Annotated in this window: 50 protein-coding genes (1 of these 50 only partly in view); 19 read left to right on the forward strand and 31 right to left on the reverse strand. The window is 67.4% G+C overall.

Annotated elements, in window-relative coordinates:
* Positions 1-903, reverse strand: the 5' portion of a protein-coding gene (locus tag AC3A6P_RS24590; protein ID WP_487694518.1) for a substrate-binding domain-containing protein. Its footprint begins 156 nt before the window's first position; the window shows 903 of its 1,059 coding nt (coding positions 1-903); the start codon lies at positions 901-903; its stop codon lies beyond the left edge, outside the window.
* Positions 904-1,180: 277 nt separating this feature from the next.
* Between AC3A6P_RS24590 and AC3A6P_RS24595 the strand changes: the two genes are divergently transcribed.
* Genes AC3A6P_RS24595 through AC3A6P_RS24605 form a run of 3 tightly spaced genes read left to right on the forward strand, consistent with a single transcriptional unit; the run spans position 1,181 to position 3,547 of the window.
* Positions 1,181-2,269 carry an LLM class flavin-dependent oxidoreductase gene (locus AC3A6P_RS24595; protein ID WP_487694519.1) on the forward strand — a complete coding sequence of 363 codons (1,089 nt, stop codon included), beginning with the start codon at positions 1,181-1,183 and terminating at the stop codon, positions 2,267-2,269.
* The gene (locus AC3A6P_RS24600; RefSeq protein ID WP_487694520.1) at positions 2,259-2,819 is read left to right on the forward strand and encodes a carboxymuconolactone decarboxylase family protein; all 561 of its coding nucleotides are present in this window, start codon (positions 2,259-2,261) and stop codon (positions 2,817-2,819) included. The genes AC3A6P_RS24595 and AC3A6P_RS24600 overlap by 11 nt, the downstream gene beginning before the upstream one ends.
* Positions 2,816-3,547, forward strand: coding sequence for an alpha/beta fold hydrolase (locus tag AC3A6P_RS24605; protein ID WP_487694521.1), 732 nt, complete (start codon positions 2,816-2,818; stop codon positions 3,545-3,547). The genes AC3A6P_RS24600 and AC3A6P_RS24605 overlap by 4 nt, the downstream gene beginning before the upstream one ends.
* On the opposite strand, the gene AC3A6P_RS24610 is transcribed toward AC3A6P_RS24605, so the two are convergent.
* Positions 3,544-4,848, reverse strand: a complete 1,305-nt coding sequence (locus tag AC3A6P_RS24610) for a PucR family transcriptional regulator (RefSeq protein ID WP_487694522.1) — start codon at positions 4,846-4,848, stop codon at positions 3,544-3,546. The two genes, AC3A6P_RS24605 and AC3A6P_RS24610, sit on opposite strands and share 4 nt — an antisense overlap.
* Before the next feature lie 75 nt (positions 4,849-4,923).
* Positions 4,924-5,913: a Gfo/Idh/MocA family protein gene (locus AC3A6P_RS24615; RefSeq protein WP_487694523.1), complete on the reverse strand. Its 990-nt coding sequence runs from the start codon at positions 5,911-5,913 to the stop codon at positions 4,924-4,926.
* Positions 5,914-6,145: 232 nt separating this feature from the next.
* Here AC3A6P_RS24615 and AC3A6P_RS24620 point away from each other — a divergent pair, with 232 nt between their 5' ends.
* A complete protein-coding gene (locus AC3A6P_RS24620) occupies positions 6,146-7,294 on the forward strand; it encodes a flavin reductase (protein WP_487694524.1) in 1,149 nt (382 codons plus the stop codon).
* Positions 7,295-7,342: 48 nt separating this feature from the next.
* On the opposite strand, the gene AC3A6P_RS24625 is transcribed toward AC3A6P_RS24620, so the two are convergent.
* Genes AC3A6P_RS24625 through AC3A6P_RS24635 form a run of 3 tightly spaced genes read right to left on the reverse strand, consistent with a single transcriptional unit; the run spans position 7,343 to position 9,932 of the window.
* The gene (locus tag AC3A6P_RS24625) at positions 7,343-8,515 is read right to left on the reverse strand and encodes an acetyl-CoA C-acetyltransferase (protein ID WP_487694525.1); all 1,173 of its coding nucleotides are present in this window, start codon (positions 8,513-8,515) and stop codon (positions 7,343-7,345) included.
* The gene (locus tag AC3A6P_RS24630) at positions 8,512-9,168 is read right to left on the reverse strand and encodes a 3-oxoacid CoA-transferase subunit B (RefSeq protein ID WP_487694526.1); all 657 of its coding nucleotides are present in this window, start codon (positions 9,166-9,168) and stop codon (positions 8,512-8,514) included. The genes AC3A6P_RS24625 and AC3A6P_RS24630 overlap by 4 nt, the downstream gene beginning before the upstream one ends.
* Positions 9,169-9,170: 2 nt before the next feature.
* Positions 9,171-9,932, reverse strand: a complete 762-nt coding sequence (locus AC3A6P_RS24635; protein WP_487694527.1) for a CoA transferase subunit A — start codon at positions 9,930-9,932, stop codon at positions 9,171-9,173.
* 168 nt (positions 9,933-10,100) lie between these two features.
* On the opposite strand from AC3A6P_RS24635, the gene AC3A6P_RS24640 reads away from it, so the two are divergent.
* Complete coding sequence (locus AC3A6P_RS24640; protein WP_487694529.1) at positions 10,101-10,847, forward strand: IclR family transcriptional regulator; 747 nt, start codon at positions 10,101-10,103, stop codon at positions 10,845-10,847.
* A gap of 173 nt (positions 10,848-11,020) precedes the next feature.
* On the opposite strand, the gene AC3A6P_RS24645 is transcribed toward AC3A6P_RS24640, so the two are convergent.
* Entirely contained in the window at positions 11,021-11,566 is a 546-nt protein-coding gene (locus AC3A6P_RS24645; protein ID WP_487694530.1) for a DUF3558 domain-containing protein, read from the reverse strand.
* Positions 11,563-12,117 (reverse strand): DUF3558 domain-containing protein, encoded by a 555-nt coding sequence (locus tag AC3A6P_RS24650; protein ID WP_487694531.1) that lies wholly within the window; start codon positions 12,115-12,117, stop codon positions 11,563-11,565. The genes AC3A6P_RS24645 and AC3A6P_RS24650 overlap by 4 nt, the downstream gene beginning before the upstream one ends.
* Positions 12,118-12,271: 154 nt before the next feature.
* On the opposite strand from AC3A6P_RS24650, the gene AC3A6P_RS24655 reads away from it, so the two are divergent.
* Both AC3A6P_RS24655 and AC3A6P_RS24660 read left to right on the forward strand, forming a co-directional pair.
* Positions 12,272-14,005 carry an ABC transporter ATP-binding protein gene (locus tag AC3A6P_RS24655; RefSeq protein WP_487694532.1) on the forward strand — a complete coding sequence of 578 codons (1,734 nt, stop codon included), beginning with the start codon at positions 12,272-12,274 and terminating at the stop codon, positions 14,003-14,005.
* 8 nt (positions 14,006-14,013) lie between these two features.
* Positions 14,014-15,897, forward strand: coding sequence for an ABC transporter ATP-binding protein (locus AC3A6P_RS24660; protein ID WP_487694594.1), 1,884 nt, complete (start codon positions 14,014-14,016; stop codon positions 15,895-15,897).
* Between the two features lie 34 nt (positions 15,898-15,931).
* On the opposite strand, the gene AC3A6P_RS24665 is transcribed toward AC3A6P_RS24660, so the two are convergent.
* On the reverse strand, positions 15,932-16,459 hold the full coding sequence (locus tag AC3A6P_RS24665; RefSeq protein ID WP_487694534.1) for a hypothetical protein: 528 nt from the start codon (positions 16,457-16,459) through the stop codon (positions 15,932-15,934).
* Between the two features lie 66 nt (positions 16,460-16,525).
* A complete protein-coding gene (locus AC3A6P_RS24670; protein ID WP_487694535.1) occupies positions 16,526-16,729 on the reverse strand; it encodes a hypothetical protein in 204 nt (67 codons plus the stop codon).
* Between the two features lie 122 nt (positions 16,730-16,851).
* Here AC3A6P_RS24670 and AC3A6P_RS24675 point away from each other — a divergent pair, with 122 nt between their 5' ends.
* Positions 16,852-17,781, forward strand: a complete 930-nt coding sequence (locus tag AC3A6P_RS24675; RefSeq protein ID WP_487694536.1) for an AIM24 family protein — start codon at positions 16,852-16,854, stop codon at positions 17,779-17,781.
* Positions 17,782-17,791: 10 nt separating this feature from the next.
* Here AC3A6P_RS24675 and AC3A6P_RS24680 read toward each other — a convergent pair whose 3' ends face one another.
* The 4 genes from AC3A6P_RS24680 to AC3A6P_RS24695 are packed head-to-tail and all read right to left on the reverse strand — an operon-like array spanning position 17,792 to position 22,055.
* Positions 17,792-18,892, reverse strand: coding sequence for an adenylate cyclase regulatory domain-containing protein (locus AC3A6P_RS24680; RefSeq protein ID WP_487694537.1), 1,101 nt, complete (start codon positions 18,890-18,892; stop codon positions 17,792-17,794).
* A 3-nt stretch (positions 18,893-18,895) separates the two neighbouring features.
* Complete coding sequence (locus AC3A6P_RS24685) at positions 18,896-20,167, reverse strand: helix-turn-helix domain-containing protein (protein WP_487694539.1); 1,272 nt, start codon at positions 20,165-20,167, stop codon at positions 18,896-18,898.
* Positions 20,168-20,220: 53 nt separating this feature from the next.
* Complete coding sequence (locus tag AC3A6P_RS24690; RefSeq protein ID WP_487694540.1) at positions 20,221-21,000, reverse strand: acetoin reductase; 780 nt, start codon at positions 20,998-21,000, stop codon at positions 20,221-20,223.
* Between the two features lie 8 nt (positions 21,001-21,008).
* Positions 21,009-22,055, reverse strand: a complete 1,047-nt coding sequence (locus tag AC3A6P_RS24695) for a 2,3-butanediol dehydrogenase (RefSeq protein ID WP_487694541.1) — start codon at positions 22,053-22,055, stop codon at positions 21,009-21,011.
* Between the two features lie 128 nt (positions 22,056-22,183).
* On the opposite strand from AC3A6P_RS24695, the gene AC3A6P_RS24700 reads away from it, so the two are divergent.
* Both AC3A6P_RS24700 and AC3A6P_RS24705 read left to right on the forward strand, forming a co-directional pair.
* Positions 22,184-24,007: an NAD(P)-binding domain-containing protein gene (locus tag AC3A6P_RS24700; protein WP_487694542.1), complete on the forward strand. Its 1,824-nt coding sequence runs from the start codon at positions 22,184-22,186 to the stop codon at positions 24,005-24,007.
* Positions 24,008-24,039: 32 nt separating this feature from the next.
* Complete coding sequence (locus AC3A6P_RS24705; protein WP_487694544.1) at positions 24,040-24,531, forward strand: DNA-deoxyinosine glycosylase; 492 nt, start codon at positions 24,040-24,042, stop codon at positions 24,529-24,531.
* Here AC3A6P_RS24705 and AC3A6P_RS24710 read toward each other — a convergent pair.
* From AC3A6P_RS24710 to AC3A6P_RS24720, 3 genes are read right to left on the reverse strand one after another with little or no spacing between them, the layout of a single operon-like run.
* Positions 24,528-24,791, reverse strand: coding sequence for a ribosomal protein L7/L12 (locus AC3A6P_RS24710; protein ID WP_487694546.1), 264 nt, complete (start codon positions 24,789-24,791; stop codon positions 24,528-24,530). The two genes, AC3A6P_RS24705 and AC3A6P_RS24710, sit on opposite strands and share 4 nt — an antisense overlap.
* Positions 24,792-24,850: 59 nt before the next feature.
* A complete protein-coding gene (locus tag AC3A6P_RS24715) occupies positions 24,851-26,248 on the reverse strand; it encodes an amidase (RefSeq protein ID WP_487694547.1) in 1,398 nt (465 codons plus the stop codon).
* 14 nt (positions 26,249-26,262) lie between these two features.
* Positions 26,263-27,096 carry an AraC family transcriptional regulator gene (locus tag AC3A6P_RS24720; RefSeq protein ID WP_487694548.1) on the reverse strand — a complete coding sequence of 278 codons (834 nt, stop codon included), beginning with the start codon at positions 27,094-27,096 and terminating at the stop codon, positions 26,263-26,265.
* Between the two features lie 27 nt (positions 27,097-27,123).
* Here AC3A6P_RS24720 and AC3A6P_RS24725 point away from each other — a divergent pair, with 27 nt between their 5' ends.
* On the forward strand, positions 27,124-27,591 hold the full coding sequence (locus AC3A6P_RS24725) for a VOC family protein (RefSeq protein WP_487694549.1): 468 nt from the start codon (positions 27,124-27,126) through the stop codon (positions 27,589-27,591).
* Positions 27,592-27,771: 180 nt separating this feature from the next.
* Positions 27,772-28,191, forward strand: coding sequence for an HIT family protein (locus AC3A6P_RS24730; RefSeq protein WP_487694550.1), 420 nt, complete (start codon positions 27,772-27,774; stop codon positions 28,189-28,191).
* Between the two features lie 96 nt (positions 28,192-28,287).
* Here AC3A6P_RS24730 and AC3A6P_RS24735 read toward each other — a convergent pair whose 3' ends face one another.
* The 7 genes from AC3A6P_RS24735 to AC3A6P_RS24765 all read right to left on the reverse strand — a co-directional run bounded on the left by AC3A6P_RS24735 (position 28,288) and on the right by AC3A6P_RS24765 (position 34,404).
* A complete protein-coding gene (locus tag AC3A6P_RS24735) occupies positions 28,288-28,719 on the reverse strand; it encodes a cupin domain-containing protein (RefSeq protein WP_487694552.1) in 432 nt (143 codons plus the stop codon).
* Between the two features lie 66 nt (positions 28,720-28,785).
* The gene (locus AC3A6P_RS24740; protein WP_487694553.1) at positions 28,786-29,997 is read right to left on the reverse strand and encodes an FAD binding domain-containing protein; all 1,212 of its coding nucleotides are present in this window, start codon (positions 29,995-29,997) and stop codon (positions 28,786-28,788) included.
* On the reverse strand, positions 29,990-30,979 hold the full coding sequence (locus AC3A6P_RS24745) for an amidohydrolase family protein (RefSeq protein WP_487694555.1): 990 nt from the start codon (positions 30,977-30,979) through the stop codon (positions 29,990-29,992). The genes AC3A6P_RS24740 and AC3A6P_RS24745 overlap by 8 nt, the downstream gene beginning before the upstream one ends.
* Positions 30,976-31,725, reverse strand: coding sequence for an ABC transporter ATP-binding protein (locus AC3A6P_RS24750; protein WP_487694556.1), 750 nt, complete (start codon positions 31,723-31,725; stop codon positions 30,976-30,978). Before AC3A6P_RS24750 ends, AC3A6P_RS24745 begins: the two co-directional genes overlap by 4 nt.
* A 14-nt stretch (positions 31,726-31,739) precedes the next feature.
* A complete protein-coding gene (locus AC3A6P_RS24755) occupies positions 31,740-32,528 on the reverse strand; it encodes an ABC transporter permease (RefSeq protein ID WP_487694557.1) in 789 nt (262 codons plus the stop codon).
* Positions 32,525-33,328, reverse strand: a complete 804-nt coding sequence (locus AC3A6P_RS24760) for an ABC transporter permease (protein ID WP_487694558.1) — start codon at positions 33,326-33,328, stop codon at positions 32,525-32,527. Before AC3A6P_RS24760 ends, AC3A6P_RS24755 begins: the two co-directional genes overlap by 4 nt.
* On the reverse strand, positions 33,325-34,404 hold the full coding sequence (locus tag AC3A6P_RS24765) for an ABC transporter substrate-binding protein (RefSeq protein ID WP_487694560.1): 1,080 nt from the start codon (positions 34,402-34,404) through the stop codon (positions 33,325-33,327). Before AC3A6P_RS24765 ends, AC3A6P_RS24760 begins: the two co-directional genes overlap by 4 nt.
* 106 nt (positions 34,405-34,510) lie before the next feature.
* Here AC3A6P_RS24765 and AC3A6P_RS24770 point away from each other — a divergent pair, with 106 nt between their 5' ends.
* Positions 34,511-36,223, forward strand: coding sequence for a helix-turn-helix domain-containing protein (locus AC3A6P_RS24770; protein WP_487694562.1), 1,713 nt, complete (start codon positions 34,511-34,513; stop codon positions 36,221-36,223).
* Positions 36,224-36,235: 12 nt separating this feature from the next.
* Positions 36,236-36,685 (forward strand): nitroreductase family deazaflavin-dependent oxidoreductase, encoded by a 450-nt coding sequence (locus AC3A6P_RS24775; protein ID WP_487694563.1) that lies wholly within the window; start codon positions 36,236-36,238, stop codon positions 36,683-36,685.
* On the opposite strand, the gene AC3A6P_RS24780 is transcribed toward AC3A6P_RS24775, so the two are convergent.
* The gene (locus AC3A6P_RS24780) at positions 36,669-37,718 is read right to left on the reverse strand and encodes an LLM class flavin-dependent oxidoreductase (RefSeq protein WP_487694565.1); all 1,050 of its coding nucleotides are present in this window, start codon (positions 37,716-37,718) and stop codon (positions 36,669-36,671) included. The genes AC3A6P_RS24775 and AC3A6P_RS24780 overlap by 17 nt on opposite strands.
* Before the next feature lie 66 nt (positions 37,719-37,784).
* Positions 37,785-38,609 carry a uracil-DNA glycosylase gene (locus tag AC3A6P_RS24785; RefSeq protein WP_487694567.1) on the reverse strand — a complete coding sequence of 275 codons (825 nt, stop codon included), beginning with the start codon at positions 38,607-38,609 and terminating at the stop codon, positions 37,785-37,787.
* 189 nt (positions 38,610-38,798) lie between these two features.
* Here AC3A6P_RS24785 and tap point away from each other — a divergent pair, with 189 nt between their 5' ends.
* Positions 38,799-40,031 carry a multidrug efflux MFS transporter Tap gene (gene tap, locus AC3A6P_RS24790; RefSeq protein WP_487694569.1) on the forward strand — a complete coding sequence of 411 codons (1,233 nt, stop codon included), beginning with the start codon at positions 38,799-38,801 and terminating at the stop codon, positions 40,029-40,031.
* Between the two features lie 10 nt (positions 40,032-40,041).
* The gene (locus AC3A6P_RS24795; RefSeq protein ID WP_487694571.1) at positions 40,042-41,409 is read left to right on the forward strand and encodes an FAD-binding oxidoreductase; all 1,368 of its coding nucleotides are present in this window, start codon (positions 40,042-40,044) and stop codon (positions 41,407-41,409) included.
* Here AC3A6P_RS24795 and AC3A6P_RS24800 read toward each other — a convergent pair.
* Positions 41,357-42,115, reverse strand: a complete 759-nt coding sequence (locus AC3A6P_RS24800) for a YwaF family protein (RefSeq protein WP_487694573.1) — start codon at positions 42,113-42,115, stop codon at positions 41,357-41,359. The two genes, AC3A6P_RS24795 and AC3A6P_RS24800, sit on opposite strands and share 53 nt — an antisense overlap.
* A 98-nt stretch (positions 42,116-42,213) precedes the next feature.
* On the opposite strand from AC3A6P_RS24800, the gene AC3A6P_RS24805 reads away from it, so the two are divergent.
* A complete protein-coding gene (locus tag AC3A6P_RS24805; protein WP_487694575.1) occupies positions 42,214-43,422 on the forward strand; it encodes a cytochrome P450 in 1,209 nt (402 codons plus the stop codon).
* A complete protein-coding gene (locus AC3A6P_RS24810; RefSeq protein WP_487694577.1) occupies positions 43,422-44,009 on the forward strand; it encodes a TetR/AcrR family transcriptional regulator in 588 nt (195 codons plus the stop codon). Before AC3A6P_RS24805 ends, AC3A6P_RS24810 begins: the two co-directional genes overlap by 1 nt.
* On the opposite strand, the gene AC3A6P_RS24815 is transcribed toward AC3A6P_RS24810, so the two are convergent.
* The 4 genes from AC3A6P_RS24815 to AC3A6P_RS24830 all read right to left on the reverse strand — a co-directional run bounded on the left by AC3A6P_RS24815 (position 43,999) and on the right by AC3A6P_RS24830 (position 48,152).
* Positions 43,999-44,427: a hypothetical protein gene (locus tag AC3A6P_RS24815; protein ID WP_487694579.1), complete on the reverse strand. Its 429-nt coding sequence runs from the start codon at positions 44,425-44,427 to the stop codon at positions 43,999-44,001. The two genes, AC3A6P_RS24810 and AC3A6P_RS24815, sit on opposite strands and share 11 nt — an antisense overlap.
* A gap of 35 nt (positions 44,428-44,462) precedes the next feature.
* Positions 44,463-45,179, reverse strand: coding sequence for a siderophore-interacting protein (locus tag AC3A6P_RS24820; RefSeq protein ID WP_487694580.1), 717 nt, complete (start codon positions 45,177-45,179; stop codon positions 44,463-44,465).
* Positions 45,180-45,291: 112 nt separating this feature from the next.
* The gene (locus tag AC3A6P_RS24825) at positions 45,292-46,431 is read right to left on the reverse strand and encodes an acyltransferase family protein (RefSeq protein ID WP_487694582.1); all 1,140 of its coding nucleotides are present in this window, start codon (positions 46,429-46,431) and stop codon (positions 45,292-45,294) included.
* Positions 46,428-48,152: a DEAD/DEAH box helicase gene (locus AC3A6P_RS24830; RefSeq protein ID WP_487694584.1), complete on the reverse strand. Its 1,725-nt coding sequence runs from the start codon at positions 48,150-48,152 to the stop codon at positions 46,428-46,430. Before AC3A6P_RS24830 ends, AC3A6P_RS24825 begins: the two co-directional genes overlap by 4 nt.
* A 91-nt stretch (positions 48,153-48,243) precedes the next feature.
* Between AC3A6P_RS24830 and AC3A6P_RS24835 the strand changes: the two genes are divergently transcribed.
* Positions 48,244-48,828, forward strand: coding sequence for an LppP/LprE family lipoprotein (locus AC3A6P_RS24835; protein WP_487694585.1), 585 nt, complete (start codon positions 48,244-48,246; stop codon positions 48,826-48,828).
* Positions 48,829-48,973 lie beyond the last annotated feature (145 nt).

Raw genomic sequence — 48,973 nt, forward strand, 5'->3', positions numbered from 1 at the left:
GTCCCCCGACATGAACTCGATCATGTAGTTGATGTCCTCTTCGGACTCGACCGAGAAGTGCTGCGGGTACTTACGGATGACATCGGCCTTCTGCTCCTGGAACATCTCGACACCGTGCTGCCAGAGTTCGAGGAACTTCTCCGCGAGATCGGGATTGGCGTTGTACCACTCCTCGGTGGCGGTGAAGTTGTTGCCGACCACATGAAGCTTGTCGTCGCTGTCGGGAGCGAATTCCTTGTAGAGCTGGAACGGCAGCTGGCCGCCGTACATGATCTCCAGCTCGCCCTTGCGCAGCTGGGGTACGGCCGCCTCGGGAATCACGGCGGCGGCCTCGCAGTCGCCGCGCAGCAGGTTGGTCGGGTTGACGAAGTGGTCGTTGACGATCAGCTGGAAGTCGCCGCCGCCGACGCGGTAGTCGAGGTCGTGCATCTCCTTGGCGAGCACGGTCCAGAACGCAGTGTTCGACGTCGGGCCGGAGACGCAGATCTTGCTGCCCTTGGGGATGTCCTCGAGCGTCTCGTACGGATCGCCCGCGCGCTTGAGCAACGGCACCCGCTGGTAGTTGTACTTGCCGAACGTCACCGTCTTGATGCCCGTCTGCATCTCCAGGACCGGGGTCTCCTGGGTGGACATCGACACGATGTCGCCATGGCCGCCGGCGAAGTAGGTGAATTCGTCCCAGGTGGTGCTGGTCTCGATGGTGATGTCGTTCTCGTCCTGCCACTTGGCCAACTCACCGGAGTCGGAGAGCAGATCCCAGACCGGATCCGGTGCGAACGCGAAACGGATGACCTTTCCGTCACCGCCTGATGCGCTCTCGGAGCCACCGCCACCGCAGCCGACGACAAGCGTCAGTGCCATGGTGGCGGCCGCGGCGACGCGGAGTTTCTTCAAAACGGTCACGGGCGCTCCTCCTTAAGTGCACATCCACCGTCTTTGGCGAATGCAGACTGTGACATGTGCCACTCAGTACAGTGCCAGCCCGCGCCAGGGCATATGTCGTCGCACGTGAATTTCTCGTCAACTCGTTGTCGCGGCCTGTGACGTCCCCCGGGTGGGCGCCGGCGCGTTGACGTTTCGCGTGATCCCGGCAGACGGGATATCGCGTTTCACGCCACTGATCTGGGCCGGGCCCGCGCCGTCTACTGGAACCACCTGTCCGTCGCGATCTGGAGGACCCATGCGACTCGGTTACTTCTCGATGCCACTACATCCCGCCGGCCGCAAGTGGTCTGAGACCCTGCGCGAGGACCGGGAGGCGGTGATCCTGGCCGACCGGCTCGGTTTTCACGACGCCTTCATCGGCGAACACCTGACCGATCGGCACGAGAACATCACCAACAGCCTGGTGTTCCTGGCGACGCTGATCAGTGACACCCAGCAGATCAAGCTGGGTACCGGCACCACCAACCTCTCCCAGCAGCATCCGGTGCTGGTGGCCGCCAACTCGGCCATGTTCGACCATCTGGCCGACGGCCGGTTCATCCTCGGCGTCAGCCCCGGCGCGCTGCCCTCGGACGCCGAGGTGCTGGGCATCCTCGACGAGGACCGCAACGAGATGTTCGCCGAGTCCATCGACATCATCACCGCCATCTGGGAGAGCGAACCCCCGTACAAGCTGGTGAAACCGGGTGGGCGCTGGCCGGTCACCACCGAGAAGACGTTCAACGACCAGATGGGTGTCGGCATACTGCCCAAGCCCCTGCAGCAACCGCGCCCGGAGATCGTCGGTACCGTGGTCGCGCCGTTCTCCAAGGGTGTCATCGCCATGGGTGCCAGGAACTTTCATCCGTTGTCCGCGAACTTCCTTCTGCCGCAATGGGTTGCCACACACTGGCCGAATTACGTGCAAGGCAAGGAGTCGGCGGGCGAGGCGGCCGATGTCGCCGACTGGCGGGTGGCCCGCACCGTGTTCGTCGCCGACGACGCCAAGGTCGCCGAGGACTACGGCCGGCTCGACCCGCGCAGCCCCTACCGGTACTACTACGAGAAGATGCTGTTCAAGATGCGCAAGATCGGCCGACTCGAGCTGTTCAAGTCGCGCCGCGACCAGCCCGACGACGAGATCACCGTCGATCACGTGCTCGACCAGTTGGTGATCACCGGCACTCCCGACTCGGTGGCCGAGCAGTTGCTCGAGTTCCGTTCTCACACCGGCGATTTCGGTGAATTGGTGTACGCGGGGCTGGACTGGGTGGACCCGGGATTGGCGCGGCGGTCGATGGAGCTCATGGCCGAGAAGGTGATGCCGCTTGTCAATGCAGGCTGATCGGTTGCCGCTTCCGGACGCGTTGACGGCCGAGCAGCAGACCGCCGTCGAGGCCATCACCGCCGGGCCGCGCGGTTCACTGTTCGGCCCGTTCCTGCCACTGCTGCGCAGCCCGGAACTGATGACCCGACTGCAACAGGTGGGGGCCTATCTGCGCTTCGACTCCACGGTTCCCCTGCACCTGCGGGAGTTGGTGATCCTGGTGGTGGCCCGCGACTGGAACCAGGATTTCGAATGGGGCTACCACGCGCCGCTCGCGCGCTGCGCCGGCCTCGACGACGCCGTCGTCGAGGCCGTGAGCCGCGGTGCCGCCGTCACCGGACCTCCAGATGTCCACGCGGTGTGGACGCTGGTGCGGGAACTGCTCGACACCCGCCGGGTCTCCGATGCGGTTTTCGACCGGGCCCGCGATCACGTGGGTGAATCCGGTGTCGTCGACCTCATCGCCGTCGCCGGTTACTACACGACGCTGGCGATGACCATGAATGCCGCGCACACACCGGTACCCCCGGAATACGAACGCCTACCGCACACGAGGAGTCACGCATGAGCACCACATCTGTCCCGTTCGTACTCTTACACGCCCTCGGGTCCGACCACCGGTTCTGGGATCCGGTACGCGCCGCGCTGGGACCACACCCCTCGGTGGCACTGGACCTGCCCGGCCACGGCAGCGCACCCGCGCTGCCGCCGGGAACCGGGATCGACGCCTATTCGGAGGTGGTGGCCGACCAGATCGCCCTGTTGAGCACGCCGGTGCACCTGGTCGGGATCTCACTCGGTGGGCTGGTGGCCCAGCAGCTGGCGGCCACCCGCCCCGAGCTCGTCGCCTCGGCGTATCTGGTGGACACCGTCCCCGTCTATCCCGAGGCGATGCAACAGATGTGGCGCGACCGCGCACACACCGCACGCACCGACGGCATGGCGGCGCTGGTGGATCCGATGGTGGCGATGTGGTTCACCCCTGAGCTGGCGGACGCCGGTGACCCGCGAGTATTGCAGGCGTGCAGCACTTTCCGCTCGACTGACCCGGAAGGCTACGCCCGTTCCTGCGATCTGTTGGCAGAGACGGACCTGCGCGACCGGCTGACGGGTGCGCTGCCGCCGACGGTGGTGGTGTGCGGTGAGGACGACACTCCGCCGTTCCGGCAGGCCGCCGCATGGCTGGCCCAGACCACAGGTGCCGGGCCGGTGTACTGGCTGCCGGGCAAGCACGCCTGCGCCGTGGAGTTCCCGGACCGGTTTGCGGCGGTGCTGCGCAGCGCGGTTCCCGCCTAGCTGTCTTCCGATGGCGGGAGCAGGCGCATCAACCGGGCAGCCACCTGCAGCTCGGTGCGCCGCTCCCCCATCGGGTGACCCAGCAGTTCCTCGGCCTTGTGCAGCCGGTTACGCACCGTGTGCTCGTGCAGTTGCAGATGCTCGGCAGCTGCCACGTGGGAGCCGAAACGGAAAGAAGCTTCCAGTGTTTCGCGTAACCGCGCGGCGTCGACCGTGTCCAGGGCCAGCGGGCCCAGCTCACGTTCGACGAACTGGCGGGCCAGCCGCGGGTCGCGCATCAACAGGATCTCCAGGCCGACGTCGTTGTGGTGGACCACCGACGGCGCACCGGGCCGATCCGAGGCGGCGCGGATCCTCTCGGCATCCGTCGCCTCGTCGAGAGTGACCCGGAACCCGTCGATGCCGGCATGTGCACCACTGATGGACGCGGGCACGCCCGCCTCGCTGAGCACCTGGTCCAGCGATTCGAACATCGCGCGCTTCCACTCCCCGATGCGGCCCAGCCAGACCACCGTGGAATTCAGGCTCAGGGGATACACCAGCGACGACTGGCAGCTGACCGCCGTGCGCATGCCGACGGCCAGCTGGGTGGCCGCACCCTCGGCCACGGTGGGCAACAGGACGGCGATGTGCCGGCCGCCGAGCTCGTAGGCCAGGATCGCGGCATCCGATCCCGAGAGCGCCTCCCCCTCGCCACGCAGGATGTCCTTGACCAGGCTGCGTCGCATGTGCGCCCGAGACCGGTTGAGCGCCTCGTAATCCCGGGTGTAGGTCTCGGCGACCTGCGATGCCACGAAGTCCTGGTAGGCGAGAATGGTCTGGGTGAGCAACTGCTGGGCCAGCGTCGCCTCGTCGCGGTCGACATCGCGCGCCACGATGATGTCACGCAGGTGCGAGCTCCACGCTTCCCACATCGTGAAAAAGCTGATGCGGTAGGACCGTTGCATCGATTTCTGCGGAATGCGCAGCTGGGCTTGCACTTTGGCGAAGGACAGCACCTCGGTGAGGTACACATCCTCCAGGGCGATCTCCCCGGCCACCACCGAGCGCAGTGCCCGGGCGTTGGCGCGGGTGCTCGCGGTCAGCGCGGCACGGAAGTCGTCGTCGTGAGCGTGGGTGGGGAACGCGATCGCGACGCAGCGACCGATGATGCCCTCGACCAGACTGTCGGCGTCGAAATCCCGCGCCAGAGACCGCACCCACTCCGGCAGCGGCCGGTTGTCGCGCCACAATTGCAACGGCGTGGGCATGACGGCCTCACCTGCGGGCACATCCTGGGTTCGGTCGACGGTGGTCGTCAAAGGGCACCCCTGTCCAGCTTTGCAATCGATTGTAGAGCGATCCTAGTCACAGATATACCGTGAGGGTGGGCCCCGTCACACACTTTCGGTCGCGCCGCTGAGCGCAGATCGGGTGATGGCCTCGAAGGTGCGCGCATTGACCACCATCTCCTCCATCGGGACCGGGTACTCGACCTCACCGGCGACGGCTCGGGCGAAGGTCTCGATGTTCTCGCGCACCGACGCGTGCGGCGGGAAGAACTCCGACTCCGCCTCCTGGCCGCGGATCTGCCGCGTGACGTCCCAGCCCCGGGGCTCCTCGGGATGGTTACGGTCGCGGATCTCCGCCCAGCCCTGCGAGCCGAGCACCGTCACCCGGCCGACGAACGGCGTCGTCAAGATGGCGGTGATCAGGGCCGTCTGCCCCTTCTCGAAAGCCAGGGTGATGGTCAGGGTGTCGCCGTTGGCGAACGTCGTCGCCTGCGTCGACAGTCGCGCCCACACCTGCGTGGGCCTGCCGAAGATGCTGATCGCCAGGTCCACCAGATGGATACCGGTGGCCGAGAGCGGCCCCACCGGCGCCTCGACGGCGGACAGGCGCCAGTTGTCGGGCGCGAGGTCGAGGAACTTGTCTTGGCTGAAGTTGCCCTCGAACACCAACGGGGTACCCAGCTCGCCGTCGGCGATCGCACGCCGCAGGTTCTGCACCGCCGGCTCGAAGCGGCGTTCGTGACCGATGCCCAATGTGAGGCCCGCGGTGGTCATGGCATCGACGGCGCGCTGCGCCTCGTCGCCGGAGACGCTCAGCGGCTTCTCGCAGAACACATGTTTGCCGTGCGCGGCGGCGTCGACGATCTGCTCGGTGTGGAATTTGTGTGGGGTACACAGGATCACGGCGTCGAGATCGTCGACCTCCAACGCCTCGGTGTACTCGGCGTACACGTCGCGCACCCACGGCCGTACCGCCTCGCGCGCGGCTGGATCGAGGTCGACACCGGCTATCACCTGAACCTGATCGCTGTTGGCGAGGTCGCGCACGATCTTGCCGCCCCACCATCCCAGGCCCACCACAGCTACGTTGATCACGCCCTCAGTCAAGGGCTTCGGCCGCGGCCAGACAGTGTCTGCTCCCGTGAAGTTCCGGGGTGCAACTGCCGCATTGCGTCATTGGCCGAGGGTGCGTGTCTCTAGACGCCAGTGGCGGAGGGGCAGATTCACGAACTCCGTGAGTGATTCCCGGGCGGCGCGGACCTTAGATGAAATCAGCTCGGCATCACCTTCGGGGCTGAGCTCTTCAGGGCTGACGGGAGACATACGCATGACACAGGAGTACGTGACCACGGGGCCGGCGGTGGACGCCGATCTCTTCCGTCATGTCGTCGGTCACCTGGCCAGTGGTGTGACGGTGCTGACCACGCGGGTCGACGGACGCGATCACGGGATGACGGCGAGCTCGGTGACATCCCTGTCGACCGATCCGCCGATGATGCTCGCCTGTGTCAACAACGCAGTGCCCACGTCGGAGGCGATCTCGCGCAGTGGCCGCTACACCGTCAACGTCCTGGGTCAGGCTCACGGGGACATCGCCTACCAGTTCGCCTCGCCGCGGCCGGACAAATTCGCCGGCGTGGCGATCGACCGGGGCGGCGCCGGTGTGCCGATGCTCGCCGAGGCCATCGCCTCACTGGAATGCGAGGTCACCGAACAGGTCATCGGCGGCACACACACCATCTACCTCGGCCATGTGGTTGCCGCGACCGCGCGGGAAGGCTCGCCGCTGACGTATTTCCGTGGTGGCTTCGGCCGATTCGAGTTCGAACGCAATGACGGCGCCTATCAGCAGGCGCGTGACATGGTGCTGTCCCGGGTCTTCGGTCCCGGTGAGGTGATCACCGTCGATCATCTGGCCGAGCGGCTGGACGGCGACCGGGCGCGGGCGTTCTACGCGTTGACCCGCCTGGCTTCCGACGGGTTGGTGTTGCGCGACCCCGAACGCGGTTATGTGATCGCCGCTTTCGACGTGCGCACCTCTGATCAGACCTTCGAGGCACGGCTGGCCATCGAGCTGGGCGTGATCGACTGCGTGATCGGCCGTGTCGACCCGCAACTGCTGGCCACCGCCCGCACGCATCTGGAGACGATGTCGCGGTGCCTGGTCGGCGATCATTTTGTGGATTTCCACGCCTACCTGGACGCCAATTACGCGTTCCACGAGGCGATTGTGGCGTTGTCCGGAAATCAACTGCTGACCGCCGCGTTCTCGTCGCTGAGTATCAAGAATGTGATGACCCGCAGCTTCGGTATCACCGCGCAGTCGTCGGCGGCCTTTCTGACGGTACAGCGGGACCTGCTGGTGGCGCTGGAGAACAACGATGCCACCGCCGCCCGGGCCGCCGCCCGGGGTTACTGCGAGCTGGCCAAAGCCCGGGCCCGCCAACTGCTTTCGCTGACCGGCGGCAAGGTGTGATTTGGGCGCGCTGGTAACCGCTCAGCGGTTACCAGCGCGCCCAAATCGCTAACTGGGGACGTGCAGCAGCAGGGCCGAGCCCTGACCGGTGCCACCGCACAATGCCGCGGCACCCGTACCGCCGCCGCGCCGCTTGAGCTCCAGAGCCACATGCAGCACCACCCGGGCGCCGGACATGCCGAGGGGGTGCCCGATCGAGATGGCGCCACCGTTGACGTTCACCTTCTCCGGATCAACCCCCAGCGCCTTGGTGGACGCGATGCCCACGGCCGCAAAGGCCTCGTTGATCTCGATGAGGTCCAACGCTTTCGGGTCGATCCCCTCCTGCGCGCAGGCGGCGATGATGGCGTTGGCGGGCTGCTGCTGCAAGGTCGAGTCGGGGCCGGCCACCATGCCCTGGGCACCGATCTCGGCGATCCAGTCCAGGCCGAGCTCCTCGGCTTTGCGCTTGCTCATCACCACCACGGCGGCCGCGCCGTCGTTGATGGTCGAGGCGTTGCCCGCGGTGATGGTGCCGTCCTTGCGGAACGCGGGCCGCAGCTTGGACAGTGCCTCCGCGGTGGTGTCGCCGCGGATGCCTTCGTCGGCGGTGAACTGGATCGGCTCACCGCGACGCTGCGGAATCGCCACCGGCACAACCTCGTCGTCGAACAGGCCGTCCTTCCAGGCCGCCGCGGCGCGCTGATGTGACCGCGCGGCGAACTCGTCCTGTTCGGCGCGGGCCAGGTCATTGGCGTCCTCGGTCAACGCACCCATGGCCTCGTCGGTGAACACGTCACGCAGCCCGTCATAGGCGAGGTGGTCGGTGACCGTGACGTCGCCGTACTTGAACCCGCCGCGTGATTTCGGTAGCAGGTGCGGCGCCTGGGTCATCGACTCCTGTCCCCCGGCCACCACCACATCGACCACCCCGGCACGAATCAGCTGATCCGCCAGGGCAATCGAATCCAGCCCGGACAGGCACACCTTGTTGACCGTCAGCGCGGGCACCGACATGGGGATACCGCCGGCCACCGCGGCCTGCCGCGCGGGCAGCTGTCCCGCACCCGCGGTGAGCACCTGGCCCATGATGACGTACTGCACCTGCTCACCGGAGACACCCGCCTTGGCCAGTGCGGCTTCGATTGCGATACCGCCCAATTGGGCCCCGGAGAAGTCGGCCAGTGACCCCATCAGTTTCCCGACCGGCGTGCGCGCGCCGGCGACGATCACCGAGGTCATGACAGCACCCACGTCAGCGGCGCGTCGGTGGCGGCCACGACGTCGGCGTAGGTGACACCCGGGGCGAGTTCGCGCACGGCCAGCGTGCCGTCGCCGGTCACGTCGAGCACGGCGAGGTTGGTGATGATCCGGTTGACCACCCGGGCACCGGTCAACGGCAGCGAGCAGGTGTCGACGATCTTCGGTGCTCCCGAGCGGTCGGTGTGCTCCATCAACACGATCACCCGGTCGGCGCCGTGCACCAGATCCATGGCACCACCCATGCCCTTGACCATCTTGCCGGGGATCATCCAGTTGGCCAGATCGCCGTGACGCGAGACCTGCATGGCGCCGAGCACGGCGGTGTTGATGTGGCCGCCGCGGATCATGCCGAAGGAGCTGGCCGAATCGAAGAACGCCGCACCGGGATTGACGGTGACCGTTTCCTTGCCGGCGTTGATGAGGTCGGGGTCGACCGCGTCCTCGGTGGGATAGGCACCGGTGCCCAGGATGCCGTTCTCGGAGTGCAGCGTGACCCGCACATCGGGGCTGAGGTGATCGGGGATCAGGGTGGGCAGGCCGATGCCGAGGTTGACGTACTCGCCGTCGATCATCTCGGCAGCCGCGCGGGCGGCCATCTGGTTACGCGACCATCCGGTCAATGTTGCAGTCATCGTCAGGCCTCCTGGGTGGCGCGCACGGTGCGCTTCTCGATGCGTTTGTCCTGCGGGCCGGTGTGCACGATGCGCTGGACGAAGACCCCGGGCAGATGGACCGCGCCGGGTTCGATGTCACCGGGCTCCACCAGGGTCTCCACCTGGGCGACGGTGATCTTGCCGGCCATCGCGGCCAGTGGGTTGAAGTTCATGGCCGACTTCTCGAACACGAGGTTGCCCGCGGTGTCCCCGAGCCGGGCGTGGACCAGCGCGAAGTCGGCGTTGATGGCCTCCTCGAGCACGTAGTCGCGGTCCCCGAAGGTGCGCGTCTCCTTCTTGGGGGAGGCAATCGCCACCGAACCGTCCGGCGCGTACTTCCAGGGGATCCCGCCCTCGGCCACCGGTGTGGCCACGCCGGCGGGGGTGTAGAACGCCGGGATGCCGGCGCCGCCGGCCCGCAGCCGCTCGGCGAGCGTGCCCTGCGGCGTCAGCTCGACCTCGAGCTCGCCGGCCAGGTATTGCCGGGCGAACTCCTTGTTCTCCCCGACGTAGGACGCGGTGACCCGACGAATCCGGCCCAGGCCCAGCAGGATTCCGAGCCCGTGGTCGTCGACCCCGCAGTTGTTGGAGAACACCTCGAGGTCACCTGCGCCGGCGTCGGCGACAGCCTGGATGAGTGCGTCGGGAATGCCGCACAAGCCGAATCCGCCGACGGCGACGCGTGCACCGTCACCGATGTCGGCGACAGCTTCCGCCGCCGAGCTGTAGACCTTTGAAGACATGAAGTGTTCCGTTCTGTGTTCATTGATCAGACATCCGTTGATCGCTGACACCGATTGTCAGTGGGGCTGTGCAGTAACGGAACCCATCTCCAGGAATTCGGCGCAAGCTGCTCGCATGGTGAGCAGTGAACGCTATTGCGTTCACTGAGTGGACGCTAGGCTGATCGCGTGGACGGAGTGATCGCACGGGTGGGCGCACTGCTGCGGGCCGTCGGCGCTCGCGAGTCCTCGGGCGGTTCCACCACCGAGGTGGCCACGGCCGCCGGCCTCGCCCGGCCCACGGCGCATCGGCTGCTCATGGCCATGGCCGAAGAAGGCCTGGTGGACCGCGACCTCAAGACCGGCCGCTGGTCGCTGGGTCCGGAGCTCTACCTGCTGGGCGCCAGCGCCGCCAACCGCTACGACATCGTCGAGCAGGCCCGTGACATCGTGGATGTCCTGGCCCGCGAGTCCGGTGAGAGCACATTCCTCTCGGCCCGCCGCGGTGACGAGACGGTGTGCGTGCACTCCCAGGAGGGCAGCTTTCCGCTGCGTTCGCACGTGCTGCACGTCGGCATCCGGTTCCCCCTCGGGGTGGCCTCGGCCGGTCTGGTGATCCTGAGCCACCTGCCCGACCGCGACATCGACGACTACTTCGCCCGCACGAACCCCGAACCCCAGTGGGGAGCGCCGCACTCCGAGACGGCCATCCGCGAGCGGATCGCCGCGACCCGGCGCACCGGATACGCCGTCAACCCGGCGTTGTTGGTGGAGGGCAGCTGGGGAATCGGTGCGGCGGTCTTCGACCGCAACGGCCAACCCGCCTGGGCCCTGAGCCTCACCGGCGTCGAGACCCGGTTCAAACCCGCCCGCCGCCGCGAGCTGGGCGCGCTGCTACTGGAACAGGCGCACCAGCTGTCGCTGCGGCTGCGCTGACCCCCATTCCGCCGAGCGCGCGTGTCTGTACACCTTCTGCGGGCGTGTCGCGTGCAAACGCGCGCGTTCGCGCCATCACCCGGCCGGCGCGAGCGCACGTGTTGGTACGTCCGGGCGCGGCGAGTCGTGTACAGACACGCGCGCTCGCGCTGACGGGGGTCAGCTGAGTGGGGTCAGGAGTTGGTGGCCAGCGTGAGTTCGGCGAGCTTGATCGCCTGACCACACGCGTCGATACCCGGCGCCTGGGGGTTGATCCACCAGCCCACCACGCCCGCGGCGTCGCTGGCCACACCGCACGAACCGGTGGCGTCCCCGGTGCGCATCACGATGGACTGGATTCCGGCGATCCGGCGGTCCTCGATCTGGTAGTTCAGGGCCTCGGCAACCTGACGTTCGTTGTCGAGGCTGCCCTGCTCGAACCAGAACCGGGTGATGTCGATCAGCCCGGCGGGGTTTGCTGCCTGCCACCGGCACACCGCGCCGATGAACGTGCTCTGGATGTCCAGCGGATCCGCCCCGACCGTCTCGGCCAGGATGTCCTGGGTCAGCACGTCACATTCCTTCAGGAGGTTGGGGTACTGCTCCTGGGAATCGTTGTTGCGCGGGGTGTTTCCCGCTCCAGCCTGCAGGGCGGTGCCGTCGACGGTGCGCGAACAGCCGGCGATCATGCCCACGCTGGCGACCACGACGGCGGCCGTGACGAGGAATCTGTTGCTCATTTCGCGTTCACGATCGATTGCCGGGTCAGTTCGGTGGCCACATCACACGGCGGCGGGTAGTTGTCGGCGGCGAAGCTGACCGACCATTCGATGAAGTCGTCGTCGAACTGGATGCCGATCTCGCAGAGGTTGTCGCCGAGCGTCGGGTCGGTGCCGATGGCCACGAAGCCGTCATGCCCCTCGATGGAAATGTCTTCCACGCTGGTCCGGGACAGTTCCTGCGTCTTGCGTTCACGACCGATGGGGCTGCCGCGGAACCAGGTGAAGGAGAAGTGCGGGCCGACGATGCCACCGTTCTGAAGCCATTGGCAGCCCACCGAATTGGTGGCGGTGTTCTTCAGGCCGGAGACCCGGGTCAGCTGTTGCATGGTCTCGTCGGTGATCCCGCCGCACTGGGGGAAGATGGGGCCGTGGGAAGCGTTCCCACCTTGTTGCTGAGGCGACGACGATTCGGGCGCAGGCTCACTGGGGCTCTCGCCCTCGGAACAACCGGCCAGCAACGGCAACACAGCCACGGCTGCGATCGCCAGCTTGGTCACGTTGCGCTTCACAGCTATGCGCACCTCTTCTTCCCGATACTTTCCCGCCCGTGCGTGCCTTGGGTCCCCCGCCATGCACTGTAGCGGCCACACCTGGCGGTAACCACCGACACGCCCGTTGACCTGGCGCTTTGCTGCGGCACCAACGCAGTGCGACAGTAACGAGATGCTTGCAGCGCTGTTGCGGCACTATGTGCGGCCGTACCGGCGGCTGGTGGCCGGGGTGATGGCGTTGCAGATCATCAGCACTCTGGCCTCCCTCTACCTGCCGACGGTCAACGCCGCGATCATCGACGACGGCATCGCCACCGGCGACACCGGCACGATCATCCGGCTCGGCATGGTGATGCTCGCGGTGACCGCGTGTCAGGTGGTGTGTGCCGTGGGGGCGGTGTATTTCGGTTCCCGCGCCGGGATGGGGTTCGGGCGGGACCTCCGGGCGGCGATGTTCCACCACGTCACGACGTTCTCGGAGCACGAGACCGCGCGATTCGGCGCACCGTCGCTGCTGACCCGCACCACCAACGATGTGCAGCAGATCCAGGTGCTGGTGCAGATGACGTTCACGGTGTTGGTGACCGCGCCGATCATGTGCGTCGGTGGTATCGCGATGGCGGTGCACCAGGACGCCGGGCTGTCGTGGCTGCTGCTGATCAGTGTGCCGGTGCTCGGGGTGACCAACTACTGGATAGTGCGGCACCTGCTGCCGATCTTCCGCCGGATGCAGCAGCTGATCGACGGCATCAACCGGGTGATGCGCGACCAGCTGGCGGGCATCCGGGTGATCCGCGCCTTCGCCCGCGAACCGTTCGAACGCGACCGGTTCGCCGTCGCCAACAAGGCGTTGTCGGACACCGCACTGGACGCGGGCCGCTGGCAGGCCCTGATGCTGCCGGTCACCACCTTGACCATCAACCTCTCCAGCGTCGCGCTGATCTGGTTCGGCGGTATGCGCATCGACGCCGGGCAGATGCAGGTGGGCTCGTTGATCGCGTTCCTGAGCTACTTCATGCAGATCCTGATGGCGGTCATGATGGCCACGATCTTCCTGGCCATCCTCCCCCGGGCCTCAGCCTGTGCAGAACGCATCACCGAAGTGCTGTCGACGACCCCGGCGATCACGAACCCCGCAGAGCCGGTGGCGCCGCACCGTACCGGCGTGATCGAGGTGGACGACGTCACCTTCTGGTACCCCGGCGCCGACCGCGCTGTGCTGCGCGGAGTTTCGTTCACCGCCCAGCCCGGCAGCACCACCGCCGTCGTCGGCGGCACCGGCTCGGGTAAGTCGACATTACTGTCGCTGATCACCCGCATGTACGACGTCACGGCGGGTGCGGTGCTGGTGGGCGGTGTCGACGTGCGCGACCAGAACACCGAAACCCTGTGGTCGGCCCTCGGATTGGTGCCCCAGCGAGGTTATCTGTTCTCCGGCACCGTCGCCGACAACCTGCGGTACGGCAAGGCCGACTCCTCGGATGAGGAGATGTGGGAGGCGCTGCGGGTGGCCTGCGCCGACGAGTTCGTGGCCAAGTCCCCCGACGGCCTCGACATGCGGGTGGCCCAGGGTGGGGTCAACTTCTCCGGGGGTCAGCGGCAGCGGCTGGCGATCGCCCGGGCGGTGATCCGCCGTCCCGCGGTGTACCTGTTCGACGACGCCTTGTCCGCCCTGGATGTCAACACCGACGCCGAGGTGCGCGCACGGCTGCGTGCCGTGGCTGCCGATGCCACCGTCGTCATTGTGGCCCAACGCATCTCCACGATCACCACCGCGGACCAGATCCTCGTCCTCGAGGACGGCCAGATGGTGGGCGCCGGGACGCACGAGGCGTTGCTGGCCGACTGCCGCACCTACCAGGAGTTCGCCGAGTCGCAGGCGCTGCGGGTGGGAGATCCGCGGTGACGGGTCCCATGCGTGGAGCGATGCGGATGCAGCAGGAGCCTGCGGACCGCTCCCGCGACTTCAAGGGCTCGGCTCTGCGACTGGTCAAACGGCTGACGCCGCACCGCTGGCTGGCCGCCACCGTGATCCTGTTGTCGATCGCCGGGATCGGGATCGGGGTGATCGGGCCGCGTATCCTCGGGCACGCGACCGATCTGTTGTTCAACGGGGTGATCGGCAAACAGCTGCCGGCCGGGCTCACCAAAGAGCAGGCCATCGACGCGGCACGCGAACGCGGGGACTCCACCTTCGCCGATCTGCTGTCGGGCATGAACGTGACCCCCGGCCAGGGCGTGGACTTCGCCGCGGTGGCGCGGACGCTGTTGCTCGCGCTGGGTTTGTATCTGGTTGCCGCACTGCTCATCTGGATCCAGGCCCGGCTGCTCAACGTCGCGGTGCAGCGCACCATGGTGGCGCTGCGCTCCGATGTCGAAGACAAGGTGCACCGGCTGCCGTTGTCGCACTTCGACTCCCGCCAGCGCGGTGAGCTGCTGTCCCGGGTGACCAACGACGTCGACAACATCCAGACCTCGGTGTCGATGACCATCAACCAGCTGCTGTCCTCGGCGCTGACCATCGTGGCCGTGCTGGTGATGATGCTGACCATCTCACCGCTGCTGGCGTTTCTGACCGTGGTGACAGTGCCGTTGACGCTGTGGGCGATCCGCTCGATCACGCGTCGCTCGCAGAAACTGTTCATCGCGCAGTGGCGCAACACCGGACGCCTGGCCGCCCACATCGAGGAGACCTACAGCGGGTTCACCGTCGTCAAGACCTACGGCCACCGCGCCAGCGCCCAGGAGCGGTTCCGCGAGTACAACGACGACGTTTTCCATGCCAGCTTCGGCGCCCAGTTCTTCTCCGGGCTGGTGGGCCCGGCGACGATGTTCATCGGCAATCTGAGTTACGTCGCCGTCGCCGTGGTGGGCGGGCTGCAGGTGGCGACCGGGCAGATCACCCTCGGCAGCATGCAGGCGTTCATCCAGTACGTACGGCAGTTCAACCAGCCGCTGGGCCAGTTGGCGTCGATGTTCAACACGCTGCAATCCGGGATCGCCAGCGCGGAGCGGGTGTTCGGCTTCCTCGACGAAACAGAGGAACCGGCCGATGCACTGGCCACCCTGCCGTCGGGGTCCGCTCCGCGCGTGGAGTTCGACCATGTGTACTTCAGTTACCGGCCGGACGCCCCGCTGATCGAGAATCTGTCGCTGGTCGCCGAACCCGGCCACACCGTGGCGATCGTGGGGCCCACCGGGGCGGGCAAGACCACCCTGGTGAATCTGCTGATGCGGTTCTACGAGCTGGATTCCGGGCGGGTGCTGATCGACGGGGTGGACACCGCCACCGTCAGCCGCGAGTCGTTGCGCTCAGGAATCGGCATGGTGCTGCAGGACACCTGGTTGTTCGCCGGCACCATCTACGACAACATCGCCTACGGCCGGCCGGATGCGTCCGACGACGAGGTGATGGCCGCTGCCCGGGCGGCGTACGTGGACCGGTTCGTGCACATGCTGCCTGAGGGATACGACACCAGGGTCAATGACGACGGCGGCAAGATCAGCGCCGGTGAGAAGCAGCTGATCACCATCGCCAGAGCGTTCCTGGCTGCGCCCCGCATCCTGGTGCTCGATGAGGCGACCAGTTCGGTGGACACCCGCACCGAGTTGTTGGTGCAGCAGGCGATGAGTGAATTGCGGCGGGACCGAACCAGTTTCATCATCGCGCACCGGCTGTCGACGATCCGCGACGCCCACGTGATCGTCGTGATGGACGGCGGCACCATCGTCGAGCAGGGCACGCACGCCGAACTGGTGGCCGCGCGTGGGACCTACTGGCGGATGACCCAGACCTAGTCCGCGAGACTGCGGACGGTGCCTGATCTCGGCGTCAGAGCTGCGGGCCCTGGTTGCGCAGTTCGTCGACCTCGGTCATGGCGTTGCGCAGCTTGTCCAGCCATTCCTCGGCATGTTCGCCCACGAGCTTGACCGACCAGGCCAGCGCCTCTGAGCGTGAGCGGGCCACACCGGTGTCGACGAGGGTGTCCAGCACCTGACGCTCCGGCTGCTTGAGCCGGGTCATCACCGGTACGGCGATGTGGGTGAACAGGATTCGCTCGGTGTTGTCGCCGTCGGCGACCTCGACCCCCCAGGAGACTTTCCGGCGGTAGCGGTCTTCGGCTTCGTCGGCGATCCGCATGCGCTCGGAGCGGGTCTCCTCGCGGAATCGGGCGACCCGGCCCGAGGCACGGGCGGGTGTCTCTCCATCGGCAGCGGGCAGCCGCCCGATGACGGTGATCTCTTCCTTGTCGACGGCCACGGTCGGGTCACCGTCGAACCAATCGGTGGGAAGCCGGCCGGCGAACCAGTCGGCAGCGTCGGCGGCATCCGGCTGAGGCCGGGAGTGATGGCGTTTCATGATTACATGATTACACCGTTACAAACGGATGGGAGCGGCGTTCACCGTCAGCGAACGGATCGATTTTCAGCGTTTGAGCAGCAGCGCCGCACCACCGCCCAGCAGCAGAGCGATCAGCAGGACCGTGGCCCAGCCGGCGCCGAAGAGCCACCACACCACGCCGACCGCGATCACGGCCGGAGACGCCACGAACAGCGCCATACCCGGATGTTGCTTCAGGACGGCGAAGGCGCTCTGCGCCCGCGCCCGGTCGATCTCTTTACCCGCCATGGCCTTCAGAATGCCAGCTCAGCCGCGGTGCCGAAGGCCCCTTCGGCGAACCGCGAAGCCATCACCGGTCCGCCTCGGTGTCTTAGGGTGGATGTCCGGCACGTTGTAACCCCTGCGAGGAGATGACCGTGACTGGACCACACCAGGGCAGCTGGCAGCCCGACCCCGAAGGCCGGTACGACTACCGGTGGTGGGACGGGCACCAATGGACTGACCAGATCTCCCACCAGGGCCGCATGGGCACCGCGGCCCTGGGCGCCCCGCCGCCGTCGGAGCAGCTGTCACCGGCTCCCGAAGACCAGACGCCCCAGTCTTTCACCGCCGCGCAGTACACATCCGAACCCCAGACTCCGCAGTCGTACGCCCCTGCGGGCGGTGACGGGTTCGCCGGGATCAGCGGCCCACTGGTGGATGGCCGGTTCAGCGAGAAGGAAGCCCAACCGATCGCCAACCAGAACCTCAAGATGCTGCGGGTGCGCCTCGGCGAACCGTTCATGGCGCGGCAGGGTTCGATGGTGGCCTATCAAGGCAACGTCGACTTCGCGTTCGAAGGCAGCGGCGCCTCGAAGTTCATCAAGAAGGCGTTGACCGGTGAGGGTCTGCCGTTGATGCGGTGCCAGGGCCAGGGTGATGTGTTCCTGGCCGACCGCGCGTACGACGTGCACCTGCTGCAGATCACCAACTCCGGTCTGTCGATCAGCGGCAAGAACGTCCTGGCGTTCTCGTCGAGCCTGGACTGGAACATCGAGCGGGTGCGCGGCGGCAGCATGGCCGCGGGCGGGCTGTTCAACACCACATTCCGCGGATCCGGTTGGGTGGCGCTGACCACCGACGGCCCGCCGGTGGTGCTCAACGCCGCCGAAGCCCCCACCTTCGCCGACACCAATGCGATCGTCGCGTGGTCGGCCGGCCTGCAGACCCAGCTCAAGACCAGCTTCAAGGCCGGGGCGTTGATCGGGCGCGGTTCCGGCGAGGCGGTGCAGGTGTCCTTCCACGGGCAGGGATTCGTGATTGTGCAACCCTCGGAAGGGATTCAGATCCCGACGCAGTAGTCCCGGGCACTCAGGCCCGCCGGGCCCGGAACAGCTTCGTCTCGCCTTTCACCCCCTTGAGGTGTTTGGCGCCGGCGAACGACCACTGGTACCGCTCGGCGTCACCGATCACCTCGCGGGCGGACTCGGCCACCAGCACCGCGCCCGGCCGGGCGGCGCCGGTGACCCGGCTGGCGAGGTTGACCGGGCTGCCGAACCAATCGCCGGCGCGACTGACGGCTTCGCCGTAAGCCAACCCCACCCGCAGCCGCGGGAAATCCTCGTCCGCGCGGGCGGCGTCACAGAGTTCGAGCATCGCGTCGAGCAGCAGCGCAGGGTCGGGACAGACGAGCATGACCGCGTCGCCGATCGTCTTGACCAGGCGCACCGGTGGGACTGCGACATCGCGGGCCATATCGGCCAGGCGATGGGCCAGCCGCTCGAGCTGCTCGGGTTCGACGGCCTCGCCGAGGCGGGTGAAACCGACGAGATCGGCGAAGGCCACCGCGATATCGCGGGCCCCGGGAAGCGGTGCGCCGGCGGCGCGTTCGCTGGCGCTGACCGCCTCGGTTTCCATGGAATGGCGCAGTTGCAGCAGCAGCATGTCGTGCACCAGCTCGCCCAGCAGCGGCTCGACCTGTGTCACCAGCGCCTCGAGTCGCCCCGCGATCTGCAGTTCGGTGGCGCCGGGCTCGAGCACCGCCGCGAGCCCGGTGAAGCGCATGACTTCAGCTGCGGTGGCCAGTCCGTCGGCCAGAGTCCGAGCCACCTGCACCAGGTTGTCGGGCTCGATACCGAGCTCGGCGAATCTCTGTATCACGGAGGCGATCTCACCGTCGGCGCGCAGGAACACCGCCGCGTCGGGATCCTCCACCCGCGGCAGGCCGACCGCCCGCAGCACCCGCTGCACCAGGTCCAGGTCCATACCGGTGGACTCACTGATCTCCCGAGTCGAGACATGAGTGCCGTCGTCTCCGAGGATCCGGCGCGGCGCCAACAACATGGGCGAGAACGATTCACGGATCTGCCCGGCGGTGATCCCCCGCTCCAGCAGCCACCGGATCAGCTCGGCGCGTTCGGAGCGCGTCGGCTCCGCCAGTCCGTCCAGGAGTTCCGCGAGTTCGTCAGCCACGCCTCAAGGTACAACGCGGGCGTCGCGGACCGCGGGTGCCGTCGACGGTGCCAGCAAATCGGCCATGTCGTCGGGGTAGCGCACCTCGACCGTGGCGGTGTCGGTGAACCGATAGGGCCGCCCCGACACGATCCCGGCGAATTGCTTTCGCAGACGCGACATCTCAGCCCTGACGGTGACCACCCGGGTGGCGTCCCCATAGAGATCGGTGGCCAGCTCGGGTGCGGACCGGCCGTCGGGATGGCGGGCCAGGATCAACAGGATCTCGGCGTGCCGCAGCGAGATGTCATGACGCCAGCTGCCGAACTGGCCCACCATCTCCAACGCCGGCGCACCCGAAGCACGCAGATCCAGTGTCACGTTGGCCACGGCGGGCACCGCATCATTATCGGCCACCCGCACCAGCCAGCCACCGGGCAACAGCTCGATATCGCACATGCCCAGCGGCGGCACCCACGCCCGTCCGGGCCGCAGCTCATCCGGCAACAGGATGCGGTTGTGCAGGGGCAACGAATCCACGGCGGCCACCCAGCCGTCGTTGTCGACCGCCAGGGCCGGCGCACCGATACGGGCCAGGATCGGCGCGGCGACGGTGCGCAGCCTGTTGAGCGTGCGGTCATGCTGCTCACGCAGATGCGATTCGGCGAGGCGGGCGACGACATCGACCAACGCGACGGTGGTCGGGTGCACGGTGGCGGCGGGGCCGGAGACGTCGACGACGCCGATGACCTGGCCGGTGCGGGGGTCGCGGATGGGGGCGCCCGCGCAGGTCCACGGATGGTGGCTGCGCAGGTAGTGCTCGGCGCAGAACACCTGCACCGCGCGGTGCGAGGCCAGCGCGGTGCCGATCGCGTTGGTGCCCACCGCGTCCTCACCCCAGTGCGCGCCCTCGATGAATCCGAGCCTGTCGGCGTTGGCGAGCACCTGCGGCGAACCCGAGCGCCACAGCACCCGGCCGCGCGCGTCGGCCACCACCAGGATGTTGTGGCCCTCCGCCACAAGGGATTCCAGCCCACGCGACACCTCGTCGAGCACCGCCATCAAACCCGATGAGCGCCGCAGTGCGTCGACGGCACCGGCCTCCACCACCGGCGGGGTGTGATTGTCGGGGTTGATTCCCTTGGCCTTCATCCGCTGCCACGAATCTCCGATGACCGAGCGGGGCCGCGCCGGAGCGCGGTTGCCCGCCATGGTGGCGTCGTAGACCGCCGACATCAGCCGCGCGTAACTGCGCGGATCTTCGCCGACGGCGACGGCGGGTTCAGGCACGTGCATCGCCCATGATTGTGCTCCCCGTCACAGGCAGGCGCCAGCGCCGCTGGTCAGCCTCACCGGTAGACCAGCCCGCCGTCGATCAGCCCGGACTGGCCGGTCATGTAATCGGCGTCCGGTCCGGCGAGGTAGGACACGAAGCCGGCCACATCATCGGGGGTCTCGGCCCGGCCCAGGGCGATGCCGCCGACGAACTTGTCGTAGGTCTCGCCCTCGGCGGCGCCGGTGAGTTCCGCGAACCGCTTGTCGATCTCCACCCACATGTCGGTGCCCACCACCCCCGGGCAATAAGCGTTGACCGTGATGCCGTCGACCGCGTGTTCCTTGGCCGCAGCCTGGGTGAGCGCCCGGACCGCGAACTTGGTGGCGCTGTACACCCCGAGCATGGCGAAGCCGTCGTGGCCGGCGATCGAGGAGGCATTGATGATCTTGCCTTTGCTGCCCGTCGCCTTGAATTTCGCGGCCGCGGCCTGGATACCCCACAGCACACCGTTGACGTTGATCGACCAGATCCGTTGCACCTCTTCCGGCGTCACATCGGCGATCGGACCCACCAGGGCGACGCCGGCGTTGTTCACCATGATGTCGAAGCCGCCGAGCGCTTGCGCGGCATGGTCGACGGCAGCGAAGACCTGGTCGCGGTCACCGACGTCGGCCACGAATGTGGTGGCCTTCTGCCCGATTTCAGCGACCTCGTCCGCGACGGCGTTGATACCGTCCGGTTGCACGTCCACCAGCGCGATATCGGCGCCGTCGCGCGCCAACCGCAGGGCGATACCGCGGCCGATACCCCGGCCGCCGCCGGTCACCAGAGCTACTTTTCCGTTGAGTGTCATGATGCCCTTCAGATGGTCGGGTCGACCAGAACCTTCATCTTGGTTCCGGCGTGCAGCGCCTCGAAGCCCTCGTCGATCACCTCGTCGATGCCGATGGGCGTCACCCATCCCGTGGTGTCGTAGGCGCCCTGCGCCATCAGGGCGATGACGGCCTCGAAGTCGGCGCCGGTGTAGCACAGCGAGCCCTGGATCCGGGACTCGTTCATCACGAGGTTGAGAAGCGGTGTGGTGAGCGGCTTTTCGTAGATCGCGACACTGACCATCGGGCGCCGGGCGCCGACGCAGGCCAACGCGGTTTCGATGGCCGGTTGCACACCGGCCGCGTCGAACACCGCGTCGGCCTTCTTACCGGAGGTGTGGTCGGCGATGAAGGCGGGCACGTCGGCGGCCGTGGGATCCAAGGTCCGGGCGCCCAGCGCTTCGACCGCCTGTCTGCGGGTTGGCGACGGTTCGACGACGAACACGTCTTCGATCCCCTTGCCGCGCAACGCGAACCACAGCCCGATCCCGATCGGTCCGGCACCGAACACCATGGCGGTGTCCCCCGGCGTCACATCTCCCAGAGTGGCGGCGTGGTAGGCCACCGACATCGGTTCGACCAGCGCACCGAGTTGCAGCGATACGTTGTCGGGCAGCTTGTGCAGCATGCTGGTCGGCACCACGGAGTACTCGGCCATCCCGCCGTCGGACATCAGGCCGTGAAAACCGATCTGCGCGCAGATGTTGTAGTTGCCGGCGCGGCAAGCCGGGCAGTGCCCGCACTTGTAGATGGGCTCCACGGCCACCCGGTCACCTTCGGCCCAGCCCGTCACCCCCTCGCCGATATCGGTGATCACGCCGGAGAACTCATGCCCCAAGGTCAGCGGCAGTTCCTGATGAGTGAGCGGGTGCGGCGCGGTGGGCACGAAGATCGGGCCGGCGTAGTACTCGTGCAGATCGGTGCCACAGATGCCGTTGAAGCCGACCTTGAGTTTGACGGTGCCGGGCGTGGGCGCCGGTTCGGGGACATCGGCCACCTCGACCTTGTTCGGTCCGTAGTACACAGCTGCTTTCATGCGACTTGTTCTATGTGACCGCGACCACACCCCGAAAGAGTTGCAGGGGGTTGCGCCCGCCGGCACGTCGACGTTGCAACGTGACGCAACTCTTGTGAGCAGGGTGTTCGCGGTGTGCCCTGGGTCACATGACTTCCACTCTTGAACCCCCCGCCACCGTCCTCACGCCCCAGGAGCGCGTCGACGCCTGGCTCGCCGATTTCGAGACCGCGCTGGCCGTCCGCGATATCGAGCGCGCCGTGAGCAAGTTCGCTGTCGACAGCTTCTGGCGCGATCTCGTCGCTTTCACCTGGAATCTCAAGACCGTCGAGGGCCGCGACGCGATTGCCGACATGCTGGAATCCCGGGTGGCCGGAACCGAACCCTCACGGTTCCGGACCCGGGAGACCCCGACCGAGGAGGGCGGCGTCACGTCGGCCTTCATCGAGTTCGAGACGGCGGCCGGACGCGGCGTCGGGCACCTCCGCCTCAAAGACGACCAGGCCTGGACCTTCCTGACCGCACTGCAGGAACTCAAGGGGCACGAGGAGCGCAAAGGCCCCAACCGCGTCCTGGGCGCCGTCCACGGCAGCGATCCCGACCCGAGGTCCTGGGCCGAGAAGAAGGCCGCCGAAGACGAGGCGCTGGGCCGGACCGAACAGCCCTACATCCTGGTCGTCGGCGGCGGTCAGGGCGGTATCGCGCTGGGGGCGCGGCTGCGCCAGCTCGGCGTGCCGGCCATCGTCGTGGACAAGCACGAGCGTCCCGGCGACCAGTGGCGCAAACGCTACAAGTCACTGTGCCTGCACGACCCGGTCTGGTACGACCATCTGCCCTACCTGCCGTTCCCGCAGAACTGGCCGGTGTTCGCGCCGAAGGACAAGATCGGCGACTGGCTGGAGTTCTACACCCGCGTGATGGAGGTGCCGTACTGGTCGAAGACCACCTGCCACTCGGCCGTGTTTGATTCGGGTCCTGACGGCCCCCGCTGGACCGTCGAGGTGGACCGCGACGGCGAGAAGCTGACGTTGCACCCGACGCATCTGGTGCTGGCCACCGGGATGTCCGGCAAACCGTCCATCCCGACGCTGGACGGCCAGGATGTCTTCCGTGGCGAGCAACACCATTCGTCGGCACATCCCGGGCCGGACCGCTACGCCGGTAAGAAAGTGGTGGTGATCGGATCGAACAACTCGGCCCACGACATCTGTAAAGCACTGGTGGAAAACGGTGTTGACGCAACGATGGTGCAGCGGTCGTCGACGCACATCGTGAAGTCCGATTCGCTGATGGATCTGGGCCTCGGCGATCTGTACTCCGAGCGCGCGCTGGCCGCAGGCATGACCACCGAGAAGGCCGACCTGACATTCGCCTCACTGCCGTACCGGATAATGCACGAGTTCCAGATCCCGATCTACGACGCCATCCGCGAGCGCGACAAGGAGTTCTACGAGCGGCTGGCGGCAGCCGGTTTCGAATTGGATTGGGGCGACGACGGTTCCGGGCTCTTCATGAAGTACCTGCGGCGCGGCTCGGGGTACTACATCGACGTCGGCGCCTGCGACCTGGTGGCCGACGGGACGATCAAGCTGGCGCACGGACAGGTCTCGCATCTGACCGAGGACGCAGTGGTACTGGCCGACGGCACCGTGTTGCCCGCCGATGTCGTGGTCTATGCGACGGGCTACGGCTCGATGAACGGCTGGGCCGCCGACCTGATCGGTCAGGACGTCGCCGACAAGGTGGGCAAGGTCTGGGGCCTGGGCAGCGGCACCACCAAGGATCCCGGGCCGTGGGAGGGTGAACAGCGCAACATGTGGAAGCCCACCCAGCAGGAGAACCTGTGGTTCCACGGCGGCAACCTGCACCAGTCCCGGCACTACTCGCTGTACCTGGCCCTGCAGTTGAAAGCCCGCTACGAGGGCATCCCGACACCGGTCTACGGGCTGCAGGAGGTGCATCACCTCTCGTGAGTTTCGAGGAGTCACTCTGATAGAGAGGAGGTATGTGCACACCGGAAGTCGTGGGTCTGCCGCCGATTGTCGGCGGCAGACCCACCCGGTTGTTCCTCGGCAATGCGCCCAGCGTGTTGTCGTTGAAAAGCCGGCAGTACTACGGCAATCCGCGCAACGGGTTCTGGACCATAACCGGTGAGTTGTTCGGCTTCGACCCGTCGGCACCGTATCCCGAGCGCACCGCCGCGCTGATCGCACACGGTATCGCGGTCTGGGACGTCCTGAAGTTCTGCCGTCGCACCGGCAGCCTGGACTCCGCAGTGGAACGAGACAGCATGGTGGCCAACGAGTTCGCGGCGTTCTATCGCCGACACCCCAGCATCGAGCAGGTGTTCTTCACCGGCGGCGCGGCCGAGGCGAACTACCGCAGGCTGGTGGGCTTCGACCCGCGCCTGATCTATCGCCGGCTGCCGTCGACCAGCCCGGCGCACACCATGCCGATCGCCCACAAGCTCGCGGTGTGGCGAGACGGGTTGGGCTAGAGACCGTCGACGATGTCCTTGGCCTGCTTGAGGCCCATCCCGGTTTCCTCCCGGAGCAGTTTGATGGCCTCGAGTTTCCTGCCCTGCATCACCAGGTTCAACACGTTCGCGCTCGCCCACATCTCGGCGGGTTCACTCGCCATCGGTCGCGGCGAGGCCGGCGATCCGGTGAAAGCGGCCCGTTCCAGGGCGACGACCCGGCGCTCCAGATCCTCGATGCGGTGTTTCAGATCGTCATCCGAGCTACCGAACAGAGCCATGAGCTCAGTGTGACTCGCTCGCCGGGGAACGCGCAGGGTTGTGCCGAAAACGCGGGGTGTCAGCTGACCGGTGGGCGGCGATCCGCCCACGGGCGGTCGGCTTCGATCTCGGCGCTCAGCGACAACAACGTCGCCTCGTCGAAGGGCCGACCGACCAGCTGGATGGACAGCGGCAGGCCGCTGCGGTCCAGTCCCCATGGCACCACCGCCGCCGGTTGCCCGGTGGCGTTGAACGCCGCCTGATACGGCGTGCGCGCTCCCACCAGAGCCAACGTCGAGACCGCCCCGAGCCTGCGGTACGCCCCCACCCGGGACGGACCGGTGGCCGTACCGGGGGTGATCACCACGTCGACGTCGTCGAAGATCGCCATCACCCGTGCGGACACTTCCGCTTCGGCGGCCCGGATCTTGGCGATGCGGGTGTCGGAGAACATCCGTCCGATCCTGGCCATCCCGCGGGTACGGGAATCGAGACGTTCGGCATGCGGCAGTGCGCGCACGTCGTCGTAGATGCCGCGGAAGAAGCGTGGCAGCACATGCCCGTACGCCGCCGTTCGCGGGTAGTCGATCTCACGCATCACCACGTCGTGGCCGAGCTCTTTGAGAACAGCGCCCGCCTGGTGTACCGCAGCGCGCTGCTCGGCGTCGCGGTAGGCGCTGACCATCGGAGGAATGTTGGTGCTCAACGCGATTCGCAGCCGATTGGGTGGTCGCGACGCGGCCCGCACGAACCCGCCCTGAGGACCCGGCATCGCCTTGTCACAGGTGACGTCGAGGAACAGGGCCGCGTCCTCCACCGTGTGCGCCATCGGGCCGTACACCGACATTCCGCACCAGGCGTCGTCGTGCGGGGCCAGCGGTACCCGGTCGCGTTGCGGTTTGAGTCCGTACAACCCACACCACGTCGACGGGATCCGGATGGACCCGGCACCGTCGGAACCCAGCGCCATCGGCGCCAAGCCGGCCGCCACGGCGGCGCCGCTGCCACCGCTGCTGCCGCCCGGAGTGCGGGCCAGATCCCACGGGTTGTGCGTCGCCCCGAAGGCGACGGTCTCGGTGAACGGCCAGATCATCATCTCCGGTACCGCCGTCTTGCCGAGGAGCACCGCCCCGGCTTCACGGAGAAGCCGCACCACCTCAGCGTCTTTCGTCGGTGCGGGTCCGTGTGCGTTGCTGCCATACGTGGTGGTGGCGCCGGCGACGTCGACGTCGTCCTTGATCGCGATCGGCACGCCCAACAGCGGCAACCGCTCCCCCGCGTCGAGGCGCTGCTGCGCGGCCTCGGCTTCGGCGCGCGCGGACTCGGCGAACACCACCCGGTATGCCCGCAACTCAGGGTCGAGCCGCTTGATCCGCTCCAGGTACAGCTCCGTCAGGGCGGGCGCGGTGAGCGCTCCCGCGGCCAGCATGCGCGCCTGCTCGGCGGCGCCGGCGAAGGCCAACTCGATGTTGTCCATCGGCGCAGCGTAACTCAGGCGCCGTGCCGGGCCACGTATTCGCCTGGGGCGCAACCCAGCATGGCGCGGAAATCGTGGGTGAAGTGCGCCTGGTCGTACCAGCCGTGCCGCACGGCCAGTTCGGCCAGGTCGACGTGGGGTTCGGTCTCGAGGTGCAGCGCCGCGCGCTGCAAGCGGTATCGGCACAGCACCCACTTCACCGGCACCCCGACGTAGCGCTTGAAGACCTTCTGGGTGGTGCGGGCGCTCCACGGCGAACGCTCCATCACCTGATCCACCCGATGCACGCCGGCGTCGTCGACGATCCGGTCCAGCAGGGCCCGAAGCGCCCGATAGGCGGGGTCGGGTCCTGCGGTGTGGTGCGCGATCGCGGTGTCCAGTTGTGCGGCGGCCCGCTCGCGGTCGTCGTCGACGCGCAGCGGGTAGCCGAACAGATCGTCGTCGACCGGCAGGGTCAGGCCGGTGTACTCGGATGCGTCGCGGTCGAAGCGGGCGGCGAATCCACCGGGATAAAAGCGCGCCCCCACCACCGTTCCCTGGCGATGCAGCGTGGTGTCGAAGACGGTGCCGACGACACCTTGCACGAGGGTGCTCGGCAGTGCATGACCGTGGCGCGGCTGGTCGGTTCCCCATTCGTGGGTGAGGTGCATGACGGGGAAGGTGATCACCGTGCTGTGGTGGCTGACGCCCTGGGACAGATCCCAGTGGACCGACCAGAAGTGCTCGACGTACTCGGCGGCCTCCGGTGACGGCGCCCAGCGGCGCAGCTCGAACTGGTCCGCGGAGTTGGCCCGGCCCACGATCCCTTGTTGAGGGCCGAGCTGCGGCGCGTTTTTACAAGCGTCCACCTGCCTCACCCTACGAAACTGGGCGACATGAGCGTTTCACCGATTCCCACCGGCTACACCAGTCTGACTCCGTTCCTCGTCATCAACGGGGCTTCCGCGGCCATCGACTTCTACACCTCGGTGTTCGGCGCCGAGGTGACCGAGCGGATGGACGGACCCGACAACCTGGTGGCCCACGCTGAACTGGACTTCGGCAACGGGCGGTTGCAGCTGTCGGATCCGAACCCGAAATTCGGGCTCGAGGCGCCCACGGTTGGCGAGCTCGTCACGCATTCGATCGTGTTGTACTGCGCCGACGCCGATGACGTGGTGGCGCGCGCCGACGCTGCGGGCGCCACGATTCGGGAGCCGCTGTCGACGTTCGTCACCGGCGACCGGTTCGCCTCGATCGTCGACCCGTTCGGGCAGCGCTGGGCGGTGATGACCCGGGTCGAGGACGTCAGCCCCGAGGAGCGAGACCGCCGGCTGGCGGAGTGGTCGTCGGAGAACCTCTAGTCGAGCGACCGATCCGGCCGAGGCACGAGGCCGGTGAGGAGCGAGACAATCCAGCCCTAGTCAAGCGACCGATCCGGCCGAGGCACGAGGCCGGTGAGGAGCGAGACAATCCAGCCCTAGTCGAGCGACCGATCCGGCCGGGCCCGGCGTTCGGCAGGCGGTATTGGTTACCGTGGCCTGATGTCTTGCGTGTTCTGTGCCATCGTCGCCGGCGAGGCCGACGCCATCCGGGTCTACGAGGACGACGACTATCTGGCGTTTCTCGATATTCGGCCCATCGTCCGAGGTCACACGCTGGTGGTGCCGAAGCGCCACACCGTGGACCTGACCGACACCCCGGCCGATACCGTCGCCGGTCTGGTGCGGGTGGGACAACGCATCGGGCAAGCCGCGCGGGCCTCGGACCTGGCCGCCGACGGCAACAACATCGTCATCAACGACGGCAAGGCCGCGTTCCAGACCGTCTTCCACCTGCACCTGCACGTCGCACCCCGGCAGGAGGGCGACAAGCTGTCCTTCGCCAAGGGTTTGGTGGTGCGCCGCGATCCGGACCGGGAAGGCACCGGCCGGATCCTGCGCGACGCCCTGGCCCGGCTGTAGCACCCTTCGCGCTTGGCGCTTGGCGCGAGCGCGCGTGTTTGTACGTTGTGGCTCGGCGTGTTGTGCACAGACACGCGCGCTCGCGATTGAGGTGGGTCAGGCCAGGGTCAGTGGGGCGTTGGCGGAGTTCAGGTGCTCCACGGTGGTGAACACCAGCTCCTCGGTGCCGGCGTTCTCGATGTCGTGCAGCAGGAACTCCCCTTCGGCGAAGCTGAAATGCCGTGTCTCACCGGCGTTGTAGGACACTTCGCGGGTGGTGCCGTCGGAGGTGTGCTGGAGACTGCGGCCGGCGTTCACCGCGGTCCAGAAGTAGTCCAGCACATGGCGGTGGACGTGGAAGCGCTGCCCCGGCGCCAACCGGATCTCCCAGACCCGCACGCGGTCGTTCTCCGACAGCAGTCGCGAACCGACGTGCCCGTCGTACGCGTAGGTCTCGAACTCGGCCTTGAGCTCGTCGCTCCAGCCCTCGAAATTCTCGGCGATCAGCGTTCCGGCCAGCGGGGCGTCGGTGAGGAACTCAGTTGTCATGCTCTCTCCTTTGTGTGTTTTGGGCGCGCTCGTAACCGCTCAGCGGTTACGAGCGCGCCGAAATCGCTACTTGCCGGGGCCGTAGAGGCCGAAGCGAAGGTCGGGGTCGCCGGGGGTCCAGGTGCAGTCGAACTGGGAGCGGGTGCCCATCGCCTTGACGCGGTGCAGCAGCCGCTGCCCGAGCTCGAGTTGTCCCGGTTCCCATTTGGCCAGTGCGTCGGCGACGTTGTCGGCCTCGGCCAGTGCGTCGAACAGGGCCCAGGCGTTGGCGGCGGCCTTCGCGGTGCCGGCCGCTGCATGCGGGCGGGCGGCGCTGGCCGCATCACCGATGAGCGCCACCCGGCCCATCGCCATCCGGCTGGTACCGGCGTCGTACACCGCCTGCAGATACGGCTGCTCGGTGCGCACCACCACTTCGGCGGCCGCCGGCGCCAGCAGTTCGATTGCCGCTGTGCGCATCTCGTCGACGAAACGATCCTGCACCGCACCGGGATGCAGGGACACCTTCGCGGCGAAGCCACGCTTGTCGGTCATCAGCTCGTCGAGCTCATGTCCCTCGGCCACATTGCGGTACCAGACGTAGTTGAGCAGCCGCTCGCCCACCGCCAGTCCACCCTCGTTCGACGGGATGGGATAGACGTTGATGTGGGTGTGCGGTGCCACGCTGTAGCTGATCGCGTCGTGCAGCAGCTCGAATGTTTCAAGCGAGACATCTTTTTCGAGGACGGTGCCGCGCCAGCCGACGTAGCCGGAGTACTCCAGCTCTGATTCCGGGGAGATGCGCCGCCGGCTCGGTGAGGTGATGCCGTCGGCGAACACCACCAACGCCGCGCGTTCCCGCAGTCCGGAGGCGAAGCGCACCTCCACGCCGTCGTCGTCTTCGTCGAACCCCGAGGCGTACTCGCCGAGGTGGTAACGCTCGGTGCCGAAGTCGGCCAGCAGCGCCCGGTAGAACGTTCCCCATGACGTGTAGCTCCACGGGGCGTTGTCCCGGTGCACGACGTTGTTGTCCGAATCCAGGTACTGCACGTAATGCGTTGACGTGCTGACCTGTTCGGGATGCTGGCTGCTGCATTCGGCAAACCAGCGGATGGTGTCCGGTTGCAGCACGATACCGCCGCCGCGGCCGTCGAGGCTGGTGGGCGTGCGTTCGTAGACGTCGACGTCGAAGCCGAGACGACGCAGCAGCAGCGCCGCGGTCAGGCCGCCGATCGAGCCGCCGATGACCAGAGCCCGGTGCCCTGACCAATCGTGGCGGGTGTTCACTTCGTCAGTCATCGTTATCTCCTTCGAGCTTGAGGAAACGACGGGCGTTGGCTTCCAGAACGTCGTCGTCGAGGCCAACGCTGCGCGGAAGATCAAGGGGCCGTTCGACACCCATGTCGAACGGGTAGTCGCTGCCGCACACCAGATGGGTGGGGTCCGCATGCGCCCGGAGCAGGTCCAGCGCCGGACCGTCGTGGGTCAGCGTGTCGAACCACAACTTCGTGAAACCCTCTCGAGGAGCCGCGGTTCCGGCGCTGCGGACATCGGCGCGCTGCTCCCAACCGTGCTGCCAACGGCCCAGCAGCGCCGGCGCGCAACCACCGCCGTGCAGCAACACGATCCGCAGGTTCGGCAGTTCGTCCACCACGCCGCCGAGTACCAGGGACGCGGCCGCGGTTGCCGTCTCGGTGGGATTGCCGATCAGGTTCGCCAGGTAGTACGACGGCCATTCCGGCCTGGGCAGTTGCATGGGATGGACCAGCACCGCCAGGTCACGTTCGGCGGCGATGGCCAGGATGTCGCGCATGGGTGAGGCGTCGAATGACGTGGTGCCCAGCAAGGGCGGGACGGCGATTCCGCGCAGGTGTTCGGTGAATGTCTCCATCTGCTTGCGGGCGGCGTCGGGATCGTGCAGCGACACCAGGCCCAGCCCCAGCAGGCGGCCGTCGCTGTCCCGGCAGACCTGTGCCACAGCGTCGTTGAACGAGCCCACGTACTCGTCGATACCTGATGTCAGCTCCTCAGAGGAGACCACCGGGAAGGCGAACGGCGGCGCCGAGAGCACCCGCGCCCCCAGACCCGCGGCGTCGGTATCGGCCAGCACCCGCTGCGGATCGCTCATCGCTTCCGTCGCGATGGACAGCGGCAGCTCCCCCAGGTGCAGTTGCCCGTCGCGGCCGTTGAGCGCGGGCAACGGAGACCCGGGCGGCAGGCCGAACAGCTTTTCGGGCAGCCAGTGGGCGTGGACATCGATCACGCCTTTTCGCAGGGTCATGCCAGCGCCGCCTGCCGTGCTTCCAGACGCTCGAACCGTGCCAGCACTTCGGCCTGTAGCACCGCGACCGCCGGGTCAGAGGCCTTACGCGGCCGGGGCAGGTCCACGTCGATGATCTCGTGGATGCGCCCGCCCGGCTCGAGAACCACGATGCGGTCCGACAATTGGACGGCCTCGGTGACGTCGTGGGTGACGAACATGACGGTGCGACGCGATTCGAGCCAGATGCGCTCCAGGTGCTCACGCAGGGTGCGTGAGGTCATGGCATCCAGGTGAGAGAACGGCTCGTCCATCAGCAGCACATCCGGTTCGACGGCGAACGCCCGGGCGATGCCGATGCGCTGCTGCTGACCGCCGGACAGCTGCGACGGGTAACGGTCGGCGCAATGGGACAGGCCCACCAGGTCCAGGTAATGCCGCGCGCGTTCCTGCCAGCCGGCCCGTTCGTGTTGCACGAAGCCGAGATTGGCCATCACGGTGCGCCACGGCAGCAGCCGCGGATCCTGGAACACGTAGCCGACGCGGGCATCACGATTGCCCGAACGCAGGCTCACGGTACCCGAGGTGTGCGTTTCGATGCCGGAGACGATGTTGAGCAGGGTGGTCTTACCGCTGCCGGACGGACCGACGACGGAGACGAACGTCTCGCCCGAGATGGTCAGGTCGATGTTGTCGATGACGCGGGTGCGGTTGCCCTGCCGGTCATGGAAGTCCTTGACCAGATCACGAATTTCGATGGAAGCCATGAGTTTTCTCTCTTTCAGACCGTGCGCCAGCGGGTGGCGTACTTCTCGATGGGGCCGAGGATCAGCAGGTCGGCGATGACGAGGGCGAGGATGAACACCAGCACCCAGGCGAAGAAGCCGTCGAGTTGGTTGGCGTCATACCAGTACCGCGAACGCCATCCGACACCGGAGGTGGAACCGAACCACTCGGCCAGCAGCAGGCCGTTCCAGGCGCTCATGATGGCGAACCGGACCGCCGCGACGGTGGACCCGGCGACCGCCGGCGCCACGATGTGGCGCAGTACATAGGATCGCGAAACACCGAAAGAGCGTGCCATCAGGACCAATTCGGCAGGGACCGCGCGGGTGGCTTTGGCGATGTTGACGATGACGAACGGCAATCCGGACAGGAACACCGTCACCACCGGGGTGAGCCAGCCGAACCCGAACCACATGGTGGTCAGCAGCGCCCAGATGACGGCGGGGATGGCCAGCGCCGCGGCGTTGAGATCGGAGAAGGCCAGATCGGCCAGCTTCGACATTCCCATCAGGACACCGATCGCGGTACCGACCACCAGCGCGAGCGCCAGCCCGAGCAGGAACCGGTTCATGCTCAGAGCGAGGTTGTGCCACAGTTCGCCGACGGCGGCCTCACTGGCCAGGCGCTCGACCGACTGCGCCGGTGAGGGCACCCGGTTCCCGACGATCACCGCGATCTGCCAGACGGCCAGGATGCTCAGCAGTGAGGCGATGATCGCGACCGCCGAGGAGCCCTGCGCTTTGAGGTGGCGCTGCCACTTGCGGGCCGGCATCGTGAGGGTCATGCGAGGTCCTTCCGCCATGCGAAGAAACGGGTCTCGGTGTAGGCGAGGCCGCGCTCGATCAGGATCATGGTGATGATGAAAAGGCCGGTCCAGGCCAGCATGTCGGCCACCTGGAACTCCTGGTAGGCCTTGCGGATCATGAAGCCAACACCGTCGCTGGCGCCGAACACCTCCGTCAGTGCCTCGACCTTCCACGCCATCGCGAAGCCGTAGCGCACCCCGGCGAAGACAAAAGTGGCCAGCGCCGGAAGGTAGAGGTGGCGCAGGACGTCGCGACGGTTGCGCTCGAAGGCCTGGCACATCGCCAGCAGTTTGCCGTCGACCGAGCGCACGCCTTCGGCGACGTTCATGGCGATGAACGGCAGCGCCACCAGCGCCGACACCACGATCGGTCCGCCGGCTCCGACGCCGAAGATCAGCAGGCCGAACACCGCGTAGGTCAGCCCGGGCATGTTGCCGAGCACGAAAAGCGGCAGCGAGAAATAGGACGTCATGAACCTGCTGCGCCCCATCACGAATCCGATGACCAACCCGCCCACCATGGCGATCACGAATCCGGCGGCGATCTTGGCGATGCTGGAGGCGAAATTGGCGAAAGCCTCACCGGATACGGTGATCTCGATGATCTGCTCCAGCACGGCGGCCGGGCGGGGCAGGATCGGGTCGTCGATCCAGGCCGCGATGGCCGCCCACGCGGCCGCCGCGACGATCAGCGCGATACCCGACACCAGCCAGCGTCGGGGACCTCTGGGCGGGCGGTGCACCGACGGTGCCGGCGGCGCCTCGATCGTCTGGGTCACTGCTGGACTCCTTCGGTCGGCAGGAACTGCGGATCGTCGATGTCGTCGCCGATGATCCCGGTGCTGCGCATCAGGTCGAAGATGGAACTCTCGTCGTCGGCCCACTCCTGGTCGAACCGCACCTCGTCGACCACCCAGTCATGGTCGGCGACATACTGTTTCATGAACTCGATGTCCTCCGGTGTGGCAACCGCGAAATGCTGCGGATACTGTTCGATCATCTGGTCGCGGTGGTTCTGCCATTCGGCCAGACCTTGATCCCACAGGTCGAGGAAGGCGGACACTTCGGCCGGATGGTCTTCCACCCAGTCCTTGCGGGCGACGAAGACGTTGCCCATCGGGCCGTCGTGACCGGGTGCGTTGAGTTCGGCGAACAGGTCGGCCGAGGACTTGCCGTCATACAGCGGTCGCACGGCGCCGTCACGCAGTTCGCGGGCCGACAGGTCCGGATAGCAGATGCAGGCGTCGATCTCACCGCGGGCCAACAGATTCGACAGGTTCTGGATGTCGGCGACGACGACCTCGAAATCGGAACCCGACCCTCCCTCGTCCACGAGGTTCATGTCGTGCATCTGCTTGATCAGCGCACTCCACACCAAGGTCCCCGACACGGTGGTGAAAACACCGATGCGCTTGCCTCGCAGATCCTCGACCGACTGCGCGGGATCATCGGTGCGCACCAGGATGCGGCTGCGCTCGGCGTTGTAGCGGCCGATGATGACCGTCTCGCGTTGGGTCTGTTCCTCGAGGTAGGGCACCTCGAACGAGGCGGTGGAGATGATGTCGGCGTGACCGCCTGCGAACAAACCGAATTCGTCCCAGGTGGCGCTGGTCTCGATGGTGTAGCCGGTCTCGTCCTGCCACTCCTGCACCAGCCCGGTGTCGTGCATGTAGTCCCAGATCGGGTCCGGGGCGAAGGTGAAGCGGATCTCGCCGTCGCGGGCGTCCCGCGAGGACGCCGGGCCGCCGAGGCCGGCGGAGCAACCGGTCGCCAAGACCGTCACCGCGGTGGCTGCCAGCGCGACCACCGTTGTGGCCACGCGCCGTGTGGGCCTGATGCCTGTCTCCCGGGGCATAGTCACCTCCTAACATTCCTGTGACGGCTGTCACCGCCTCGCAACACGATGCGTGACCCAGACCACCTCGGGCAATGTCTGCAGATACACACTTAAGGTGGACGATATGTCTACGGACACACACAGGCCTGATGTGCCCCTCGAACGCTGGCTGGACGCCCTGGCGGGTATCGGCGAAGCGGTGGGCGGCGACGAGCCCGTGGCCGACCTGCTGGACCGGGTGGCACGCACCGCCTGCACCCTCCTGGGCTTCGACTTCTGCGCTGTGTTCCTGCCCGACGACAGCGGCCGGGCGTTGACCATCGTCGGCTCACACGGGTTGTCGAGCGACTACATCGCCAAGGTCAACGCCGAGCGCCCGATCCTGCTGGAGACCGCCGACGACGCCGAGGAAGCGCCCACCAGCGTGGCCTTCCGCACCGGCGAGGTGGTGGTGCTGGAGGACATCGAGTCGGTGCCCGGGATCGGGCCGTGGGGCGGGGTTGCCCATGAGCAGGGCTATCGCGCCCTGGTATCGGTGCCGCTGCGCCGCGGCGGCCGCGTGGTGGGCGCGCTCAACGGGTATCACGCCGCCCCGCACCGTTTCGACCACGCCGAGATCAGCCTGGTGAACGCGATGGCCACCCAGGTGGCCATCGCCCTGGGCACCGCGCAACTGCGCGCCAGCGAGCAGAACACCATTCGCGAACTCCGCCGCGCGGAGGAGGTGCACGCCCTGCTCACCGCCACCGCGTTGCGCGGCGAGGGCGTTGCCGGGGTGGCGGCCGCGCTGGCCGAACTGCTGGGCCGCGACGTGCTGATCGAAGACGTCTATGGCGAGAAGCTGGCCGGCACCTCCGGTCCGGCGAGTCTGGCCGAGGGTTTCGAAGTCACCGGCGGGGCGGTGGTCTCCGGCCCAGGCGAGAGCACCGTGGCCGGGGTGGTGCTCGACGGAAACGTGGTGGCGCACATACGGATCGACGCACCTCTGGCGCAGCTGTCCGGTCTCGACGTGCGGGCCGCCGAGCACGCCGCCGTGGTGACCGCCCTGGAACTGCTGCGCGCCCGCACCGCCGCGGAGGTGGAACAGCGACTGCGCGGCTCGCTGGTCTCCGACCTGCTGGGTACCGAGGGCGCCGACCTCGTGGCGCTGCTGGATCGAGCGCGTCGGCTCGGCTGGGACCTTTCCGGGAACCAGCATCTGGTCGCGGTGCGGTGCGTCGAGAAACGCGGAACGGGGGCGCGGGTCTTGGCGGCAGCGGACCGTCTGGTGGCCCGGGTGTCACCGCGGCCGCTGGCCGCGATCTACCGCGGCGATCTGGTGCTGGTGTGGTCACCGGCCGCAGGCGATGTCGCCGTCTTCGCCGCACAGGTGGTGGGAGCGCTGGTCGCCGCAGGCGCGGTCACTCACGCGTTCGCCGGCGTCACGGGTGCGGAATCGCCGGCAGGTCTGCCGGGGTTGTTCCGCACGTTGCGCGGGGCGCTCGACCTGGCCGGGGACGGCGACGGCGTGATCGACCTGCGGGAGGTCATGATCGACCATCTGCTGCTGCAACTCGACGACCCCGCCGCGCTGCGCGACTTCGCCCGTTCGACGCTGGGTGCCGCGCTCGATTACGACGACGCGCACGACACCGAACTGCTGCGCACCGCCCGGGTCCTGCTGGATCACGAACTCGACCGGCGAGCAGCCGCAGCCGCACTGCATCTGCATCCCAACACCGTCGCCCAACGCGTGCGGCGGTTGGAGGGGCTGACCGGGTTACGGTTGGCCAGGCCGCGTGACCTGCTGCGCCTGACCTCCGCGCTGACCGTGGCACGCATCGTCGGGATGGGCTGACAGACTGGCCTCATGAGCCTGTCCCCAGTGGAGAAGATCGGCCTGCGGTTACTGCGGGTGCACGATTTCGTCTACCAGAAGTCCGGTGGCCGCATCGGCCATCACATCCCCGGCGCTCCCCCGAGCCTGCTGTTGCATTCGGTGGGCGCCAAGACCGGTGCCGCACGGGTCAACACGCTGACGTACGCCCGCGACGGCGAGCGATACCTGATCGTCGCCTCCAACGGAGGGGCCAACCGGTACCCGGCCTGGTATCACAACCTCAAGGCGCACCCGGACGTCGAGATCAACGTGGGGCCGCAGCGGTTCGCGGTACACGCCGAGATCCTGCTGCCCGACGACGCTGACTACCCGCGGCTCTGGAAACTGGTGAACGCCAACAACTCTGACCGCTACACCAATTACCAGAAGCGGACCGACCGGCCCATCGCCATCATCGCGCTGACTAGAACAGCTCCTTAGCGAGGAGCTCGAGCGTGGTCTCGCGGGCCGGCGCGGTGGCGGCGTCGGTACCGCGGAAGGCGGATCCGACGGGGTTGATCATCACCTCGTCGACACCGAAATGCTCGGCCACCTCACGCACCTGGTCGGCGGCTTCGGCCGGTGCGCCCACCACGGCGCGGGCGCGGCCGTCCTCGATGATGGCGCTCTCCTGCGCGGTGAACTGCAGACCTTCGGCGTCCTCGACGAGATCGAGTGCACGCAAGGGCTTTCCGGTGCGCAGTGTGGCCATCATCACCAGCTGCGGCAGAAGCAGCGCCTCAGCTTCCTCGCGGGTGGGCGCCACGGAGGCGTTGACGGTCATGAACGTGACGGGCTCGGCCGCCAGGTCGCTGGGCTGGAACTCTTCCCGGTAGACGGCCAGCGCCTCTTCGGTGCCCTGGCCGGCGAAGTGGTGGGCGAAGACGTACGGCAGACCCTTGGCTGCGGCCAAGTGCGCGGAGTACATCGACGAACCCAACAGCCACAGCCGCGGCTCGCTGGCCGCTGCCGGGGTGGCTTTGAGAATGTACTCGGGGCGCATCAGCTGGCGCGGCAATTCCACGCGGACGCCGCCCGAGCCCATCATGGCGGCCACCTCATCGAGGTAGCGCGGGAAGTTCTGGATGTCGGAATCGTCGCGGCCGGCGGCGCCTCTGAGCGCGACGGAGGTGACGGGATCCGAACCGGGGGCGCGGCCGATGCCGAGATCAACACGTCCCGGTGCGGCGGCTTCCAGCAGTGCGAACTGCTCGGCGACGGCCAGCGGCGCGTGGTTGGGCAGCATCACCCCGCCGGAGCCCAGCCGGATCTGGTCGGTCTGACCTGCCAGATAGGCCAGCACGACGGGCGGGCTGGTGGCCGCGACGGCCGGCATGTTGTGGTGTTCGGCCACCCAGTAACGGGTGTAACCCAGCCGGTCGGCGGTCTGCGCCAGCCGGACCGTGGCGGCCAGCGCGTGGGCAGTGGTTTGGTCGGCGCGGACGGGGACGAGATCGAGCACAGAAAGCCGCATAACTCTTACCAACACCACCAACTCCCCTTTTATTGCGATTTCGGCGCGTTGATAACCGCTCAGCGGTTACTTCCGCGCCGAAATCGCAGAAGCCCGGGTGAAAACCTCGTCGAGCATGGCCGGGGTGAGCCGGCCCGTGAACATGTTCTGCTGGCTGGGGTGATAGCAGCCCAGCAGCTGCAGGCCCGGCTTCAGATCGACCAGCACGTTGTGGCCGAACTTGGGTCGAGACGTCTCCCCCACCATCGACAGCGCCACCTGCCAGGCGAACCCGCCCAAAGCGACCACCACACGCACGTGTTTGCCGATGAACGCCCACTCCGCGGCCAGCCACGGCGCACACGTCGTCCGCTCAGCCGGGGTGGGCGCATTGCCCGGCGGCGCGCACCGCACCGGCGAGCCGATGCGAATTCCGTTGGCCTGCAACCCGTCTGCGGCATCCGCGCTGGTCGGCTGGTTGACCAGCCCGGCCCGGTGCAGCGCCGCGAACAGCTGATCGCCAGAGCGGTCACCGGTGAAGATCCGGCCCGTGCGGTTGGCGCCGTTGGCCGCCGGCGCCAACCCGACGACGAAGATCCGCGGCCGCGCCGCACCCCACCCTGGCACCGGCCGCCCCCAGTACGGCTGGTCGATGAACGACCGCCGCTTGACGACCGCGACCTCCTCGCGCCACTCCACCAGCCGCGGGCAGGCCCTGCACACACTGATCGCCGCGTCCAGCTGCCGCAGGGTCGTGGCCTCGGCAGCCAGCTGCGACACGGCCTGAGCGTCGACGGCCACCGGGGTGGTGCGGCGGGCCGGGTCACCGGGCCAGCCGCGGCCGGGCGGTACCGGTGAGGGGAACAGCTTGCCGGTGCGGGGGTGTTCGAGCAGCACCCGTCCATGGTGCATGCGCGCGCCGGCGACCGATGCAGAGCGAGGAACGAGCGATGAGGAGGAGCGGCGCCAGAAACCGCGCCGGCGACCGATGCAGAGCGAGGAACGAGCGATGAGGAGGAGCGGCGCCAAAAACCGCGCCGGCAAGCAGCGCCGAAAAATCCAGCGCGTTGAGCGGACGTGCGCTGCTAGATTCAGCGCGCCATGGCCACCAACACGAAGCGCGGACCGGTGTTCACCATCCTGTTCGCCGCGCTGATGGCCGGTACCGGCAACGGCATCTCGATGGTCGCGTTCCCGTGGCTGGTGCTGCAGCGCAACGGCTCGGCAGTCGACGCCTCGATCGTGGCGATGGCGGGCACGCTACCGCTGCTCATTGCGACGCTGATCGCCGGCGCCGCGGTGGACTACCTGGGCCGGCGACGGGTGTCGATGATCTCCGACGTCTTGTCGGCGCTGTCCGTGGCGACCGTTCCGGTTCTGGCGCTGAGCTTCGGCGTGGACACCATCAACGTCGCCGTGCTGGCGGTGCTCGCCGCCTTCGGCGCGTTCTTCGACCCGGCCGGGATGACCGCCCGCGAAACGATGCTGCCCGAGGCCGCCACCCGCGCCGGCTGGACGCTGGATCACGCCAACTCGGTCTACGAGGCGATCTTCAACCTCGCTTACATCGTCGGCCCCGGTATCGGCGGGCTGCTGATCGCCACCATCGGCGGCATCAACACCATGTGGGTGACGGCCGGGGCGTTCGTGTTGTCGATCGCGGCCATCCTGACCCTGCGCCTGGAAGGTGCGGGCAAGCCGGACCTGGACCACCTGCCCGGCAACGTCTGGGCCGGCATCGTCGAGGGCCTGAGGTTCGTCTGGAACAACAAAGTGCTGCGCGGGCTGGCGTTCGTCGACCTCACCGTCACCGGGCTCTACATGCCGATGGAAAGCGTGCTGTTTCCGAAGTACTTCACCGACCGCAACGAACCGGCGCACCTGGGCTGGGTGTTGATGGCGTTGTCGATCGGCGGGCTGATCGGCGCACTCGGGTATGCGGTGTGGTCGAAGTACTCGAGCAAGCGCGCGATCATGCTGACCGCGGTCCTGACCCTCGGTGTCGCGATGACGGTGATCGCGTTCCTGCCCCCACTGCCGGTGATCCTGGTGCTGTGCGCGATCGTCGGCCTGGTGTACGGGCCGATCGCGCCGATCTACAACTTCGTGATGCAGACCCGCGCGCCGCAGCACCTGCGCGGCCGGGTGGTCGGCGTGATGGGATCGCTGGCCTACGCGGCGGGCCCGCTCGGACTGATCATCGCCGGTCCGCTGGCCGACGCCGCCGGGCTGCAGGCCACCTTCCTGGCATTGTCGCTGCCCATGCTGGTCATCGGGGTGATCGCGGTGTTCATGACCTCGCTGCGGGAACTGGACCGCACCCCCGACCCCTAGGATCGTCAGTGTGACCCACAGCACGATTTCTGACTTGGCCGCACAACTGCCCGAGGGAACCGTCGTCACCGACCCCGACATCGTGGCGTCCTACCGCCAGGACCGGGCGCTGGATCCCGATGCGGGCACGGCGATGGCGGTGGTCCGCCCGCGTTGCACCGAGGAGGTGCAGACCGTCCTGCGCTGGGCCACCCAGAACCGTGTGGCGGTGGTGCCGCGGGGCGCGGGCACCGGGCTCTCCGGTGGGTCGACCGCCGTCAACGGCGGCATCGTGCTCTCGACCGAGAAGATGCGCGACATCACCGTCGACCCCGTGACGCGCACCGCCGTCGTCCAACCGGGACTGCTCAACGCCGAGGTCAAGAAGGCCGTCGCCGAATACGGACTCTGGTATCCGCCGGACCCGTCGTCGTTCGAGATCTGCAGCATCGGCGGCAACATCGCCACCAACGCCGGCGGGCTGTGCTGCGTGAAGTACGGCGTAACCACCGACTATGTGCTGGGGCTACAGGTGGTCCTGGCCGACGGCACCGCGGTGCGTCTCGGTGGCCCGCGGCTGAAAGACGTTGCGGGACTGAGCCTGACGAAGTTGTTCGTGGGCAGCGAGGGCACACTCGGTGTGATCACCGAGGTGACGTTGCGGTTGCTGCCCCCGCAGCCGCACGCGTGCACCGTGGTGGCATCGTTTGCCTCCGTGCGAGCGGCCTGCGACGCGGTGGGCACCATCAGCGCCAAGATCCGCCCCGCCATGCTCGAGTTCATGGACGCCGTGGCGATCAACGCCGTCGAGGACAAGCTCAAGATGGGCCTGGATCGAACGGCGGCGGCGATGCTGGTGGCCCAGTCCGACGAGCGAGGCCCCACCGGCGCCGAGGACACGGAGTTCATGGCGGCTGTTTTCACCGAATACGGTGCCACCGAGGTGTTCTCGACCGCCGACCCCGAGGAGGGCCAGGCGTTTGTCGCTGCCCGCCGCTTCGCCATCCCCGCCGTCGAGGCCAAGGGTTCGCTGCTCCTCGAAGATGTCGGGGTTCCCCTGTCCGCGCTGGCCGACCTGGTGGCCGACATCGAGAAGATGGCCGCCGACACCGGGTTGATGATCTCGGTGATCGCCCACGCCGGCGACGGCAACACCCACCCGCTGATCGTCTACAACCCCGCCGACGCCGCCGAAACCGAGCGTGCCAACAAGGCATTCGGCGACATCATGGATCTCGCGATCAGCCTGGGCGGCACCATCACCGGTGAACACGGGGTGGGCCGGTTGAAGAAGCCCTGGCTGGCCGGATATCTGGGCCCGGAGGCGATGGAGCTCAACCGCCGGATCAAGACCGCGCTCGACCCAGACGGGATCCTGAATCCCGGCGCAGTGGTGTGATCTTCGCGGCGCGTTCCCACGGCCACGTCATCAGCGCCCAGACCACGATCACGATCACGATCTCGGCCACGACGTAGAGCGGCCACGGGCCCAGTACATCCAGCACCGAGGCGGTGGGTGGCTTGCGGCTCAGATAGCCGTAGTTGGTCCCGGTGAGGGTGTTGAACGTCAGCGTGAACGCCACCCAACCGAGAGCCACAATCACCGCCAGCCGGAAGTCGCCCCACTGTGGGCGCCGGCGGCGACCCCAGGTGAGATAGATCGCCGCCCACACTACGAGAACGTGGAGGGTGAAGAAGGTCAGGAACAGGTGGTGCGGGAAGTCGGGCGCACCCTCTTGTGGTGTGCCGATATCCGGTGTCAGCAACGCCTGCGAACTGAGCAGCAGGCCCCAGAAATAGGTGATCCCGAAGGCCCATCGCCGCTGCGACCACAACGCCACGGCGGCAATGAGTTCGGCGATATCGCACAGTTGCAACGGAATCGAGGTCTGCAGGTCGAAGCGGATCGCTTTGTAGATCAGCGCCACCAGGAACGCCGCCAGGATGACCAGGGCGAAACCCCGGCCGAACAGGCGCGCCTGCGCCTCGGTCTGCCGCCGTCCGATCCACACGAGCAGCCCGGCACCGATCGTGAACACGACGAGGACCGCCACGTGCGACGGCCCGTACGCCACAAACTCTCCTGCTGAGAGAATCGTCATCATCAGCTCCCGGTTTTCGCGGCAACATTCTTTCATGCGCCGGGCGCTGTTCGCGGACCGCTGGCATTGACATGTCGCGCCCTCTGTCGTATCCATAAGACATGAAAGCCACTCTGTCTCATGCTCTGCCGGTGCGGTTCGAACTGGCGTCGGCCGATACATGGGCCAACCCCTGGCCGATGTACCGCGCGCTACGCGATACCGATCCCGTGCACCACGTCATGCCCGGCAACAAACCCGACGACGACTACTTCGTGCTGTCCCGGCACGCCGACATCTGGGCGGCAGCCCGTGACCACGAGACGTTCTCCTCGGCGCAAGGCCTGACGGTGAACTACGGCGAACTGGAAATGATCGGCCTGCAGGACAATCCGCCGATGGTGATGCAGGACCCGCCGGTGCACACGGCGTTTCGGAAACTGGTGTCCCGCGGTTTCACCCCACGGCAGGTGGAAGCGGTCGAGCCCAAAGTCCGCGAGTACGTCGTAACGCGCATCGAGAAGCTGCGCGCCGAGGGCGGCGGCGATATCGTCGCCGAGCTGTTCAAACCTCTACCGTCGATGGTGGTTGCGCACTATCTCGGGGTGCCCGAGCAGGACCGCGCGCGGTTCGACCGGTGGACCGCGGCGATCGTCGCGGCGAACTCCAGCGACGGCGGGATCGGCGGCGCGCTGGAGACCCTCGGGGAGATGATGAGTTACTTCACCGCGCTGATCGAACGGCGGCGCGTCGAACCGGACGATGACACGGTGTCGCACCTGGTGGCCGCCGAGGTGGACGCTTTCGCGGTGCTGGCGTTCACCTTCACCATGGTCACCGGCGGTAACGACACCACCACCGGAATGCTCGGGGGCTCAGTGCAATTGCTGCACCAGCGTCCCGATCAGCGCCGGCTGCTCGCCGAGAATCCGGACCTGATCCCCGATGCCGTGGACGAGTTCCTGCGGCTGACCTCACCGGTGCAGGGATTGACCCGCACGGCCACCCGCGACGTCACCATCGGCGACACCACCATCCCGCAAGGCCGCCGGGCCCTGTTGCTGTACGGCTCCGGCAACCGCGACGAGCGACAGTACGGCCCGGATGCCGCCGAGCTCGATGTGACGCGCAGGCCTCGCAACATCCTGACGTTCGGCCATGGCGCCCACCACTGCCTGGGCGCCGCAGCCGCCCGCATGCAATCGAGGGTCGCGTTGACCGAATTGCTGACCAGGTGCCCGGATTTCGAGGTCGACGGGTCCGGGATCGTGTGGGCCGGCGGGAGCTATGTCCGGCGTCCGCTGTCGGTGCCGTTCACGGTGAAATCCTGATGGCCGGCAACGACTGGCTGGGCTCGCGCCGCAGCGAGGTGGCCGCCGACCGCATTCTCGACGCGGCGGGTGAGCTGTTCGCCCAGCGCACTCCGGGAGCCGTCGGTATGCATGAAATCGCTTCGGCAGCAGGGTGTTCGCGCGCGACGCTGTACCGGTACTTCGAGAATCGCGAAGCCTTGCACACCGCCTACGTCCATCGCGAGGCCTACGCCCTGCACTCGCGGATGACCGAGAGGATCGCCGAGATCGCCGATCCGCGTGAACGCCTGATCGCCGGTTTCCTCACCTCGCTGGAGCTGGTACGCCAAAGCCCGGCGCTGAGTTCGTGGTTCGCCACCAATGGCACCCCAATCGGGGTGGAGATCGCCGAACAGTCCGATGTCATCAAGGCGATGGGGTCGGCGTTCATCGTCTCGCTCGGCGACGACGACCCCGCGGCCGTCGAGCGGAAAGCCCGGTGGCTGGTCCGGGTCCTGACATCCCTGCTGCTGTTACCCGGGCGCGACGCCGACGACGAGCGCTCGATGGTCGAGGAGTTCCTGGTGCCGATCATGACCCCGGCACCTCACGATGTCAGACAGTGAGCCGCATTTCGGCGCCCGGGTGAGAACTGAGCGTGATCACCACAGCCCCGGGACCCGGCTCGAACACCGCGTTGGCGTAGCCGATGAACCCGTAGTGCCCGTCGATGGTCGACACCGCGGTGATGTCGCCGCTGCCGGAAACTCCGGTGTCGAGGTTGGTCCAGGTGGCCGTCACGGTGAGCGTGCAGGACCCGTCGTAGCGACCGGCGTCGTAGTGGATCGCGACGCGGATGCCGTCGTCGACACGTCCGTCGACCTGCACCGGGGCCACCTGTGAGTCCGCGCTGACGGTGCCCGCGCACGTCGGGGACGCCACCACCGGAACAGCACCGAGGTAGGCGGAGGCGTCAGCCTGAGCGGGCGCGGCCAGCAGCCACGGTGCGGCGAGCAGCGCGGCGACGACACGCAAACGGGTCATGCCCCGGATATCGGCGCGCACTCCGGTTGTGTTAGTCAGACCTGCCAGTAAGCCAGGGCCTTGAGCGACTTCTTCGGGATCGAATACTGCTCGCGGAGCACCTTGGTGACACTGCGGGTGGTGCGGTTGTCGCAGGCGACCCAGCCGAAGTGACCGGAGGCGTCGAACGCCGCGGAGCGCACCGCTTCGACCAGAGCCGCGCCGGCGTCTTTGCGGTCCACCCAGGTGACGTCCGCATCGCCGTGAACGGGCAACCCCCGGTCATCGTCATACCCGGCTTCCAGGAACACCTTGGCTGGGGTGTCGCCGATCGCTTCGAGCAGCGAGTTGATGGCCGGCAGGGACGCGGTGTCACCGACGATCACCCAGCCTGCCGGCGCCGGGGTGGGTAGCTGGAAGTTGCTTCCGAGCACGGTCACCTCGAGCACATCGCCGGGCTCGGCCAGCTGCGCCCACCGCGTGGCCAGGCCGTCGTGCAGGGCGAAGTCGATGTCGACCGTGCCCGCCACCGGGTCGGGGTTGACCAGCGTGTAGCCGCGTTGATGCGACTTGTCCCCGTCGGGAAACCAGCCACGGATCCACATCGTCGGGTGGATGGACCGTTCTTTGAGCAGGTCTCCGGAGTCGAAGTGCAGCCGAAGGTAATGCGGACTGATCTCGGTGCGACCCGTGACGGTCAGCTCGTAATCGCCGCCGCGCCAGAGTTTGACCAACGCGCCGGTCAGCCCACGGGATGGTTTCTGTTCGGCCATGGTTAGGAAGGCTACCCTAACTTGTCGCGGGCGAGGGTTGCTCGGTTCCCGCCGAAACCGACATTTGGCCGGAACGCACTCGCACAAACGGGCCCGTGTGCCGGTTTGGGCGTCAGGTGCGCACGCGGGTGAAACGGTGCAGCAGCCAGGCGACGGGAATGGTGACCACCATGGTGGCCACGAACAGCTGCCACATCGAACCGGTGTAGACCTGCTTGCGCAGCACCTCGACCATCACCAGCTCCATCAGGACCAGGTGCACCAGGAAGATCTCGTAGGAGATCTCCCCCAACCACACCATCGGCCTGCTGGCCAGGAACCGCGAGTACAAGCCGCGGTTGCCCAGTGCCAACGGCGCGATCACCAGCGTCGAGATGACCGCATAGAAGCCGGTCTTGAACAGCGCCTCGTACAACTGCGTCGGCGAAGTGGTCGGTTCACCGCCGATGGGCGTCGACACGATCAGGAAACAGATCAAGGCGATCGGCAACACCAGGAACGCGTAACAGCTCACGCGCATCGCCTGCAGCACCGCCAGCAGCATGCCGCCCAGGAACCACACCAGGTAGGTGGGCAACCACAGCCGAGCGCCGTCGGGCAGGAAGTCCGTGTGATGCACCAGCGTCAACCACAGCGGCGAGATCAGCGCCAGCCCGGCCAGCCCGGCCAGCACCACGCCCGGGCGCCACGCCCGCCGGCACAGCATCACCAGCAGGAAGTAGGCCAGCGCGGGAAGCGCCACGTAGAACGCGGCTTCCACGGCCAGGCTCCACATCTGCGTAAGCCCTTGGTGCAGAAACGAATACAGATAGCTGTCGGTGTAGATCTGGGTGAGCGTCAGGTTGCGGAACAAGCCGTACCAGGTGTGACCGGGATTCGGCCCGGCGGTGCGGAAGTGATACAGCAGATACGCCAGCAGCACCGTCACCACATACGCGGGCATGATCCGTCGCACCCGGTGCCAGGCGTAGCGCTTGACCGAGGGGGATCCGCGACCGGTTGCGGCCGCCTGCACCCACGGCCGGAACAACAGGAACCCCGACAGCGCGAAGAAGATCGGCACGCCGATCTCCATGCGCGAATAGACCAACCCGAGGTAGCCCTGCGGGTACTTGCCCGTCGTGTAGGCCGCGTGCGTGGCCACCACCAGGATGGCGGCCACCGCCCGGATACCGGTCAGCGACGCGACCCGGTCCGCCGTCGAGACCTGTTCCAGGCCGCCGACGGCTTCCGCGTCCCGCGACGTGGTCATTGCGGTTTGCGGGGCTTCTTGAACTTCCCGTCGCGCTTGGGACCCGACCTGCCGCTCGACGAGCGGCCCGGTCCGTCCTCGAGCTGGAGATTGATCAGGTTGCCCTGAATACGTGTTTTCGCCAGCTTCTGCAGCGTCTCGGCGGGCAGGTTCGGCGGCAACTCCACCAGGGAGAACTCCGGCTTGATGGTGATGTGGCCGAAATCGCTGCGGTGCAGCCCACCCTCATTGGCGATGGCGCCGACGATCGCACCGGGCATCACCTTGTGCCGCTTGCCGACCTCGATGCGATAGGTGGCGAACCCACCGTCGCGGCGCATCGGCTTGTCCGGCCGCGGCGGCCGGTCCGGACGCTCGCGGCGCTTCTCCGGCGGTGGCTCCGTCAGCAGGAACTCTTCGCCGTCGCGGCTCTGCAGTGCCAGCGCGGCGGCGATGTCGGCCATCGGCACGTCGTGATCGCGCTCGTAACCCTCGATCAGCTTGCGGAACAACTCGATGCCCGGCTTGGCCAGCGCGTCGGTGATCGAGTCACTGAACTTCTGCACGCGCTTCTCGTTGACGTCGTCCACCGAGGGCAGCTCGGATTCGACCAGCTTTTGCCGGGTGACGCGCTCGATGGCGCCGAGCAGGTGCCGCTCGCGCGGCGTGACGAACAGGAAGGCGGTGCCGGAACGTCCCGCGCGGCCGGTGCGCCCGATGCGGTGCACGTAGGACTCCGGGTCGTGCGGGATGTCGAAGTTCACCACATGGGAGATGCGCTCGACGTCGAGGCCACGGGCAGCCACGTCGGTGGCGACCAGGATGTCGATGGTCCCGTCTTTGAGCTGGGAGATGGTGCGCTCGCGCACCGCCTGCGGGATGTCGCCGTTGATGGCGGAGGCGGCGAACCCGCGGGCCCGCAGCTTCTCGGCCACCTCCTCGGTGGCCTGCTTGGTGCGGACGAACACGATCATCGCGTCACCCTGCTCGACCTCGAGCAGCCGGGTGAGCGCGTCCATCTTGCGCGGATACGACACCTGGAAGTAGCGCTGCGTGATGTTCTCGGCGGTCTGGGTCTTCGACTTGACCGTCACCTCGACGGGGTCGTGCAGGTACTTGGCGGTGATCTTCTTGATCGCGGGCGGCATGGTCGCCGAGAAGAGGGCGACCTGCTTGTACTCCGGGGTTTCGGCGAGAATGCGTTCGACGTCCTCGGCGAAACCCATCTGCAGCATCTCGTCGGCCTCGTCGAGCACCATGTAGTCCAGGTGCGAGAGGTCCAGGCTGCCCTTCTCCAGATGGTCGATCACGCGGCCGGGTGTGCCGACGACGACTTGGGCGCCGCGCTTGAGGCCGGCCAACTGCGGCACGTACGAGGACCCGCCGTATACCGGCAGCACATTGACCCGCAGCTTGGCACCGTAGCGGCTGAACGCCTCGGCCACCTGCAGCGCCAGTTCGCGGGTGGGCGCCAGCACCAGGGCCTGGGTGGCCTTGCTGTCGACGTCGATCTTGGACAGGATCGGGATCGCGAAAGCCGCGGTCTTGCCTGTGCCCGTCTGCGCCAGGCCCACGACGTCGGAGCCGGCCAGCAGCGCTGGGATGGTGGCGGCCTGAATGGCCGACGGGGTTTCATAGCCGACCTCCGCGACCGCCTCGAGCACCGCGGGGTGGATCTGCAGGTCGGCGAAGGTTGCCGGCGCTACCGCGGCGTCGGTCTGGTCGGAATCCGGAGTGGTCATCGGGGTATCAGTCTAGAGCCCGCGAGGACATGCGACGTCCCGGCGGGCGACGGGCGAGCCGGTAGCGTGGCGCGGTGTGTGGTCCAGGTACATGAGGACGGAGACAGCGACGCAGCGCACGCGTCGGCTGATCGGGTACCCGCTGGCCGTGATCGCGGTGGCGATCGCGCCGGCGTGCAGCTCCGGCGACTCCACGGTGGCCAAGACCCCGGAGGCCACGGCCACCAGCCCGGCGCCCCCGCAGACCTCGGCACCCCCGCCGCCCGTGTCGGTGCCACCCACCACCCGCGCACCCGCCGATCCGTGCGCGGTTAACCTGGCCGCGCCCGCGATCGTTGCGGCGGTCTCGGAGCTGCCCAAGGACCCGCGCAGCCAGCAGGGCTGGAACCCCGAGCCGATTGCGGGCAACTACAACGAGTGCGCCCCGCTGTCGGCGATCATCATCAAGGCCAACACCAATGCCGACAACCCGAACACCAGGGCGGTGTTGTTCCACCTGGGCAAGTTCATCCCGACGGGTGTGCCGGACACCTACGGGTTCAACGGCATCGACACCGCGCAGAGCACCGGCGACACCGTGGCCCTCAAGTACGCCAGCGGCATCACCGGCCTGGACAGCATCGTGAAGTTCCGCTGGAACGGCAGCGGCGTGGAGTTGATCGGCAACACCGGCTGAAAGATCAGCTGCCTCCGCCGAGCGCACGCATTTGTACGCGACACGCCGCCAGAACGCGTACGAACACTCTCAGTGTCACAGTGGACGTGCCGCTGTTGCGGTGGTTGGGTCTTTTCACCTGGTGTCTGACTCTTACAAACTCTGC

This window comes from Mycobacterium sp. Soil_C_30, from assembly GCF_057656995.1.

What these genes read in the sequence shown, in the direction of transcription:
- AC3A6P_RS24635 (WP_487694527.1), bottom strand. Translation starts at nt 9,932, where the DNA reads ATGTCTTCAAAGGTCTACAGCTCGGCGGCGGAAGCTGTCGCCGACATC.
- AC3A6P_RS24740 (WP_487694553.1), bottom strand. Translation starts at nt 29,997, where the DNA reads ATGACTGACGAAGTGAACACCCGCCACGATTGGTCAGGGCACCGGGCT.
- AC3A6P_RS24775 (WP_487694563.1), top strand. Translation starts at nt 36,236, where the DNA reads ATGAGCCTGTCCCCAGTGGAGAAGATCGGCCTGCGGTTACTGCGGGTG.
- AC3A6P_RS24600 (WP_487694520.1), top strand. Translation starts at nt 2,259, where the DNA reads ATGCAGGCTGATCGGTTGCCGCTTCCGGACGCGTTGACGGCCGAGCAG.
- AC3A6P_RS24620 (WP_487694524.1), top strand. Translation starts at nt 6,146, where the DNA reads ATGACACAGGAGTACGTGACCACGGGGCCGGCGGTGGACGCCGATCTC.
- AC3A6P_RS24815 (WP_487694579.1), bottom strand. Translation starts at nt 44,427, where the DNA reads ATGACCCGTTTGCGTGTCGTCGCCGCGCTGCTCGCCGCACCGTGGCTG.
- AC3A6P_RS24835 (WP_487694585.1), top strand. Translation starts at nt 48,244, where the DNA reads ATGAGGACGGAGACAGCGACGCAGCGCACGCGTCGGCTGATCGGGTAC.
- AC3A6P_RS24705 (WP_487694544.1), top strand. Translation starts at nt 24,040, where the DNA reads ATGTGCACACCGGAAGTCGTGGGTCTGCCGCCGATTGTCGGCGGCAGA.
- AC3A6P_RS24745 (WP_487694555.1), bottom strand. Translation starts at nt 30,979, where the DNA reads ATGACCCTGCGAAAAGGCGTGATCGATGTCCACGCCCACTGGCTGCCC.
- AC3A6P_RS24670 (WP_487694535.1), bottom strand. Translation starts at nt 16,729, where the DNA reads ATGGCGGGTAAAGAGATCGACCGGGCGCGGGCGCAGAGCGCCTTCGCC.
- AC3A6P_RS24755 (WP_487694557.1), bottom strand. Translation starts at nt 32,528, where the DNA reads ATGACCCTCACGATGCCGGCCCGCAAGTGGCAGCGCCACCTCAAAGCG.
- AC3A6P_RS24725 (WP_487694549.1), top strand. Translation starts at nt 27,124, where the DNA reads ATGAGCGTTTCACCGATTCCCACCGGCTACACCAGTCTGACTCCGTTC.
- AC3A6P_RS24645 (WP_487694530.1), bottom strand. Translation starts at nt 11,566, where the DNA reads ATGAGCAACAGATTCCTCGTCACGGCCGCCGTCGTGGTCGCCAGCGTG.
- AC3A6P_RS24765 (WP_487694560.1), bottom strand. Translation starts at nt 34,404, where the DNA reads ATGCCCCGGGAGACAGGCATCAGGCCCACACGGCGCGTGGCCACAACG.
- AC3A6P_RS24810 (WP_487694577.1), top strand. Translation starts at nt 43,422, where the DNA reads ATGGCCGGCAACGACTGGCTGGGCTCGCGCCGCAGCGAGGTGGCCGCC.
- AC3A6P_RS24715 (WP_487694547.1), bottom strand. Translation starts at nt 26,248, where the DNA reads ATGGACAACATCGAGTTGGCCTTCGCCGGCGCCGCCGAGCAGGCGCGC.
- AC3A6P_RS24770 (WP_487694562.1), top strand. Translation starts at nt 34,511, where the DNA reads ATGTCTACGGACACACACAGGCCTGATGTGCCCCTCGAACGCTGGCTG.
- tap (WP_487694569.1), top strand. Translation starts at nt 38,799, where the DNA reads ATGGCCACCAACACGAAGCGCGGACCGGTGTTCACCATCCTGTTCGCC.
- AC3A6P_RS24665 (WP_487694534.1), bottom strand. Translation starts at nt 16,459, where the DNA reads ATGAAACGCCATCACTCCCGGCCTCAGCCGGATGCCGCCGACGCTGCC.
- AC3A6P_RS24730 (WP_487694550.1), top strand. Translation starts at nt 27,772, where the DNA reads ATGTCTTGCGTGTTCTGTGCCATCGTCGCCGGCGAGGCCGACGCCATC.
- AC3A6P_RS24605 (WP_487694521.1), top strand. Translation starts at nt 2,816, where the DNA reads ATGAGCACCACATCTGTCCCGTTCGTACTCTTACACGCCCTCGGGTCC.
- AC3A6P_RS24735 (WP_487694552.1), bottom strand. Translation starts at nt 28,719, where the DNA reads ATGACAACTGAGTTCCTCACCGACGCCCCGCTGGCCGGAACGCTGATC.
- AC3A6P_RS24660 (WP_487694594.1), top strand. Translation starts at nt 14,014, where the DNA reads ATGCGTGGAGCGATGCGGATGCAGCAGGAGCCTGCGGACCGCTCCCGC.
- AC3A6P_RS24825 (WP_487694582.1), bottom strand. Translation starts at nt 46,431, where the DNA reads ATGACCACGTCGCGGGACGCGGAAGCCGTCGGCGGCCTGGAACAGGTC.
- AC3A6P_RS24630 (WP_487694526.1), bottom strand. Translation starts at nt 9,168, where the DNA reads ATGACTGCAACATTGACCGGATGGTCGCGTAACCAGATGGCCGCCCGC.
- AC3A6P_RS24595 (WP_487694519.1), top strand. Translation starts at nt 1,181, where the DNA reads ATGCGACTCGGTTACTTCTCGATGCCACTACATCCCGCCGGCCGCAAG.
- AC3A6P_RS24785 (WP_487694567.1), bottom strand. Translation starts at nt 38,609, where the DNA reads ATGCACCATGGACGGGTGCTGCTCGAACACCCCCGCACCGGCAAGCTG.
- AC3A6P_RS24675 (WP_487694536.1), top strand. Translation starts at nt 16,852, where the DNA reads ATGACCGTGACTGGACCACACCAGGGCAGCTGGCAGCCCGACCCCGAA.
- AC3A6P_RS24780 (WP_487694565.1), bottom strand. Translation starts at nt 37,718, where the DNA reads ATGCGGCTTTCTGTGCTCGATCTCGTCCCCGTCCGCGCCGACCAAACC.
- AC3A6P_RS24655 (WP_487694532.1), top strand. Translation starts at nt 12,272, where the DNA reads ATGCTTGCAGCGCTGTTGCGGCACTATGTGCGGCCGTACCGGCGGCTG.
- AC3A6P_RS24830 (WP_487694584.1), bottom strand. Translation starts at nt 48,152, where the DNA reads ATGACCACTCCGGATTCCGACCAGACCGACGCCGCGGTAGCGCCGGCA.
- AC3A6P_RS24690 (WP_487694540.1), bottom strand. Translation starts at nt 21,000, where the DNA reads ATGACACTCAACGGAAAAGTAGCTCTGGTGACCGGCGGCGGCCGGGGT.
- AC3A6P_RS24700 (WP_487694542.1), top strand. Translation starts at nt 22,184, where the DNA reads ATGACTTCCACTCTTGAACCCCCCGCCACCGTCCTCACGCCCCAGGAG.
- AC3A6P_RS24800 (WP_487694573.1), bottom strand. Translation starts at nt 42,115, where the DNA reads ATGATGACGATTCTCTCAGCAGGAGAGTTTGTGGCGTACGGGCCGTCG.
- AC3A6P_RS24625 (WP_487694525.1), bottom strand. Translation starts at nt 8,515, where the DNA reads ATGACCTCGGTGATCGTCGCCGGCGCGCGCACGCCGGTCGGGAAACTG.
- AC3A6P_RS24710 (WP_487694546.1), bottom strand. Translation starts at nt 24,791, where the DNA reads ATGGCTCTGTTCGGTAGCTCGGATGACGATCTGAAACACCGCATCGAG.
- AC3A6P_RS24820 (WP_487694580.1), bottom strand. Translation starts at nt 45,179, where the DNA reads ATGGCCGAACAGAAACCATCCCGTGGGCTGACCGGCGCGTTGGTCAAA.
- AC3A6P_RS24695 (WP_487694541.1), bottom strand. Translation starts at nt 22,055, where the DNA reads ATGAAAGCAGCTGTGTACTACGGACCGAACAAGGTCGAGGTGGCCGAT.
- AC3A6P_RS24685 (WP_487694539.1), bottom strand. Translation starts at nt 20,167, where the DNA reads ATGCACGTGCCTGAACCCGCCGTCGCCGTCGGCGAAGATCCGCGCAGT.
- AC3A6P_RS24750 (WP_487694556.1), bottom strand. Translation starts at nt 31,725, where the DNA reads ATGGCTTCCATCGAAATTCGTGATCTGGTCAAGGACTTCCATGACCGG.
- AC3A6P_RS24805 (WP_487694575.1), top strand. Translation starts at nt 42,214, where the DNA reads ATGAAAGCCACTCTGTCTCATGCTCTGCCGGTGCGGTTCGAACTGGCG.